Raw genomic sequence first — 57671 nt, 5'->3', positions numbered from 1 at the left:
CATGACATATCCGCCGAACTGCGCCTTGCCGTTGTCGGCAAAGCCGAGAATGCGCAGGCCATCGGCCGTTTCGACGATACGCGCCGCATAGCGTCGGCAAGGCTCGGCGCCGTCGAGGAAGGGACCCGGCGCGACCTGCCAGGGGCCGCGCGGATCATCGGCGATGAGGTAGTGCGTGCCGGTCACCGGGCTTTGCGGGTTGAAGCGCTTGTAGGCCTCGGACCAGTGGGTGCTGGAGGTGCAGAAGAGGCAGTACCATTTGCCGTTCTGCTCAAAGACCTGCGGCACTTCGAGTTGACCGAAACCGCCTGAGAACACCGGCGGCTGCAGGGTCCAGGTCATCAGATCCGGCGAGGTGGCAAAGCCGATTGCACCGCCGGCATTGGGCTCGGCGACACCGGGCACGCGGGCCGTGAAGTACATCAGCCAGCCATCTCCAGCCGGATCGCGCATCACCCACGGATCGCGCATGGCGCGATCATGCCAGTGGCCGATCGCATGCTGCGCCTCGTAGTGCGCGGCGGCTGGCCCCTCGAGATCGAGACAGAAGCCGGTGCCGACGCGCTGCCAGTTGTGCAGGTCCGTCGAGGTGGCATGGCCGACGCGCTGGTAGAGGCCATCCTCGGAATGGCGCGAGCCGGTGTAGAACAGATGCCAGAGGCCGTCGTCGCCCCGCAGCACCGAGCCGGTCCAGGTCGTGTAGTCGTCCCAGGCCGGCCCGGCGCTCGGGGAGAGAAAGGTCCCGAGATGCGTCCAGTTGACGAGATCGTCGGAAACCGCATGGCCCTGCGAGACATTGAAGTGCCTGAGATCGGGATCGCCCAGGCTCTTGTCGGCCTGCAGGAAGAACCCGTGCCAGCGGGTGCCGTCATTCACGTACCAGCTGTCCCAGATCCATTTTTTCTCGAGTGCGATGACCATAATAGACTCCGTCAGCCCTTGACGCCGGTCGAGGCGATCGAGGCGATGAATGCGCGTTGCAGGAAGAGGTAGAAGGCGAGCACCGGCACGGTGATCAGCGACAGGTACGCCATGATCTCGCCCCAGGCCCGGTTGAGCTGGAAGAAGTACTGCAGCCCGACCATCACCGGCCGGTAGCCTTCCTCCTGCACCACCATCAGCGGCCACAGGTACTGGTTGTACATAACGAGGAATTTTAGGATCGCGGCCGTCGCCAGTACCGGACCGGCGAGCGGCATCACCACCTTGCGGTAGACCTGGCCCCAAGTGGCGCCTTCGACGCGCGCCGCCTCGATCAGTTCACCCGGCAGATCCTTGAAGTATTGCACGAACAGAAAGATCGTCAGCCCGTCCGCAATGAAGGGGACGATCTGCACCTGGTATGAATTGAGCCAGCCGAAGGTCAGCCCTTCCAGCCCAAGCCACGGCAGCTTCGACGCGATCAGCAGCAACGGGATGGCGATCGTCTCGAACGGCACGATCAGCGTCGCGAGGATCGCCGTCAGCACCAGTTCGCGCCCGCGCCAGTCGACGAACACGAAGGCGAAGGCGGCTGCGGAGCAGATCAGCAGCGACAGCACCACCGTCACCCCGGTGACCAGCACCGAATTGAAGATGAACAACCCCACTGGCGCCCGCTTGAACGCGTCCGAATAGTTGTCGAGCGAGATGTCGCCCACCGGCAGGAATGCCGCGAGGCTGCCGGTATCTCCCAGCAGCTGCTGGTCCGGCTTGAGGCTCGACACCACCATGAAGACCAGCGGGAAGATGAAGATCACCGCGATCAGGATCAGTACGGCATAGCGCACCGCGAGGCGCAGGCCGCGATTGTCGGAAGCGATCATGGCCATCAGTTCTTCTCCCGGGTAAGCCAGCGCTGCAGCAGCGAGATCGACAGCACGATGACGAACAGGACCACCGAGATAGTAGAGCCGCCGGAAATGTCCTGCTTGCCGTAACCGCGCTCGACCGCCTGGAAGACGATGGTCTGGGTGGAATCGAGCGGCCCGCCGCCGGTCATCACGTCGATCTGCGAGAACAGCGAGAAGGCCTGCATGGTGATGACGATGAGGATCAGCACCGCCGTGTTGCGCAGCCCCGGCCAGGTGACGTAGCGGAACACCTGCCACTTGCTCGAGCCCTCGATCGCCGCGGCTTCGTAGAGCGATGGGCTGATGGTCTGGAGGCCCGAAAGCCAGATGATCATGTGAAAGCCGACCGCCTGCCAGATCGACATGGCAATGATGGCGCCGAGCGCCGTCGAGGGGTTGCCGAGCCAGTCCACCGTGGGGAAGGCACCGAAACTCAGCGCACCCAGCAGGTTGTTCAAGAGCCCGCTGCTGCCGTCGTAGATGAAGCGCCAGAGCAGCGAGACGACGACGATCGAGACCACGACCGGCATGAAATAGATGGCGCGGAACAGGTTGATGCCCCTGAGCCGCTGGTTGATCAGCAGCGCCAGCACCAGCGCTAGGCCCGCCTGCACCGGGGCGACGACCAGGACGAAGATGAACGTGTTGACGATCGCCTTCATGAACACGACGTCGCGGGCCAGCACATAAGTGGGGTTGTCGCCCAGCCGGAAGCTGAACCACTCGCGCATGCCGTCGAACTGCGGGAAGTCGGGGTTGTTGCGGGTGAAGCTCCGCAATGGCGGATATTTCGGCGCCCCGGTCTCGTCGCGCACTACCGCGCCCGCCTCGTCGCGCTCAGCCTCGAGTGTCAGGAGGCCGATGCCGAGCAGTTGCTCGTAGTTGGCCAGCCCGACGAACTGGGTCGGGTTGGGCGATATCAGCCGCTGGTTGGTGAAGCTGAGGACAATCGCGAAGATGAACGGCAGGACCACGAACACCGCGATGAGGAACGCCGCCGGCCCCGCCATGAGCCATCCAACCCGATTTGAGCGCGTGAACTTGGAAGCCATATTGATCTCGCGGATGCCCGGGACGTGGGATCCCGGCCGGAGCCGGGATCCCTCCTGGGGCCTGAGGGGGTTGGGCCCTAGAAGCCGTAGTTGCCGTTCTTGGCGATATCGGCGTCAATCTCGTCGACCGCGGCATCGAGCGTCGCACTGACCTCGGCGCCGTTGGCGATATCGGCAATGGCCTTCTCGAACACCTTGGCGGCCACGACGTAGCCCGGGGTCACCGGACGGACGAGCGCCTGCTTGGACGAGAGCTCGAAGAACACGGCCATGTCGCCGCCGTCCTTGTAGTGCTCCGTCAACTGGGCTGCCGTCGGAGTGGCCGGGATCAGGCCGATGCCGTCGGTGAAGGCCGCGAGATACTTGTCCTGTAGGGCGAACTCGATGAACTTGGCCGCCCCGTCAGGGTGAGCTGACTTGGCCGAGACGCCAAACTGCCACGACGCCGCGCCGATCTTGGGCCCATTGCCGAAATCGGGAGCCGGCAGGAAGACGGTGTCCGGGAACTGCTTGAGCGTGTTCAGCGCTGCCCAGTTGCCGTTCCACGAGAAGGCGTACTTGCCGGCGGCAAAGCCGTTGTCGCGGTCTGCAGGATCCTGCGTCGGCTGGGCATAGCCGTCCTTGAACAGGCTCTGCCACCATTCGCCGAACGCCACCGCGGCTTCGCCGTTGAGCACGCCTTCGGCAGTCTTGTAGGTCGAGCGGTCGACGATATCGCCGCCGAAGCTCTGCAGGAACGGCGAGAACGCATAAGGATACCATTCGCCGGTCCACGCCATGCCGGGGTCGAAGGCGAACTCGTATTTGCCGGAAGCCTTGGCCTTGGCCAGGGCGTCCATGAATTCGTCCTTGGTCCAGGGCTGGTCGAGGGTCGGCTGCCGGAGCCCGAGCTCATCGAGGATCGACTTACGGGTGACGAGGGCCACGGCCGCGTCCCACAGGCCGATCGAATAGAGCTGGCCGTTCCAGACGCCCTTCGTGCCGGGCAGGAAATTGGCGATCTTGCTCTCGTCGATCTTGAGCGGCTGCATGTAGCCCGACCACGCCCAGTTGGGCATCACCGGGCCGTCGACGTCGAGAATGTCGGGCAGGTTACCGGCCAGCGCGCCGGCGACGACGCTGTCGTTATAGGCGGCCTGCGGGAAGCTCTGCAGCTCGACCTTCCAGTCGGCCTGGCTGGCGTTGAAGTCCGAGATGATCTGGTTGACGATCTTGGATTCAACTTCGTTGCCGGCGCCATGGTACCACATCGAGAGCGTGGTCTGGGCGAAGGCCGTCCCCGTGAGCAGCGTCGTGCCGAGCACAATGCCTGCGGCGTAGGCGAGTATTCTCATCTTTAGTCCTCCCTGATGAGCTTGAGTTTTGAGACGTTTGACGGGCGCCGCTCGGTTACCGAACCGCGCCAATGGACCGGTCCTGCGACAATCACCGGACTTGGGTCGTCCCGGCTCTCGCCGGAGATCAGGCCGAGCAGGCGCTGCGCCGCGCGCACGCCCATGGCCGTGTAGGGGAGTTCCACCGTGGTCAGCGGCGGGTAGAGCGTTTCGGCGATGATGCGATAGTTGTCGTAGCCGGCGACCGAGATCTCGTCGGGCACCTTGAGACCGCGTGACCGCAGGATGCCGTAGACTTTGAGCGCCAACCGGTCGTTGCCGCAGCAGAATACGGTTGGCGGCGAGGGCAGCCGCAGCATGCGATCGATCGCATCCCACAGCACCTGGGTTTCGCCGTCAGCGTTTGCGAGCTCGCAGCACTGCACCAGGGCCGCGTCGTAGGGCAGGGCCGCTTCGCCTAATGCATCGCGGTAACCCGCCTTGCGCAGCCCGGTCGCGACGATGTCGTCGCGCAGCGTCAGATAGGCGATGCGTTCATGGCCGGCCTCGATCAGGCGCTTGACCAGATCGTGCTGGCCGCGCCGATCGTCGGGCAGCACGGCGGGCGTCCCGGCCGTATCGAAGCAGTTGGTCAGGACCATGGGGATGTCGTGGGGAAGTCGCGGCAGTTGCACCTGCTGGTGGTACTCGGCGACATAGATCAGCCCCTCGACGCGATGGCGCACGAAGGTCTCGAGCAGATTGGGGACGCGATCCCGATGGCCGCCGGAATCGGCGATCATCAGCGTCTTGCCGCTCAGCGCGATCGTCTGCTGGATACCCTGAACCAGCAGCAGTTCCGGCAGGCCGGCAACCTGGACGTTTTCCGTCGTCGCTGAGATTGCCCCGGTGATCAGTCCGATAAGGCCGGACTTATTGGAGCGCATCATCTGCGCGGCATTGGAAGGGACATAGCCGAGCGCCGCGATCGCGGCATTCACGGCCTCACGCGTCTTCTTGCCGACGGGTGCGTCCCCGTTCAGTACCCGGCTCACTGTCTTGGGCGAGACACTCGCGGCTTTCGCCACGTCGTAAATGGTTGCCATTCGCTCCTCCCGTATCACGCTTCGGGTTCTGACACCGATGTCATGACACCGATGTCATTTACGATTGAGCGATGCGGGAGTCAATGGTCAGCGTGAGAAGGACTAGGAAAGTCGGTTGCCTGTGCCGATACAGAGCGGTCTCGGAACCTGGCGTCGATTGCAGCCAACTGCAGCTTTCGAGAGATAAGCGGCGCAGCACTACGCAACACTCGCCGCGATGCCGCGGCGCCCGCCGATTCAGGGATAGATCCGCCTAAAGTGCCGCTGCGATAAGCGCCAACATGACAAGGCTTTCGCAGGCGACCAGCATTCCGAGGGCAAGGTTCCACCGCACCATGACTGGCCTCCTCTTGCCTGGAACAATAGAAGAGCCAAGCTGACAGCCGGCTGACAGCTTTTATCGACCTAGCGCCCCTTCCAACCAAGCAACCGCATGGCATTGAGCGTCACCAGAACTGTTGCGCCGGTGTCCGCAAGAATCGCCGGCCACAGCCCGGTAATACCGATGATGGTTGTAACCAGGAACACCGCCTTCAGTCCGAGGGCGACAGTGATGTTCTGCCAGATATTACCCATCGTCGCCTTCGACAGTGCGATCATGTTGGCGACATCACCGACACGGCCATGGAGGATTGCCGCATCGGCCGTCTCCAGCGCCACGTCGGTCCCGCCACCCAAGGCGATGCCGATATCGGCCGCCGCGAGGGCAGGGGCGTCGTTGATCCCATCGCCCACCTTGGCCACCTTGCGACCGTCGGCTTGCAGCGTGCGCACGATCCGCTGCTTGTCCTCCGGCAACATGTTGGCCATGACCTCGATCCCGAGCCAGGCGCCGATCGCCCGCGCCGTCCGGGCGTTGTCACCGGTCAGCATCACCGTCCGGATCCCATCCGCCTTGAGCCGCTGCAGCGCCTCTGCCGCATCGGCCCGCGGCTCGTCGCGGATCGCCAGCAACCCGGCGATCTCGCCGCCCGCCAGCAGCACGGACACGGTCTTGCCCTCGTCATTGAGCCCATCGATCCGCGTCCGCAGGCCCGCATCGAACGGCGCCATGGCTGCAGCTGCGCTCGGTGAGGCGAGGAACAGCTCCACGCCACCGACGCGTCCGGTCACGCCCTTGCCCGCCACGGCCTTGGCACCCGCTGCGGGGGGCAGGGGCACGCGATCTGCTTTCGCCCGCGCCAGAATGGCAAGCGCCAGCGGATGGCTCGAGCCCGTCTCGAGCGCCGCCGCCAGCGACAGCACCTGGGCCTCACTCCGTCCGATCCCGACCACGTCCGTCACCACGGGCTTGCCCTCGGTCAGCGTGCCGGTCTTATCGAGCACGACGGTATCGATCCCGCGCAACGCCTCGAGCACCGAGCCGCCCTTCATCAGCAGCCCGCGCCGCGCGCCCGCCGATAGCCCCGCCGCAATCGCCGCCGGCGTCGAAATCACCAGTGCGCAGGGGCACCCGATGAGGAGGATCGCGAGACCCTTGTAGATCCACTCGCTCCACTGGCCGGCAAATAGCAGCGGCGGCACGATCGCAACCAGTGCGCCGACCACCAGCACGCCAGGCGTGTAGTAGCGCGAGAACCGGTCGATGAACCGCTCGGTCGGCGCCTTGCTCTCCTGCGCCTCTTCGACTAGCCGGACCACCCGGCCAATCGTATTGTCCGCCGCGGCCGCCGTGACGCGCACCCGCAGCACCGCCTCGCCATTGATCGTCCCGGCGAACACGTCGTCGCCGATACCCTTGGCCTTGGGCACGCTCTCGCCGGTCACCGGCGCCTCATCGAGCGACGAGTGCCCCTCGAGGATCACGCCATCCGCCGCCACCCGATCGCCCGGCCGCACGAGAATGATCGCCCCCACGGCCAGCTGTTCCGCCGGCACCTCGACCGTTCCGCCATCCTTTTCGACGAGCGCCAGCTTCGGCACGAGATTGGCCAGCCCCTTGATGCTCGCGCGAGCCCGCCCGGCCGCAACGCCTTCGAGCAATTCACCGACGAGGAACAGCAGCACCACCGTCGCCGCCTCCTCCGTCGCCCCGATGAACACCGCGCCCACCGCGGCAACCGTCATCAGCGTCTCGATCGATAACGGCGTCCCGCGCAGCGCCGCCGCCAGCGCCCGCTGCGCCACTGGCACCAGCCCGACCAGCATCGCCACAAGGAAAGCCCAGTGCCCGATCGCCGGCACGGCAAGGCCGACGAGATAGGCCGCCACCAATGCGCCACCGCAGGCAAACGTCAGCAACGCCTTCCGCGTCCGCCACCAGGGCCCGTCGATCGGCGCGGCGTGTTCCTCATGATCATGGTCATGGTCGTGGTCACGAGCAGCACCCGCCGGCGCTCCTGCCCCCGTCCTCCCGATCGAGTACCCGAGCGCCTTGACCTCCCGCTCGATCGCCCCCTTGGCGACCGGCGCGGCGGTCTCAACCGTCAGTGTCCCCGCCGATAGCGAAACACCCACCGTCGACACACCCGGCAAGCGGCCGACCGCGTTCTCGATTTTGGTCACGCAGGCGGCGCAATCCATTCCACCGACACGGAATTTCAGCTTCTCGGCGGCCTCGGACATGGCATTTTCCTTGGAATCTTCATCACCTCCGCCTACATCTAGGACCTCTAGCCACTAGAGGATCAAGAGGCGCGCGCAATGAATCTTCCGATCGGCGAATTGTCTCGGTTGACCGGGGTAAAAGTCCCCACCATCCGCTTCTACGAGCAGATCGGTCTAATCGAGGCTCCGCCGCGTACCGATGGCAATCAGCGCCGCTACGGCAAGCCGGAGGTCGACCGGCTCAATTTCATCCGCCACGCCCGCGAACTCGGCTTCGAAGTCGGTGATATCCGCGAGCTGCTCGACATGTCCGGCAAGCCGCAGGCCTCATGCCACCAGGCCGACAGCATCGCCCGCAATCACCTGAGCGAAATCGACCGCCGCATCGCCAGCCTCACTGCGCTCCGCACCGAGCTCTCGCGCATGGTCGACGAATGCCACCACGGCCGCATCTGCGACTGCCGCATCATCGAAGTCCTGGCCGACCACAGCCAGTGCACCGCCGAACACGTGCACTGATCTTATCCTCCCCTGCGAAGCGGGGGAGGGGGACCGCCGTAGGCGGTGGAGGGGGCGGCCAAAACCTCAGTCGGTATCTCTGTCTATTCCACGCTCTGCTCGTGCCGAGCCTTGTCATACCCGAGCAGCAATCCAGCCAGCCCCGCAACGACCGCCGCAACCACGATCAGTATAAGCCCCGGCATAATCGCGCCGAAAAGGCCCGGCCCCGGCTCCGCACCCGCCGCAGGCGGCGGCGCGAACATCGAGCCAAGCGGCATCAGCACCAGCGCAATAACCCCGAACACCAGCAGCATCAGCGCCAGGAACAATAGCTTGCTGCCGACATTGCGCGAAAACGGATCGTGACCTTCCATGGATACGCCTCCTCCAGCGCATCAACAGCTTACCGCGCAGCCGGAGCGATTCCAACGACGGCTTTGGTCGTGGCTACTACTTGGCCGCCGGCTTGCCCTGTGGCTGCGGCGCCGGCGCCGGCCGCTTCACCGGCCGCGGCGGAAAGAACAGATCCATGATCGCCGTCAGATGACTTCCTCAAGATGAAAATTCCGCGCCACCGCATGGTCGCGGAGCCCGAACGCCGGCAGCTTGCCCGGCACGATGGCATCGGCGACCGCCGCGCTGTCCGGCGCATCCGTCGCATCCACCACCACCCGCACGAACGGCTCCACCATCCCTCGGCTCAGCTTCTCCTGCAGCTCGAACAGCAGCACCCGCACGTTGCCCCGGCTCTCGCACGCAATGCACTCGGTCCCCGGCGCATGCGCATGGAGCGGGGCATCGAGATGCACCACGGCCGTATCCCGTCCACCAAACCGCGCCAGCGCCGCCTTGTCGGTGACCACCGTCACCGGCACGGAGCGCGCGCGGCGGGCATATGGAGCAGGGGACTGAAGACCGGACGTCATGCCGCCCCCTTTTCCGCGCTCGGCGTGTAGTTGAGGATCGGCCCGAGCCAGCGCTCGACCTCCCGCACCGCCATGCCCTTGCGACGCGCATAGTCCTCGACCTGGTCGCGCTCCACCTTGGCCACGCCGAAATAAAAGCTCTCGGGATGGCTGAGATAGATGCCCGACACGGACGAACCCGGCCACATCGCGTAGCTCTCCGTCAGCTCCACCCCGATCCGCTGCTTGGCGTTGAGCAGGTGGAACAGCGTCGTCTTCTCGGTATGGTCGGGCTGCGCCGGATAGCCCGGGGCAGGGCGGATGCCCTTGTACGGCTCGCCCACCAGCTCGTTCGGCTGGAACGTCTCCGTGGCCCCGTAGCCCCAGAACTCCTTGCGCACCCGCTCGTGCATCAGCTCCGCGAACGCCTCGGCAAACCGATCGGCCAGCGCCTTGATCAGGATCGAGGAATAGTCGTCGTTCCGCCGTTCGAACCGCTCGGCAATGACATTCTCCTCGAGCCCCGCCGTCACGACGAAGCCCCCGAGATAGTCTGGAATGCCCTCCGGCGCGACGAAATCGGCCAGCGCCATGTGAGGCTTGTTCCCGGTCTTCGACAATTGCTGGCGCAGCGTGAAGAACGTCGCCAGCTGGTCCTTGCGGTCCTCGTCGGTGAACAGCCGGATATCGTCGCCCACTTGGTTGGCATGCCAGAACCCGATCACCGCCTTGGGCCGGAACCAGTTCTTCTGGATGACTTCACGCAGCATCTGCTGCGCATCGTCCCACAGTTGCCGCGCCGCCGGACCCTGGTCCTTGTCCTCGAGGATCGCCGGATAGCGACCCTTCAGTTCCCAGGCCTGGAAGAACGGCGTCCAATCGATGTACTTGGCGATCTCGCCGAGGTCGTAGTTCTCGAACACCCGCGTGCCGAGGAAGCTCGGCCTCGGCGGCTGGTAGCCGTCCCACTTCGGCACGAACCGGTTGACCCGTGCCGCCGCCAGCGACGTCCGCTGCTTCTCGGCCTCGCTCTGCCGGTGCTTTTCCGCCAGCCGCTCGTATTCCGCCTTCACGTCGGCGACATAGGCCGGCCGCTGCTCGCCCGAGAGCAGCGACGACACCACACCCACCGCGCGGCTCGCGTCATGCACATGCACCGTCGGCCCGCCGTGATACTGCGGGTGGATCTTCACCGCCGTGTGCACGCGCGACGTCGTCGCCCCGCCGATCAGCAACGGCACGGTGAAGCCCTCGCGCTCCATCTCCTCTGCGACATGCACCATCTCGTCGAGCGACGGCGTAATCAGCCCCGAAAGCCCGATCACATCGACCTTCTCGGCCTTGGCCGTCTCCAGGATTTTCGCCGTCGGCACCATCACGCCTAGATCAATGATCTCGTAATTGTTGCAGCTCAACACGACGCCGACGATGTTCTTGCCGATGTCGTGCACATCGCCTTTCACCGTCGCCATCAGGATCTTGCCGGCCGACTTCCGGCCGGTCGCATTGCCGTCGGCGTTCTTCTCCGCCTCCATGAAGGGGAGAAGGTGCGCCACCGCCTGCTTCATCACCCGCGCCGATTTCACCACCTGTGGCAGGAACATCTTGCCCGAGCCGAACAGGTCGCCGACGACGCTCATGCCGGCCATCAACGGGCCTTCGATCACATGCAGTGGCCGTTCCGAGGCAAGCCGTGCTTCCTCGGTGTCCGCGTCGATGAACTCGGTGATGCCGTTGACCAGCGCATGCGAAATGCGGTCTGCCACCGGCCCCTGACGCCAGGTCAGGTCCTTGGCCTTCTGCTCGCCGCCGGCTTGGCCTTTGAACTGCTCGGCAATGTCCAGCAGCCGCTCGGTCGAATCCGACCGCCGGTTGAAGATCACATCCTCGCAGGCCTCCCGCAGCCCCGGCTCTAGCGTGTCGTACACCGCCAGCTGGCCGGCATTGACGATGCCCATGTCCATCCCCGCCTGGATGGCGTGGTAGAGGAACACCGAGTGCATCGCCTCGCGCACCGGCTCATTGCCGCGGAACGAGAAGCTGAGGTTCGACACGCCGCCCGAGATATGGGCATGCGGCAGCGTCTCGCGGATCGTCCGCGTCGCCTCGATGAAGGCGATCCCGTAACCGGCATGTTCCTCGATGCCCGTCGCCACCGCGAAGATGTTCGGGTCGAACACGATGTCTTCAGGCGGGAACCCGACTTCCTCGGTCAGGAGCTTGTAGGCCTTCGAACAGATCTCGACCTTGCGCTCATACGTGTCGGCCTGGCCCTGTTCGTCGAACGCCATCACCACCACGGCCGCGCCATATGCGCGCACCAGCCGGGCACTTTCGAGGAACTTCTCGACGCCTTCCTTCATGGAGATCGAGTTGACCAGTGCCTTGCCCTGCACGCACTTGAGCCCCGCCTCGATCACCGAGAATTTCGAGCTGTCGATCATCAGCGGCACGCGGGCGATATCCGGCTCGGCGGCGAGGAGGTTCAAGAACTCCGTCATCACCTTCTCGCTGTCGATCAGGCCCTCATCCATGTTGATGTCGATGACTTGCGCGCCGTTCTGCACCTGGTCGCGCGCCACTTCGAGCGCCGCCGTGTAGTCGCCGGCCGTGATCAGTTTCCGAAACCGCGCCGACCCCGTGACATTGGTGCGCTCGCCGATGTTCACGAACGGAATGTCGTCGGTCAGCGTGAACGGCTCGAGCCCACTCAACCGCAGGAACGTCGGCACCTCGGGCACCTTGCGCGGCTTGTACTTGCTCACCGCCTCCTTGATCGCCCGGATATGGTCCGGCGTCGAACCGCAGCAGCCGCCGACGATGTTCAGGAACCCATCGCGCGCAAAGCCCTCGAGCTGGCGTGCCATGAATTCCGGTGTTTCGTCATAGCCGCCGAACTCGTTCGGCAGCCCGGCATTGGGGTAGGCGCAAATGAACGTGTCGGCCACGTCGCTCAGCTCGTTGATATGCGCCCGCATCGCATTGGCGCCGAGCGCGCAGTTGAGCCCGATCGTGAAGGGCTTCGCATGCCGCACCGAGTACCAGAACGCCGTCGGCGTCTGCCCCGAGAGCGTGCGCCCCGACAGATCCGTGATCGTTCCCGAAATCATCACCGGCAACTCGTTGCCGCGCTCCGCGAAGATCCGCTGCGCCGCAAAGATGCCGGCCTTGGTGTTGAGCGTATCGGTGATCGTCTCGAACAGCAGCACGTCCGCGCCACCATCAATCAGCCCGTTGATCGCCTCGGCATAGCCCTTGACGATCTGGTCGAAGGTGATCGCCCGATGTCCAGGCGAGTTCACGTCCGTCGACATCGACGCCGTCTTATTGAGAGGGCCAAGGGCACCAGCAACAAATCGCCGCTTGCCGTCCTTCTCGAACGCCAGCTCCGCCGCCTCGCGCGCCAGCCGCGCACCACTAAGGTTCAGCTCGTAGGCAAGCTCTTGCATTCCGTAATCGGCCATCACGATATCGGTCGACGAAAACGTGTTCGTCTCCACGAGGTCGGCGCCCGCGAGGTAGTATTCGAGATGAATCGCCCGGATCGCGTCCGGCTGCGTCAGGTTAAGCAGGTCGTTATTGCCCCGCACGTCCCTGTGCCAATCCTTGAACCGCTCGCCGCGATAAGCCGCCTCATCCAGCTTCAGCTGCTGAATCATCGTGCCCATGGCGCCATCGAGGATCAGGATGCGTTCCGCGGCAGCCGCGACAAGCGCTGCCCGCACTTCCTCGCCATCCGGCAAGGAATTTCTATCGATCTCAATGGTTTGAGCGGTGGTCATAGCTCGACTTTCCAGTGCAAGTGCCGCCACAATACGGCAGACCCGCATAGCTATCGCACGCGGGATATAAAGATATCTTTATATGATAGCCCTTCGCCGGGCAAGCAAGCCGCTTTCGCGCGCCCCTGTGGAACCGAAACAATCGCCCGAGACGTTACCCGATATGGCAATCCCCATCCTCCTCATCCCCGGCCTCAACTGCACCGCGGAGATCTACCGCGGCCAGCTGCCCGCCCTCTGGCACTTTGGCCCGGTCACCGTCGGCAACCACACGCAGGGCGCGAGCATGGCCGAGATCGCCCGCTCGATCCTCGCCGACGCCCCACCGAAGTTCGCGCTCGCCGGTTTCTCCATGGGGGGCTACATCGCGTTCGAAATCCTGCGCCGGGCACCTGACCGCGTCCTCGCCCTCGCGCTGCTCGACACCTCGGCCCGCCCGGACTCTCCCGAAGCCACCGAAAAGCGCCGCGCCGCCGTCGCACTGGCCGAGCAGGGCAAATTCACCCTCGCCATCCAGCAATCCTTCCCCAACGCCGTCCACCCCGATCACCTCGACAACGCCGACCTCAAGTCCCTCCACATCCGCATGTCCAAAGCCGTCGGCTCCGAAACCTACATCCGCCAGCAGCAAGCCATCATCACCCGCCCGGACTCCCGTCCGGACCTGGCGGGTGTCAAGGTGCCGACATTGGTGGTTGTGGGTGATGCCGACGCAATCACGGTTCCAGAAGCGGCGCGCGAGATGGCTGCGGGCATCAGTGGTGCAGAGCTGGTTACTGTTCCCAAAGCAGGCCATATGGCGCTCGCCGAGCAACCGGAAGTGGTGACGACGGCGATGGTGGATTGGCTGGAGCGGCTTCAAACCGAATAGCTACCTCCCCACCGGCCGTCATCCCGGCGAAAGCCGGGACCCATTGCTCGGACAGAATATCCGGGTGATGGCGCGTCACCGGTCCGTCACTGCCAGATCGGCACCATCAAGCGTGAGGGTCGGTCCGTGCACTGGGTCCCGGCTTTCGCCGGGATGACGGCCGAGTGAATGTGGAGCATCGCTTGCCGCCGCCGCCCCCAACCCCCTCACATTTCATTCAAATTAACCGCACCTCAACCACGATGCGCTTCCCTAAGCCCATGCGTGGACGCCCTCCGCTAAACTCCGCGCCAAATCAGCATGGGTTGACCACGACTTGCCTAACTCTCGCGACCTCCGCGCGGCCGCCCGGCTGCTTGTGCTTGCAGCGCTCGTAGCGCCGATCATCGCTGCCTGTGGGGCAGGGAGCGGCGTTCCACACGTCAAGCGCGCCGCCTTCACCTCCAAGGAATTCGGCGTCGCGGTCAGCCCCCGGGTCAGCACCGCGAAGAACCCGCCTAAGGGCGGCGGACGCCTTCTCGTCGGCAAGGCCTACACCGTTCGCGGTGAAACCTATACGCCACTAGCTGACCCGACCGGCTATGTCGCCGCCGGCAGCGCCTCCTGGTACGGCAACGACTTTCACGGCCGCATGACCGCCAACGGCGAGATCTTCTCCGCCAACGGCATTTCCTGCGCCAGCCCGGTGCTGCCGCTCCCCAGCTACGTTCGCGTCACCAACATCGAGAACGGCCGCTCGGTCGTCTGCCGCGTCAACGATCGCGGCCCGTACCTCCACGGCCGGGTGATGGACCTCAGCTACCGCACCGCCGATATCCTCGGCTATGCCGGCAAGGGCGTCGGCCAGATCCAGGTGCAATACATCGGCCCGGCGCCGCTGAACGGCGATGACACCCGCATGCTGCTAGCCAGCGTCGATCGCCTCACCAACATGGAAATGCAGGGCAACACCCGCCTCGCCATGGCCGATCCCGCGAAGCCCGTCGGCATCTCGGGCGGCCGCCTCAGCTTCGGCGATTTCGGCGGCGCCCAGCCTGCGGCCGATCGCCCCGACGTGCTCGGCGATTTCATGGAGAATCTCTTCGGCTATGCCGAAAGTGGCGAAGCTACCGCCGACATCAACAGCGCCCACGCCGCCGTCAACGCCATGGCCACCCGCGCCGATGCGCTCGAGCCCTGGGTCGCCACCGTCGACGAGGACAAGCGCGCCATCAAGCTCGAACTCGGCGTCTTCACCGACCCGGCCGCAGCCGAAGAGATCGCGCTCCGCTTCGCCTTCCTCGGCGCCGTCGACCAGGACGCCGTCCGCGTTCCAGGCGCCGATGCCACCCGCCTGACGCTGACGCATCTCAAGCCGGGTGTCGCCCGCAATGACGTCATGATGCTCGCACAGGAACTTGGCCTAAAGGACCTCGTGCTCTATTAGTCGGACGTCGGCCGGGCAGTGGCCGGAATCGGGGTTGAATCGTGCGGAACTTCAGCCTGAAAGTCTTGGGCCTCGCCTTCGCCGTCTTCGTGGCGGCCCTCGCGCCTGTACAGGCGCAGGAATTCGACACCAAGGCGCCTTTCGCCGTGCTGATGGACTACGAGTCCGGCACCATCCTCTTCAATAAGGCCGGCGACGAGCAACTCGAGCCGGCCAGCATGGCCAAACTGATGACGCTCGCCGTTGTCTTCGACCAGCTCCAGACCGGCAAGCTCAAGCCCACCGACGAGTTCTTCATCTCCGAGCACGCCTGGCGCGACGGCGGCGCCGCTTCCGGCGGCTCGACCATGTTCGCCGAGCTCAATTCGAAGATCCCAGTGATGGACCTCGTCCGCTCGGTCATCATCCAGTCCGGCAACGACGCAGCCATCGCGCTCGCCGAAGGCATCGCCGGCAGCGAACTCAGCTTCGCCCAGCTGATGAACCGGCTCGGTCAGGAGATCGGCCTCACCGGGTCCAATTTCGTCAACTCCACCGGCCTGCCGGACCCGGCGCAGTACTCGACCGCCCGCGACCTTGCCACCATTGCCCGCTTCATCATCGCGCAGTTCCCCGAGTACTACCCGATCTTCTCCGAGAAGGAGTTCACCTGGAACAAGATCCGCCAGATGAACCGCAATTCGCTGCTCGAGATTGGCATCGGCGTCGATGGCCTGAAGACCGGCCACACCGAAGCCGCCGGCTACGGCGAGGTCGTCTCCACCGCCGCCACTGGTCGTCGCCTGATCGCCGTGCTCCACGGCCTCAAGTCGATGAGCGAGCGCACCGAGGAGGCCCGCAAGCTCGTCACTTGGGGCACCCGCGGCTTCGAACTGGTCCCCGTCTTCGCCGAGGGTGAGGCCGTAGCCCACGCCGACGTATACGGTGGCAGCGCCGCCCAGGTCGCCCTGGTCGGCAAGACCGCTATCGACCTGTTCCTGCCCAAGGGCGCCCAGAACTGTCCCACCGCCACGGTGAGCTTTCGCGCCCCCATCCGTCCGCCTGTGCAGAAGGGCCAGCAACTCGGCCAACTCAATGTCATGTGCAACGGTGCTGTGGTACAGGTCACGCCGCTCTACGCTGGCGAGGACGTCGGCGAGGGCGATATCGTCCGCAAGGCGACCGATGCGTTGAAGGAACTCGCGCTCGGTTGGCTGTAGCGAACCGATTGTCTGGCAGAAGTTCACGGCTTTTCTGCAGACTCTACCGCGAACAGGGATAGCCGAATGCTCGATGTTCCAGCCAAGCCCGCTGCGCGTTTCATCACCTTTGAAGGCGGCGAGGGCGTCGGCAAATCGACCCAGGTCAAGCGCCTGCTCGTCCGCCTGAACCGCATGGACATCGAAGCCGTCCGCACCCGCGAACCCGGTGGAACGCCAAAAGCCGAGGCGGTGCGCGCCTTTATCCTCCAGGGCCGCTCCGAAAGCTGGGGCCCCGGCGCTGAAGCGGTGCTCTTCGCCGCCGCCCGCTACGATCACGTCAGCTCCCTCATCGCCCCCAGCCTCAAGAGCGGCAAATGGGTCATCTCCGACCGCTTCCACGACTCCACCCGCGCCTACCAGGGCCTGACTGGCGGCGTAAATGACAAGCTGATTCAAGGACTTGAGGAACTCGCACTCGACGGTCACCAACCCGACCTGACCTTCGTCCTCGACATGGATCCCAGCACCGCCTTCGCCCGCGTCGAATCCCGCGAACTCGAAAAGGCCCTGGCGCAGACTGGCGACCGCTTCGAGAAGGAAGATCTCGAGTGGCACCGCCGGCTCCGGCAGGCTTTCCTCGCCATCGCCAAGGCCAATCCAGATCGCTGCGTCGTCCTCCCCGCCAGCCAGTCCGAAGACTCGCTCGAAGAAGAGATCTGGGACACCCTGACCCGGCGTTACCCCGAGCTCGCCGAGCGGAAGGCGGGCTGAATTGGACTACCCCGAACGTGAGCCCGACCAGCTCGAGGGCGTCCCGCCTCCCGAGTTCCAGCACGCTGTTCTCGGCCATTCCGCCGCCAGCGCCGCGCTGCTCGATCGCCTCGACGCCGGGCGCCTGCCGGGTGGCATCCTGATCCACGGTCCGCTCGGCATCGGCAAGGCGACGCTCGCCTTCGACATCGCCCGCCGCATCTTCGAGCGCACCGGCGACGAATCTCCCGCGCACATCGCGGCCCAGGTCGCCGCCGGCGCCTACCCGAACCTCTTTGTCATGCGGAAGTCGCCGCGCGACACCGGCAAGGGCTACTACACCGCCATCCGCGTCGAGGAAGTTCGCCGCTTCATCGAAGAAATGCGCATGACCCGCGGCCGGGCAGGGCACCGCATCGCCATCGTCGACCCGATCGATGACTGCAACGCCTCGTCCGCCAATGCGCTCCTCAAGATCCTTGAGGAACCGCCGGCCGATACGACCTTCCTCCTCGTCTCCCACCGTCCCGGCTCGCTGCTCCCAACGATCAAGTCACGCTGCTTCCAGGTCGCCCTGCGTCCGATCGACGATGCCGATGTGCGGCAGGTCCTCGAGCGCAACGAAGCCGATCCGACCCTGATTGACCGCGCCGTATCGCTGGCGGGCGGCAGGCCCCGCCGTGCCTTCGAGGCCATGCTGCTGGGCGATGGCGGTCCGCTATCGCTCCTCCAAGGCTGGCTTGCCAACCCATCCGGCGCCGCCGCCCAACGCCTCGCCATCGCCGACCTCCTCGGCGGTGACCGCGACTCCTCAGAACTCCGCTTCGCCCGCGACATCATCAACGACTGGATCGCCGCCGCCGCCCGCGACGCCGCGGCCTCCGGCGACCGCGTCCGTCTTGCCTCTGCCAACGAGCTATGGGACAAGGCCCGGCTTTCACTCGCCGATGCCGATGAATACAACCTCGACATGCGGCAGACCCTGGTCGCTATCCTCGACGCGATCCGCAAACACCATCAGTTGAGCGTCGCCCCGTCCGCATCATGACCGAGACCTTCTACGTCACCACCGCCATCGCCTATCCGAACGGCGCGCCGCATATCGGCCACGCCTACGAGATGATCGTGACCGATGCCATCGCCCGCTGGGCCCGCCTGCAGGGGAAGGAGACCTTCTTCCTCACCGGCACCGACGAGCACGGCATCAAGATGGTGCAGACGGCAGCGGCAGAAGGCATCACCGCGCGCGAACTCGCCGATCGCAACGCCGCCCGCTTCAAGGAGCTGGCCGGGCGCCTCGACATCTCGAACGACGACTTCATCCGCACCACCGAGCCGCGCCATTACGAGGCGAGCCAGGAAATCTGGCGCAAGATGGCCGCCAGCAACAATGGCGATATCTACCAGTCCACCTACAAGGGCTGGTACTCGGTGCGCGACGAAGCCTATTTCGACGAGGACGAGCTCACCGACGGCGAGAACGGCAAGAAGCTCGCGCCGACGGGCGCCGAGGTGAACTGGGTCGAGGAAGACAGCTACTTCTTCCGCCTCTCCGCCTATCAGGATCGCCTCCTCAAGCTCTACGAGGACAACCCGGATTTCATCGCCCCCGAGGAACGCCGCAACGAGATCATCTCGTTCGTGAAGTCGGGCCTGCGCGACGTCTCGATCTCGCGCACCACCTTCGATTGGGGCATCCCGGTTCCGGGCGCCGCCGGCCACGTCATGTATGTCTGGGTCGACGCCCTCACCAACTACATCACCGGCGTTGGCTACCCCGATGCCAACTCCGAGCAGTTCAAGAAGTTCTGGCCGGCGAATCTGCACGTCATCGGCAAGGACATCATCCGCTTCCACACCGTCTACTGGCCCGCCTTCCTGATGAGCGCCGGCATCCCGGTGCAGAAGCGGGTCTTCGCCCACGGCTTCCTGACCTCCGAAGGCAAGAAGATGTCGAAGTCGGTCGGCAACATCGTCGATCCGCATGAGCAGCTCGATCTCTACGGCACCGATCCGGTCCGCTGGTACTGCCTGCGCGAGATCAGCTTCGGCAGCGATGGCGACTGGGGTCGCGAGAAGTTCATCAACCGCAACAATTCCGACCTCGCCAACAACTTCGGCAACCTGGCGCAGCGCTCGCTGTCGATGATCCAGAAGAATTTCGGCGGCCTGCTCCCCGAGGCACAGCCGACCGACGCCGAACGCACCATCGTCGCTACCGCCGTCGAAACCATCGGCAAGATGGATCTCGCCATGAAGACCCAGCAGATCCACGACGCCGCGGGCGAACTGGTATCTCTGCTCAACGCCGCCAACCTCTATTTCGCCGACCAGGCGCCGTGGGGCCTGAAAGCCGACCTGCGGCGCATGGGCACGATTCTCGCGACAACCGCCGACATCGTCCGCCGCGCCGCCATCGCCGCGCAGGCCTTCGTGCCGGGTTCCGCAGCGAAGTTCCTCGACGCGCTCGCGGTCCCCACCGACCAGCGTTTGCTCAGTCATGCGCTCGGCGCATCGGGTGTATCCGCCGGTACTGCCTTGCCGCCGCCTGAGCCGGTGTTCAAGAAGTTCGAGATCGCCAAGCCGGCAGCGTGAGACCATGCTGATCGATAGTCACTGCCATCTCGATTTTCCCGAGCTCGCCGCCGATCGCGCCGGCGTGCTCGCCCGCGCCAAAGCGGCGGGTATCGACGGTATGGTCACGATCTCCACCCGCGTAAAACGCTTCGACGAGATCAAGGCCATTGCAGAGGCGCACCCGGAAGTCTGGTGCTCGGTCGGCACCCACCCGCACCACGCCGATGAAGAGCTCGACATCTTCGCCGACGATCTCGTCCGGCTGAGTCAGCACCCCCGCTGCGTCGCCATCGGCGAAGCCGGCCTCGATTACTTCTACGACAACGCTCCGAAGGACGCGCAGGAGACCGGCTTCCGCCGCCACATCGCCGCGGCACGCATCACCGGCCTGCCACTGGTCATTCATTCTCGTTCAGCCGACGTTCATATGGGTGACATTCTGAGGGAAGAAATGGGGCAGGGGGCCTTCCCTTTCCTGCTCCACTGCTTCACCGGCGGCGCAGATCTGGCTCGCACAGCTCTCGATCTGGGCGGCTACATCTCATTCTCCGGCATCATCACCTTCAAGAACGCCGAAGAGATCCGCGAGGTCGCCAAATTTGTCCCGGCCGACCGCTATCTCGTTGAAACCGATGCACCTTATCTCGCCCCGATCCCGCATCGCGGCGCCACCAACGAGCCCAGCTTCGTCGCCCACACCGCCGCCAAGGTCGCCGAAGTCAAAGGCATTCCGGTGGAGCAGCTGGGCGAAGAGACCACGACCAACTTTTTCCGTTTGTTTTCAAAGGCCAAGGCGTGATGCCCGAGGCAACGCGCATCATCGCCACAATCATGGGTTGCGGCTCCTCCGGCGGCGTCCCGCGCATCGGCGGCCACTGGGGCGTTTGCGACCCCAATAACCCCAAGAACCGCCGCACTCGCTGCTCGCTGCTGATCGAAGGCTTCACCGAAGGCTCCGACCAGCCCACCCGCATCATCGTCGACACCGGCTGCGACCTGCGCGAACAACTGCTCGCGGCGGAGGTCGATCGGGTCGAGGCGGTGCTCTACACCCACGAACACGCCGACCACACCCATGGCATCGATGACCTCCGGGTTCTGGCGCTGAACAACCGCAGGCGCGTCGACGTCTACTTCAGCCAGGAAGCGGCCAACCGCATCGTCCCGAGCTTTGCCTACTGCTTCACCGCGCCGCCCGGCTCCGGCTATCCGCCCATCCTCAACCAGCATTTGATCGAGGCAGACCGGCCGATCACGATCGACGGCCCCGGAGGGTCGATCACCGTGCTGCCCTTCGCGCAGGAGCATGGCGACATCATCTCGCTCGGCTTCCGCGTCGGCGGCTTCGCCTATTCGTGTGACCTGAGCGGCATCCCCGAGGCGTCCCGCTCCGCGGTGAGCGGCCTCGATACCTGGGTGCTCGATGCCTTGCGCCCGGCGCCGCATCCGAGCCATCTCAGCCTCTCCGAAGCGCTTGAACTGGTTGAGGAAATGACGCCCCGTCATGCTGTCCTCACCAACCTGCACATCGACCTCGACTACGCCCAGACTGATGCGATGACCCCGGACAACGTGCGGCCCGGCTTTGACGGCTTGCAGGTCGATATCACCAACGGCGAGATCATCAGTCCCCGCTGATCGCGGCCGTGGTAATCTGGCCATTCATGGGAGGACCACAGTGATTGAAGTCATCGACACCGGCATCGCGCCGTCCAGCGGACCAATCAACGACTGCGTGCGCGCCGGCAATCACGTCTGGATGGTCGTCCTCTCCGAGGACCCGAAGACAGGTGAAATCGTCGCCGGCGACATCGAGGTGCAAACGCGCCAGACCCTGAAGAACCTGCGCCAGGCCGTAACCGCCGCCGGCGGCGAGCTCACGAACATCGTCCAGGTGCAGATTTTCCTCACTGACAGCGCCGACGCGCCCGGCATGAACCGGGTCTACGCCGAGTTCTTCAACGTGAAGCCCTATCCGATCCGGGCCACGGTCGTGGTCAAGGAGCTGCTGGCCAAGGGCCTCAAGATCGAACTGACGGCAACTGCGGTGGTCGAGCCCTAACTCAAGAAGCTCCGAATCTCGGCCGCCACGGCCTGCGGCGCCTCCCAATGCAGGGAATGCGCGGCATAGGGGATCGAATGGCGGGTGAAGTCGGGCACCTTCGCGTGCAAAGCTTCGACCGCGCCAGGCGGGGCCAAGAGGTCGAGATCGCCGGCGACGGCAAGCACGCGGCACGCGACTTTAGACAGATCGACCGACAGGCCGCGATTGAGCGCGGCAATCTGGCGAGCGAAGTCACCGGGAGACTGGCGGTACTCGTAGTTCGTGCTCGCCGCGGCGGCCGCCGCGATATTCGCCTCATCGGCGAAGAACGGGTCCGAGAACAGCCAGGGGTACAGCAACCGGAACCAGTCCTCCGGTGGCAGCACGAAGTACATCCGCGACAAGTCGTTGAAAACGCTACGTGTCTTCGGACTCATCCCCGCCGACGCAAGCGTCACCAGCCGCGACACCCTGTCCGGACGCAGAGCCGCAAGCGCCAGCCCAAGGAAGCCTCCCAGCGAGTGGCCAACCAGATCGACCGGACCCACGCCAAGGTGGTCGATCAGCGCCGCGCAATCACTCACCATGTCCGCCAACTCGATCGGGCCCTCGACCTTCGTCCGCCCCGAGCCGCGATTGTCGATCAGAATCAATTGCCTGTCCGGCAGCAACGGCAACAGTGGCCCCCAGCTGGCGCCATCGCTGGCCGTCCCCGCAATCAGCAGCAGCGGCCGCCCCGAGCCGGTGATTTCGAAATGCACGCTGGCGGCGCCATTCTGGAACTGCGGCATGTTGGAATCCTGAGAGGATTTGTCGGGCCGCAGCGTGGACACGCCTTGCGGCAGGTATATGTTTGACCGATTGGACAAATCGGCATTGCGAACATGGCACAGGATGCCCTTGGAAATGAAGTAAGCCGGGCGTCGGACGCGACGCTCAAAGGCATCGACGATTTCGTCAGCGGCTTCCTCGGCTACGAGAAGAAGGCCACCAACATCATCGCAGCCGCCGACGGCGAGCCGGACTCGGTGCTGGCCAACGCCTATGCCGGCTTCATCTGGATGCTGCTCGAAACCGACGGCGCCACCCGCATGGCTTCGCGCTACCTCAAGCGCGCCACGGCCGCGGCAGCGGGTGCAAACGATCGCGAGCGGATGCTAGTCGCCCAGCTCGACCGCTGGATCGCCGGCGACGTCCCCGCCGTGCAGGCGATCGGCGACGAGCTCGTCGCAAGATACCCTCGCGATATGGCCTCGGTGAAGCTGCACCAGTATTTCAGCTTCAACCGTGGCGATGCCGCCAACATGCTCCGCATCGCCAAAGTCGCCGAGGCCCAGAATGTCGACAATCCCTACCTCCATGGCATGCTCGCTTTCGGCTACGAGCAGATGCACGACCTCGAGGCTGCCGAGCGCGAGGCCCGCCTTGCGCTGAGGCTCAAGATCAAGGAGCCATGGGCGCAGCACGCCTTGGCTCACGTCATGCTGGGCACCGGACGCGTCGCCGAAGGCGTCGAGTTCCTCGGCGAAGCCCAGAAGACCTGGGTCGACCTCAACTCCTTCATGTACACCCACAACTGGTGGCACAAGGCGCTCTTCCACATCAGCCAGGGCGACAACGCCGCCGTGTTCGACGCCTACGACAACCACGTCTGGGGCATCGAGCCGGACCTGCCGCAGGACCAGGTGGGCGCCGTCTCGCTGCTCGCCCGCATGGAGGTCGCGGGCATGGACGTCGGCAACCGCTGGGAGGAGGTGGCCGATCACATGAAGGGCAGGGCGCGCGACACAACGCTGCCCTTCCTGACGCTGCAATACCTCTATGGCCTCGCCCGCGCCGATCGCATTGAGGCGAACCACCTGATGCAGGCCATCGAGGACCGCGCCGCCACTTCGGCCAACTGGGACCGCGTCGTCTGGCAGGAAGTCGCGCTACCGGCAGCCCGCGGCGTGCTCGCACACGCCCGCGGCGACCACGGAGCCACGGCAAAGTGGCTTTCCGTCGCGAATCCCCGGATGACGGAGATCGGCGGTAGCCACGCCCAACGGGACCTGTTCGGCCAGCTGCTGCTCGATGCGCATCTGAAGCTCGGCAACTGGGCCATTGCACAGCAGATGCTTGAGATGCGACGCATCTGGGACCCCGACGGTGTCCCTCTCAATGCCGCCCTGAAACTGGTGGACCAGCAACTGGGAGCCGCCGCCTAGACAAGGAGCCCGGATGCAAACCGGACCACGCAACCTCATCACCGACGTCGAAGGCCTCCGCGTCGGCAACGCCGAGGACCACCGGATCAAGACCGGCACTACCGTGCTGGTGGCCGACCGTCCGTTCCGCGCCTCCGTCGACGTCATGGGCGGTTCGCCCGGCTCGCGCGAGACCGAGCTGTTGGCGCCCGACAAGCTGGTCGAGGAAATCGACGCCCTCGTTCTATCCGGCGGCTCCGCCTTTGGACTGGAAGCCGCATCCGGCGTCACCGATGCCCTGCGAAAGCTGGGCCGCGGCTTCCGGGTCGAGACCGCAACAGTTCCCATCGTCCCCGGCGCCATCATCTTCGACCTGCTCAACAAGGGCGACAAGGACTGGGACGAAAACCCGTACCGGGCGCTTGGCGTCCAGGCACTCGCCAAAGCTGCCACCGACTTCGCCCTGGGCACCGCCGGCGCCGGCGTAGGAGCGCTGACCGCCAACCTCAAGGGCGGCCTCGGATCGGCTTCCCTGGTCATTCCAGGCGGCTTCACGGTCGGCGCCCTTGTCGTTGCCAACCCGACTGGCAGCGTCACCATGGGCGACAGTCGCCACTTCTGGGCGTCCCCATTCGAAGCCGGTAACGAGTTCGGCGGTCTCGGACCGCTCACGACACCGATGCCGTTCGAGCAGACATCCCGCTCCAAGCGCGACTGGGTGACGCCCATCTCGAACACCACCATCGCTATCGTCGCCACCGACGCCGACTTGACCAAAGCCCAGCTCAAGCGGCTCGCCGTTGCGGCACAGGACGGCATCGCCAGAGGCGCCAGCCCGGCTCACACCCAGGTCGACGGCGACCTCATCTTCTCGGTATCGACCGGCGCCAAGCCGATCACGACGCCCATACTGAACGCCCTGCAGCTGGGCCACGCCGCTGCCGTCTGCCTGAGCCGCGCGATGGCCCGGGCCATCTATCTCGCGACACCGGTCCCGAACGATGTCGTGCCGACCTGGCAGGAGAAATGGGGGCGCTAGACGCCAACGCTGGGTGGCTGCGCCGCCTTCACGCGGTAGCAGAAGTCGCACATGCCATCGCCGTTCATGCAGGTCTTGCTGCGCTCGAGCTTTAGCCCCAGCTCGTCGGCCATGGCGAAATCCGAGTTGCAGATCAGCAGTTCGCCCAGATCGCGTGCGCCGATCTGCTCCATGAACTCGGCATAGTCGCAGTGGTTGACCTGGTTCCGTAGCAGCGTGTCGGTCCGCTCCAGCGTCTCGAACTCGTAGCGGATACCTTCGCCAAAGGCCGCGAACTCAATGGCGAGCGTCGGGATGTCGAGGAGCGAGCCACGCTGCGCAACGATGGCGCGATTGGCCTTGTCCAGGGCTTCGCGGACAAGCTTGTGCGCCGCCTCCTTGCCCATCGCTGCTTCCATGGCGCGTACCAGCGGAATCTGGGCCTGAACCTGTGTGCTGATGCGCTCGAACGGGGTCATTGGCCGGTCCTCCTTGCTCGCGCAATGATGGCAGGATCGACCGGAGAGGGAAACCCTGGTGCGGCTGATGCGTTGCCGCACTAAGCAATGGAGGAAGCTATGAAATCCGACACCAAGGTCACCGCCATGATCCCGGCACACGACGTCGAGCGCGCCGTTCGATGGTACGAGGAAAAGCTCGGCTTCAAGCCGGCCCGCAACGACGATTATGGCGCAACCTATGCGTTCAATGGCCTCTCGGCGTTCCTCTACAAATCCGACTACGCCGGTACGGCGGAACACACACTACTGTCCTTCGACACGTCCAACCTCGCAGCCGACATGACGGCTCTGAGGGGCAGGGGCGTCGTCTTCCTCGACTACGACCTGCCAGACCTCAAGACCGAGAACGGCGTCGCCGTTTTCGGCCCGGTCAAGAACGCGTGGGCCAAAGACTCAGAAGGCAACATCCTCGGCTTCGTCGAAGGGATGTAGCTACCGGCCGCAGCGGAAGACATTGGTTGGCTTGGCGTCATCCACCGCAACTCGGATGCCCTCGCCGCTCGGCCCGAAGATCGGCGTCAGCGTCATGTTCTGCTTGCCGCAGGTGGCCGCGAACGTGCCGTCCTTGTTGTCCTTGAGCGAAAGTTCGCACGCTTTGCCGCCGACATCGTAGCTGGCGGCAGACACGGTCGTAACCTTTGCGGCATCCGTGCACGCCGCCGCGTCGGCAGCCCAAGTGCCGAGCATTGGCCGGGCGCCGATCGGGAAGCTGGCCGGCACGGCCGCCACGGGCTTGGTCGCCACCGGCTTGCTGGGAGCCGCACTCGCTCCACCACCCGCAGGCGCCTTTGGCGAACTGTCACAGGCGGCGAGCAGAGGCAGAACGAGGAGAAGGCTGAGTTTAGCGAGGCGCATCGGCGAATCCCGGTGTCGTTGTATTGTCTGGCCATCGGTGCGCCGCCATTGCGGCGCGATTGTGCATTCCGGAGTTCACGTTTGGCTGCCCCTCAGATCTTTGTCGATGCCGACGCTTGTCCAGTGAAGGATGAGATCGTGCGGATCGCCGAACGCCACGGTCTCGTCGTAACTTTCGTCGCCAATTTCGGCCTCCGGCCTTCGCGCGATCCGATGATCCGAAACGTCATGGTGGCCCAGGGCGCTGATGCGGCGGACGACTGGATCGTCGAGCATGTTTCGACCAGCGATCTCGTCGTCACCTCCGACATCCCGCTGGCGAGCCGGTCACTCGCCAAGGGCGCGATAGTCATGGGTCCGACCGGCAAGCCCTTCACCGAGCAATCGATCGGCATGGCGCTGGCCATGCGGGAGCTTAACCAGCACCTGCGCGAGACTGGCGAGAGCAGGGGCTTCAACGCCGGCTACACCGCGAAGGACCGCTCGAACTTCCTGCAGCAGTTCGATTCCGCGGTACAACGTGCCAAAGCTAAGCCGTAATGATGGCACGGACGTCGGCTTCGACGAGATCTAGGATCTTGTTGATTGCCGCCAGTGCCGCCCCGACGTCAGCCGCCCCGATCGCATCGGCGAGTTCGCGATGCGGCGGGAACGAGTCGAGGCCGAAGTCGTCGCGGCCAAAGGGCGACTCGTTCGAGCGCTCGAGCGCATCGTCGAGCCGGTGTAGGATCTGCCCGAACATCGGATTGCCCGACGCCTCGTAGATGGCGCCGTGGAAGGCGTGGTCGGCATCGTGCCAGTTCCGGCGCGCGTCAACCTTTGCAATCAGGATATCGCACAGCCGCGAGATTTCGGCCCGCTGTGATGCGGTAGCGTTGACCGTCGCCTTGCGCACCACGTCGTTCTCGAGAGCCCGCCGCACCTCGATCAGGCGAAGCAGCGCCTCACCCTCCAGCCGGATCATCGTGGGAACGAGGCCCTTCGAGGTCTGCACGCGGGCGGCGAGATAGGTGCCGTCGCCGCGCCGCCGCTTGATGAGCCCCAGGCCCTCCCAGCGGTTCAGCGCCTCGCGGATGGTCGAGCGACCGACGCCGAGTGTGCTTGCCAGCGAAATTTCAGGCGGCAGGCGGTCACCGACCGTCAGCCCGGCGCGCTCGATCATGTCGGCAAGCGCATCCAGCACCGCCACGCCACGCGTCCGGGTCTCAAGCGGTTCGAGATAATCCAGTGCTCCGTCGCGTGCCACGCCGGCTCCTCGGGCCCCAGGACCCATGTTCGACGCACCTTCATCACAGTTCCGCAGCTTTGTCAGCCGTGCTGACGTTTCAGCTCCGGTTCGGCATTGAGATTCAACAGCTCAGTAAGAGCTTCGATCAGATAGTCCATCTGCGGCTTGCTGTTGTAGCCCTGCACCGAGAGTCGCGCGATGTAGTGATCTTGCCACTTGAACACCGGAATCTCGATCTTGAAGCGCTCCCACAACTGCTTGTGGACTTCCTGCGGGTCGCATTCCGGGATCGGCATCGCCACCATCTGCGGCGCGGAGAATTCCGGCGCCGACAGCGGCGGCAAGCCCGTCAGCTCGCCGAGGCGCTGAGCGGTCTCCTGCGCCAGGGCGGTGCAGGCGCGCTGGACGGATGTCCAGTCATGCTCATTGCGGAAGGCAATTGCGGAAGGAACTGCGAGCATCGCAGAGGGATCGCGCGTGCCCTGCATCTCGATCTCGTCGATGAACGGCGAATTGCCGAACGCGCCCTTTGCGCCGGGTTCCTTGCTCTCGGCCGTCCAGCCGTGGCTGATAATCAGCGGATTCAGCAACCCCTGGAGTTCCGGCCTGGCGTAGAGGAAGGCCGAGCCCTTCGGGGTCATCATCCACTTGTGGCAATTTCCCGAGTAGAAATCGACGCCCATCCCGTCGAGATTCAACGGGATATGGCCCGGCGTATGGGCGCCATCGATGACGCTCCAGATGCCGCGCTTACGTGCCTCGGCGATAGCCTGCTCAATTGGAAAGACGAGGGCCGTGGGCGAGGTAATGTGCGACAGGAACAGCACCCGTGTACGCTCGGTCATCCCAGCGACGATCGTGTCGGTGAACGCTTGCTCGGAGACTAGCGGCATCGGCACCTTGACGACTACGATCTTCGCGCTGGTACGACGGGCCACGTAGGCCCAGGTCTTCTCGAGCGCCGAGTACTCGTGGTCGGTCGTAAGGATCTCGTCGCCTTCCTTGAGGGCGAGCGACTGCGCCACGATGTTGAGGCCACCCGTGGCGTTCACGACGCCGACGACATTCTCCGAGCTGGTGCCGAGGAACTCGCCGAGGGCAACGCGCGGCTCGCGCATCAGTTCGGTCAGCCGGCGGCCGAGGAAATCCACCGGCTCACTCTCAAGCTCGAGCTGGAAGCGCTGGTAGGTCTCGAACACCGGTCGAGGGCAGGCGCCGAACGAGCCGTGGTTGAGAAACGTCACGTCCTCGCGCAGGAGGAAGTGCTTGGCTAGGTTCGAGGACAAGTCAGCGCCCTTTCAGCGTTGGGTCGAGTGCATCGCGCAGGCCATCGCCGAACAGCGTGGTCGCGAGCACGGTGATGGCGAGCGCGGCGGTGGGGAACACCGCCATGTGCCAGTAGAAAAACATGAAATTCATGCCGACGTTGATCATCTGGCCCCAGCTGGGGGTCGGCGGCGGAACGCCGATGCCAAGGAAGCTGAGCGACGCCTCCAGCATCATGGCGAGCGGGATGGCGAGCACGAAGCCGACGATGATCGGCGAGATCGCGTTCGGGATCAGGTGGCGACGGATGATGTACCAAGGCGACGCACCGAGCGCCTGTGCGGCCCGGATGAACTCCTTCTCGCGCAGCGCTTTCACCTGCGCGCGGACCAGCAGGCACACGTTCACCCAGCCGAACAGCGCCGAGATCACAATGATGGTGAGAAAGCCGCCACCGGTGATGGCGCCGAGCAGCAACGCCGCAAGCAGTGACGGCACCACCGAGAACAGCTCGATGATGCGCATGATCACCCAGTCGGTCCGGCCGCCGAAATAGCCGGCAAGCGCGCCCAGCGGAATGCCGATCACGACGCTGAATGCCGCCGCGGCAAAGCCGATGGTGAGCGACACGCGGGCGCCGTAGACGATACGGGTGAAGAAGTCGCGGCCGAGGTCATCAACCCCGAACCAGAACTCGGCCGACGGGAAGGCGAGCGACTGCGTGAGGAAGGCCTGGGTCGCCGGATCAGTCTTGGTGAACAACGGTGCGAAGATTGCAGCGAGGATCAGGATGACGAGGATCACGCCACCGCCGACGGCCGCCTTGTTGGCGACAAAGCGGCGCCAGGCGAAGTAGGCCGGACTGCGCTGCTTGGCGGTTGCAGGTACGGCCAGTTCGGCCACGGTCTCGAGCTCAGTGGTCATCGCGGCTGATCTCCGAGTCGGATGCGCGGGTTCAGCCAGGCATAGGCGACGTCACTAATCAGGTAGGCGAAGCAGAAGGCCAGCGTCACCATGAGAACAAGCGCCATTTCAAGTGGATAGTCGCGGTTTTCAATGGAGGACACGAAGTACGAACCAAGCCCGGGGACCCGGAACATGGCCTCGACGAAGATCGACCCGGTCGCGGTGCCGATGAACATGGGGAGGAACACCGCGACCATCGGGATGGCCGAGTTGCGCAGCACGTGCTGGAAGATGATCCGATTCTCGCTCAGCCCCTTGGCGCGTAGGGCCGTGACGAACGGCCGGTTCAGGTTGTCGAGCATCGCCGAGCGCGTGTAGCGGGCGTAGGTCGCGACCGGAATGGCGGCATATGCGATGATTGGCAGGATCCACCGCTCCGGCTTGCCCCAGCCGCTCGCTGGCAGCCACTGCAGCCACACGGCGAACACGAGGATCAACAGCATCGAGATCACGAAGACCGGGATCGTCAGGCCGAGTGTCGCGAGGGCCGACGCAAGGTAGTCTATCCAGGTGTTGCGGTTCAGCGCAGCTGCCATGCCGAGCAGGATGCCAAGCGGGGCGCCGATGATGACCCCGAGACCGCCGAGGAGGAGACTGGGTGGCCACGCGTCGGCGAGCAGGCTGATCACGGTCTCGCCCGGGGCCTGATAGGGGAAGCCGAAGTCGAAGGTCAGCACACCCTTCATGTAGTTGACGTACTGGACCCAGAGCGGCTGATCGAGCCCGAGCTTGGCCATCAGCGTGTCGCGCACGGCCTTCGAGACCGGCATGTCGTTGCCGTCGAACGGGCCACCAGGCACGGCGTGCATCATCAAGAAGACGATCACCGACACCACGAAGAAGGTGAAGGCGATGGAGAGGAGGCGACGGAGAATGTAGAGGACCATTTCGCGCTCCTACTGGGTCACGATCGCTTCGACCAGGTGGCCGGGGGCCACGCTGACCAGCTGCGGGAGTTCGCCCACAGTCGCGGGAGAGGCGAGAGACGACGCGGATACCCGCGGCAACGCCGCCTCTATGTCGCCGGCCTTGAGAAAGCTGCGCTGCCGCCGATCGCGCGGGTTAGTGGCCGGGATCGCGTCCAGCAACGCACGCGTATACGGGTGCCGGGGGGTTTCGAACAGCGAGGCGGTCGGGGCCTGCTCAACCACACGCCCACGATACATCACCATCACGGTGTCGGTGAGCGAACGGACAACGCTGAGGTCATGGCTGATGAACAGCATCGAGAGGCCCATCTCCCTCTGCAGCGACTTCAACAGGCCGATGATCTGGGCCTTCACCGATACGTCGAGCGCCGAGGTAGGCTCGTCGGCCACGAGCACCGACGGCTCGAGGATCAGGGCCCTCGCAATGGCAACGCGCTGGCGCTGGCCACCCGACAGCTCGTGCGGATAGCGGGTGCCGAAGCTCCGATCGAGCCCGACCTTCTCAAGCCAGTCGAGCGCGAGACTATCGCGCTGCCGCTGCGTCATCATCCCGTGGATGTGGAGGGGCTCGGTGATGATCTCGGTCAGCGTCATCATCGGGTCCAGCGCCGAGTAGCTGTCCTGGAACACCACCTGCATGCGCCGCCGATAGGTCTTGAGAGCCGTAACATCGAGATCGCTGACGTCGGTCCCGTCGACGAGGATGCGACCGCCAGTCGGCTCGACGAGCCGCAGAGCCATCATCCCGGTCGTGCTTTTGCCGGACCCAGACTCGCCGACAAGGCCGACGATCTTGTTCTGCGGCAGCACGAGGTTCACGCCGCGCACGGCATGGTGGTCCGAGTAGCTGGAAAAGATCCGGCCCTGGCGGCGCAATTTGTACACTTTGGACAGGTCGCGCAGTTCCAGGGCCGGCGCGACGGGTGGCTCGTCGCGAGCAGGGGCCTTGGTCGCCCCTGCGATCAGGCTGCCCAGCAGCTGCTGGGTATAGCTGTGCTTTGGCGCATCGAAGATCTGCTGCACCGGGCCTTCTTCCATAACACGGCCGCCATACATCACCACCACCCGGTCGACCGTTTCGGCAATGACGCCGAGGTCGTGGGTGATCATGATCAGCGCCATGCCGAACTCGGCTTGGAGCTGCTTGATCAGCTGCAGGATCTGGGCCTGGATAGTGACGTCGAGAGCGGTCGTCGGCTCGTCCGCGATGAGGAGTTTCGGCCTGCACGACAGCGCCATCGCGATCATCGCGCGCTGCAGCATGCCGCCGGAAAGCTGGTGCGGGTAATAGGCGAGAACATCCTTGGCGTTGCCGATCTCGACCCGGCGCAGCAATTGCTCCGCTTCGGCCCAGGACTCGGCCTTGGAGGCTCGGCGATGTGTCTGGATCGTTTCGACAATCTGGTGACCGATGGTGAAGACCGGATCGAACGCGGTCATCGGATCCTGGAAAATCATGGCGGCAGACCGGCCGCGCAACTCCGACATTCTTCGCTTGTTGGCGGAGAGGACATCGACATCGTCGAGCGTCATAACGTCGGCGGAAATCTTGGCAGTCGGGGGCAGAAGGCGCATCAGCGCCATGCAGGTGACGGACTTGCCCGACCCGGACTCGCCGACAATCCCCAGGCTCTCGCCTTCCTCGACGTGGAGGCTGACGCCGCGGACGGCGTCTACGGTGCCACCATGCTGGGCGAAGCTCACCTTGAGGCCCTTGATATCGACTAGTCTCATGCGGTTCCCCGGGCGTTGGGAGGTGCTCCCCGGCACGACGGCCGGGGAGCGGGATCGAACTACTTCACAGAGATGTGCGAGTAGAGGAAGTTGCCGATACGATCGAGCGGCGTGAACCCCTGGCTGTTCGGCGAGACGCCGGCGCCCGAGATAGTGTCGCTGACCGCGGCCATGATGATCGGATGCACCAGCGGCACGATAAGGCCCTGGTCGATCATCACCTGCTCGGCCTGCTCGTAAAGCTTCACGCGCTCTTCCCAGTTCGGGTTCGAGTCGGCTTCGGCGACGAGCTTGTCGTATTCCGGCACGTGGTAGCTGTGACGGCCACCATTGTAGAAGATGCCGTAGAAGTTCGACGGGTCGAGGTAGTCGTACTCGTAGGGCGCGATGTAGAGGTTGTTCTTGCGCGCCAGCATGCCTTCCATCCAGTCCTTGCCCGGCATCACCTTGATATTCATGGTGATTCCCAGGATGTCCTTGAACTGGGCCTGCAGGTACTGAGCCATCGGGGGCAGGATGGCGCCGTTATAGCCGCCTTCCTCACGGAACCAGACTTCGACGGTCGGGAAGCCCTCGCCGTTCGGATAGCCGGCCTTGGCCATGAATTCCTTGGCCTTGGCGGGATCGAACACGGCCTGCTTGGCCACGTTCTCGCTGTACCCAGGATAACCCGGTGCGAGGATCGAACCTGCGGGGATAGCGATATCCTTGAGCACGGTCTTGGTCAGTTCGTCGCGATTGACCGCGTAGTAGAAGGCGCGGCGCACGTCGACGTTGTCGAACGGCGGAGACTCGAGGTCGAACGAGATGTACGACGTCGCGAACACCGTGTTGGTGCGGATCGCGTCCGGGAAGCGCTGCTTCACGACCGGTATCTGACCGGCGTTGAGCCAGGTGAAAGCCGCATCGCCAGCGAGGAAGGCCGGCATGCCGACTTCCGGAGCGCCGAGCGACGGATCGATCGTGAGTTCGTCCACCTCAGCCTGCCACGGCCCTGTGTAGGTCTCGTTCTTCACGAGAGTCGCCGAGTTGTTCGACTTCTCCCAGGACTGTAGCTTGAACGGGCCCGAGGACACGACGTTCTCGACGGCAGTTGACCAGTCGTCGCCGAACTTGTCGAACTGATGCTTCGGCACCGGATACCAGAGCGAAACGACACTCGGCATATAGGGCTTCGGAGCGGTGGAGGTGATCGACAGGGTCTTCTCGTCAATGGCAGCCAAGCCGAGCGTCGAGGCGTCGGCCTTGCCCTCAGTGACTTCCTTCCAGTTCTTGATGCCGCCGGCAAAGTCCCAGTACCAGGCGAAATCGTAACCGGAGGTCGCGGCATGCTGCAGGGCGAACACGTAGTCGCCCGCGGTCAGCGGCTGGCCGTCGCTCCAGACGAGCCCGTCACGCAGCTTGAAGGTCCAGGTGAGGCCATCAGCCGACTGCTCCCAGCTCTCGGCCGCGAGCGGCGTCAGCTGGTACTCGTTGTCGAAGCTGGTCAGTGGCACCTGCAGCAGCTCGGAGCCCGATGCACGCGCGTAGACCGTTTTCATATAGTCCATGTAGGTACCGGTGGTAGACCCGCCCGGTACCGTGAGTTTTGTCTGCGCCAGCGCTGGCGCGGCGGTCAATCCCGCCGCCAACGCGACCGCGCCGACGAATTTCAGCAACGCGTTCATGAAGCTCCCTCCTTGTGTAGAGCCGGTTTGCTTTGACGTCCCCTGTACCCGCTTGAACCAGTGCATGATGGAGGTTCGCTGCGAGGTCGAAAGCGCGACATTCGAGCCTAGACGCCCCTGCCGAGTGTCGGTTCGTGGCAGCCTTCTTCCCTCGAAAAACTGCCATATGACATATGTCTGACAACTCCCATTTCGCTTGGCAAGCCGTTTTCGCCAGCCAGTGGATAAAGATTATCCGCTGCTATGTTTCGCCGAAATCTTGGGCAGCGTTTGCTCACCGACGCCCCCCGAAGAGGCTGCGGCAGGCGTTGGCAATGGCCTCGGCGTCGATGCCGAAATGGCGGTAGAGATCGCTAACAGTGCCGGTCTGGCCGAAGTGTTCGACGCCCAGAGTGATGGCGCGGTGACCGCCGACGCTGCCGAGCCAGGCGAGGGTTGCCGGGTGTCCATCGATCGCCGTCACCAGCGCCGCGGTGTCCGGGGCCTGCGCCAGGAGCGCTTCGACGTGACAGGTCGCATTGGCGTCCCCGTGCAGGCGCGCGCGCTGGGCACCATGCCAGCCGGCATTCAGCCGATCGGCCGATGTGACTGCGAGCACCGCAACGTTCCGGCGGTCGCCTCCGACCATGCCGGCTGCGGCGATGGCCTCGCTGGCAAGAACGCCCTGGTAGGCGATGATCGCCTCGCAGTTCGGGGTCGGTGGAACCAGCCAGTAGCCGCCGCGGATGATGTCGTCGGTGAGGGCAGGGGTGACGCTACGGGGGAGCTGCTCGATCACCCGGGTCGAGAGCCGCAGGTAGACCGAACCGCCGGAGACGTCCCGCGGCCAGTCGGCAAGATCGGCACGTTCGCTGCCGTCGCGCTGCATGTAGTCGAAGGCCCAATCCATGATAACCGACAGCTCGTCGGCAAAGCCCGGCTCGAAGGCGGCGAGGCCATCCTGGGCGATGCCGATGAGCGGCGAGCTGATCGACTGGTGCGCTCCGCCCTCTCCGGCCAGCGAGACGCCGGAGGGCGTCGCGACCAGCAGGAAACGAGCGTCCTGGTAGCAGGCATAGTTCAGCGCATCGAGACCGCGGGCGATGAAGGGATCGTAGAGCGTGCCGATCGGCAGCAGGCGCTCGCCGAACAGCGAGTGGCTGAGGCCCGCTGCGCCCAGCAGCAGGAACAGGTTCATCTCGGCGATGCCGAGTTCGATGTGCTGCCCCTCGGGGGTGAATTGCCACTTCTGCGCGCTCGGGATGCGCTCCTTCTGAAACACATCAGCCATCTCACGGCCGAACAGGTGCCGCCGGTTTACCCAGGTGCCGAGATTGGTCGAGACCGTCACGTCAGGCGAGGTGGTGACGATCCGGCGGGCCAGTTGGCTATCGGTCTTGGCGACAGCGTCGAGAATCTTGCCAAACGCCGTCTGCGTCGAAGTCGGAGCCGTGCCGACAAACTGCGGCCCAATGGCGGGAATAGCGGGCGAGGTCAGGCGCCGGGCCTGAGGCGTGTTGAATGGCACCTGCGCCAGAAAGGCCTCGAGCTCCCCGGAGCCAAGCGTCAGCCCCTCGAAGCGCTCCCATTCGTGGCCCTCCCGGATCCCCAACGACACCTTGAGGCTTTCGATCTGCGACCCCGTCATCTGTCCGGCGTGGTTGTCCTTGTGGCCGGCGAGGGGCGTACCCCAGCCCTTGACGGTATAGGCAATGAAAACGGTGGGGCGATCATCCTTGATGGCCTCGAACTGCTCGAGCAGGCTCTCAATGCAATGGCCGCCGAGGTTCGCCATCAGGTCGGATAGCTCGGCATCGCTCCGGCGTCCGAGCAACGCCGTGACGTCCCCCTGGTCGCTGATCTCGTCGGTCAGCCGCTCCCGCCACGCCGCACCGCCACGGAACATCAGGGCGGAGTAGAGGTCGTTAGGGCAGGCGTCGATCCATTCGCGCAGCTTCTCGCCACCGGGCTCGGCAAAGGCGCGGCGCTGTTTGGCGCCATACTTCAGCGTGACAACGTTCCACTCGAAGGCGGTGAAGATGGCTTCGATGCGCTGATACAGACCCTCTCGGACGACGCCGTCGAGGCTCTGGCGATTGTAGTCGATGATCCACCAGCAATTGCGCAGGTCGTGCTTCCAGCCTTCCAGCAGGCACTCGTAGACATTGCCCTCGTCGAGTTCCGCATCGCCGACAAGGGCGATCATACGGCCCTCCGGCCGCTTCTTCGCCCATGGCTTGGCGCGAACATAGTCCTGGATCATCGAGACGAACGCGGTGAAGGCGACGCCGAGGCCGACCGAGCCAGTGGAGAAATCGACGTCGTCGGTGTCCTTGGTCCGGGAAGGGTAGGACTGGGCGCCGTGGTAGCCGCGAAATGCCTCGAGCTTCTCGAGGGTCTGCTTGCCGAACAGGTACTGGATGGCGTGGAAGACCGGGCCGGCATGCGGTTTGACCGCCACCCGATCCTCGGGTCGAAGGATGCCGAAATAGAGTGCCGAGAGGATTGCCGTCATCGAGGCAGAGGATGCCTGGTGGCCGCCGACCTTGAGCCCGTCCGGGTTGGGCCTGATATGGTTGGCGTGGTGGATCATCCAGCTCGATAGCCAGAGGGCCTTGCTGGCAAGAGCCTCTATAGCTGCGATCCTGTCCGCTGCCATTTCCCCTCCGTGGCTACCAAATGTCTGACAATCACGATGCGCTAGCCGAAGCGGCGTTTCCTGCCTATTGTGACGCCTCTGACGTGATTTCGCGCAACTTTCTCCACGATTAGGCGGCCAAGCTGGTGGCTTCTGCTAAAACCGAATTGACGAGCATCGACCGGCGCATCCTGCGTGCCCTGCAGGAGGATGGCCGGATGACCATCCAGGCTATCGCCGATCGGGTCGGTCTTTCTGCCTCTCCCTGCCTGCGCAGGATACGCCAGATGGAGGACGCGGGCATTATCTCCGGCTACAGCGCCGTGGTGGAACAGAAGTCCGTCGGCCTGCCTGTCTCGGTGTTCATCTCGATCAAGCTTGAGCGGCAGCGCGCGGAGGAGCTCGATCGCTTCGGCGAGGCGATCGCCGGGTGGCCCGAGGTGATGGAGTGCTATTTGATGACCGGGCAGTTCGATTTCCTGCTGCGCGTCGTCTGCGCCGATCTTGCCGCCTACGAGCAGTTCCTGCGCCTGAAGCTCACGCAAGTGGCCGGCGTCAGCTCGATCGAGTCCAGCTTCTCGCTCGGCCAGGTCAAATACTCGCGCGTGCTGCCCATCTGACGCAGCGACGAGCAGGACGGGTCTGGCTAGTATGCGGCGATCAAACGGGATTCGCTGGTTATGCAGGCTGATAGCATCGTTCTGGGCGCGGGCATCGTGGGCGTCTCGATCGCGCTTCACCTGCAAATGCGGGGTCTCAGCACGGTGCTGGTGGACCGGCGTGGAGCAGGGGAGGAAACCTCCTATGGCAACGCCGGGTTGATCCAGCGTGAAGGCGTGATGCCCCATGCGTTCCCGCAGGGTCTTGCCGACTTGCTGCGCTACGGCGTCAACGACCGTACCGACATGCACTACCATCTGGCGGCGCTGCCGCGGATCGCGCCTTTCCTCGCGCGCTACTGGTGGCATTCGCGTCCGGAGAACTACCGCAAGGTCGTCACTGCTTATGCCCCGCTGATCGCGGCCGCAGTCACCGAGCACGCCCCCCTGATCGAGAAGGCGGGGGCGGACGACCTGATCGTTCGCCAGGGCTGGTATCTGCTCTTCCGCGAGGAGCAGGAGCGCGACGAAGCCTTCCGCAAAGCCGAACGGCTGGAACGCGACTTCGGGATCAATCACGACGTCGTCCGCAACGACGAGATACGGCGCAAGGAGCCCGGCCTCGGCATCGACGTGGCTGGCGCCCTCCACTGGGCCGATCCGTGGAGCATCCGCGATCCCGGAGGCTTGGTGAAGCGCTACCTTGCGCTGTTCGAGTCGCTGGGCGGCACATTCGTCAATGCCGACGCGATGGCCCTGCAGCAACGCTCGTCGGGCGCCGGCTGGCAACTGCCCGTTGCTTCGGGAGTGATCGAGGCCAAGGATGCCGTGGTTGCCCTTGGTCCGTGGGCCGGCGACTTGACCGATCGGCTCGGCTATTCGCTCCCGCTGGCTGTGAAGCGCGGCTACCACATGCACTATGCCCAGCCCGCAGCGAACCCGCTGACCAGTTGGGTGCTGGATTCCAAGTACGGTTACCTGCTGACCCCGATGGTGCGCGGCGTCCGACTCACCACTGGCGCCGAGTTCGCGCTGCGAGATGCACCGTCGACGCCAGTGCAGGTCGACCGGGATGAACCCTGGGCGCGCGAACTCTTTCCCGGATTGGGAACCCGGGTCGACGCAGAGCCATGGAAGGGCGCCCGCCCAATCACGCCGGACATGATGCCCATCATCGGACCCGCGCCCAAACACAAGGGACTGTGGTTCGCTATCGGGCACGCTCACCATGGCATGACGCTCGGCCCTGCGACCGGACGGCTGATCGCGGAAATGGTGACAGGCGACACACCGTTCATCGATCCCGCGGCGTTCTCCGCGACACGCTTCATGTAGCCGCTGCATTTTGTCGCTGCGGAGGGACTTGAAGCCGATCAATGGCACGCTACGTTACCCATGCGGTACCGGGCCCCTCTGACGGCGGCGTTTCTTGCGCTCCGTGATGTCGGAACTGCTCCAATGTTCACATGGAGAAGGTCCGGCATATGGATATGCTGCTCAGCGCCCTTATGGGCGATTTCCTCGGTACTCCCGTCTATTTCTGGGTCGCGTTCCTCGCGATCGTCATTGGCCTGCTGGTCTTCGACCTCGGCATCCTCAATCGCCACGAGCATGAGATCTCTGCCAGAGAGAGCCTGACGCTCTATGCTGGCTACGTCTTCGTTGCGGTGCTGTTCGGCCTCTGGGTCTGGTTCAGTCGCGGAGCGGAAGCCGGGCTTGAGTTCTACACCGGCTACCTGATCGAGCAGAGCCTGGCGATGGACAACATGTTCGTCATCGCGACCATTTTCGGCTTCCTCGCGATCCCGCGGCTCTACCAGCACCGGGTGCTGTTCTGGGGCGTTCTGGGTGTCATCGTATTCCGCGCCATCCTGATCGGGCTCGGCGCTGCGCTGGTGCATTCGTTCAGCTGGGTGCTCGTGCTGTTCGGCGCCTTCCTGATCTTCACCGGCATCCGGCTGTTCTCGCACAAGGACGAGGAGCCGGATATCGAAGCCAACCCGATCCTCAAGTTCCTGCGTCGGCACTTCCGGATCTCCAACCAGCTGGCCGGCAAGCACTTCCTGACCAAGCTCCCCGACAGCAAGACAGGCAAGATCGTGACCTATCTCACGCCGCTCGGCGTGGCCCTGATCATGGTTGAGACGGTGGACCTGATCTTCGCAGTCGACTCCGTCCCGGCCGTGTTCGCGGTCACGCAGGACACTTTCATCGTCTACACCTCGAACATCTTCGCCATTCTCGGGCTGCGAGCGCTCTATTTCGCGCTGGCCGCCGCCATGAACCGGTTCCGCTACCTGCAGGTGTCGCTCGCGATCGTGCTGGTATTGATCGGCGCCAAGGTTGCGTTGGTGCCGTTCGGAGTGAAGATCGATACATTCCTCTCCCTGGTTGTGACGGTGGCCGTGCTGGCGGGCGGCGTAATCTACTCGCTGTGGAAGACGCGGGGAGAGAGTGACGTGAGCTTCGAGCAAAAGCCCGAGCAGGGCCGGCTCGAGCCCTAGGGTCGCACCGTCTCCACGATCAACGTACCCTCAGGAAGCGGGACAAGCAGTTCCGCTTCCGGCTTTTCGAGGAACAGCCAATCCGCCCATTGGTCGGGCCGCAGCACGCAGACCTGGCGGTCGTGAATCGGAGCGATGTCAGGCCCCGGCGCAGTGGTCAGCATCGTGAAGCTGAGGCCTCCCTCATCGTCCTCGCTCCAGAGGCCGGCAATCCCCATGACGGGAGAATCCTTCAGCCGGAAGCGGTGCTTGGTCTTGGGCGATTTCGTACCGGTGAACTCGAAGAAGCCGGAGAGCACGATGACGCAGCGTCTCGAGTTCTCGAAATGCCGGCCGTCCGAGCGGAAGTTGAACACCGGCGGAGCCTTGGGGCGTGGCGCCGGCCAGCCAAAACGCATCAGGATCAATTCGACGCCGTTGCCGGCTGCACGGAGCACCGGCCCGAAATCGCCGATCCGGACCTCGCTCGCCGGCGGAAACTCCATTGCGCTATCCGACGCAGCAGCCTGCAGTTCCGCAGCGCGGATCGCTTCGCGATACTGGGCCTCGGTGACCTGCTGCTCGTAGGCGTTGCACATGGGAGGTCAGCGCCACCCCAGCGCGGGAGCGACGTGCTTGAGGACGCTCTCGATCACGTGGGCATTGTAGTCGACACCGAGCTGGTTCGGCACCGTGAGCAGCAGCGTATCGGCTGCGGCGATGGCCTCGTCTCCACGTAGCTGCTCGATCAACTTGTCCGGCTCGGCGGCATAGCTGCGGCCGAACACCGCCTGCTTGCCCGGCTCGATGTAGCCGAAATGATCCTCGCTCGCGCCCTCGCCACCAAAATACTGGCGGTCGAGATCGTTCACTATGGCAAAGATGCTGCGGCTGACCGAAACACGCGGTGTGCGCTCATGCCCCGCTTCCTTCCAGGCCGCGCGATAGGCGGCGATCTGCTCGGCCTGCTGGATATGGAAGGGCTTTTCCGATTCGGCCATAACGAGGGTCGAGCTCTGCAGGTTCATGCCCAGCTTGCCCGTCCACTGCGCCGTCGCCGTGGTCGCAGCGCCCCACCAGATGCGCTCGCGCAGGCCCGGCGAATGCGGCTCCACCCGGAGCAGGCCGGGTGGATTCGGGAACATCGGGCGCGGATTCGGCTGCGCAAAGCCCTTTCCCTGCAGCACATCGAGGAACACCTCGGCATGGCTGCGCGCCATGTCCGCGTCGGTCTGCCCTTCGTCGGGGGCGTAACCAAAGTAGCGCCAGCCATCGATCACCTGCTCGGGCGAGCCGCGGCTGATGCCGAGCTGCAGGCGACCGCCGACGATCAGGTCGGCCGCACCGGCGTCCTCGGCCATGTAGAGCGGATTCTCGTAACGCATATCGATGACGGCGGTGCCGAGTTCAATGCGGCTGGTCCTGGCCCCGGCGGCCGCCAGCAGCGGAAACGGCGAGGCGAGCTGGCGGGCGAAATGGTGCACGCGGAAATACGCGCCGTCGGCGCCGACTTCCTCGGCCGCGACGGCGAGATCGATCGACTGCAGCAGCGCGTCGGATGCCGATCGCGTGCCGGAGTGCGGCGAGGGCGACCAATGGCCGAAGGATAGAAACCCGATCTTTTTCATGAGCGTATCGCCGCAAACAGGTGGAAGCAGAAAGTCACGCGGGTACTCCATTCTCCAGTTTCGCGCCACCTACAAGTCCGGTGACGAGCTGTCACGCGCCAGTCACTTGCTCGCGCTAGGCACCGGGCAAGCTAACGGAGGCACACCATGACCCTGAAATTCATCGTGATGAGCGATCTGCACCTTGTTCCAGAGGGCGAACTGTCGATGACGCTCGATACCGGCACCCGGCTCGAGGCCGCTGTGGACGCCGTCGTCGCCCGCTACGGCGACGCCGACTTCTGCGTGCTCGCCGGCGATCTGGCGGACCTCGGCCAGCCTGCCGCCTACGAGCGGCTGCAGAAGATCATCGCGCGCCTGCCGATCCCGGTCTTCATCACTCTCGGCAACCATGATGATCGTTCCACCTTCTTCGACGTGTTCGGCGCCCATTATGCGGCCGAAACTGGCAAGGTGGACAAGGTCATCGACGCCAGGGGGTACCGGGTCATCCTGCTCGACAGCTCCGAGCCGGGGCGAGTCGACGGGGTACTGGAGGCGAACCAGATCGAGTGGCTGATGGCGCGCCTTGCGGAAGCCGCGGACCGCCCGGTGATCGTGATTCTCCATCACAACGCCAACGCCCTGCACATCAACTCCGACAGCATCCGCATCCTCGAACCCGATGCCTTCGTCGAAGCACTGAAGACGCACCCGGACGTGCGCCAGGTGATCGCCGGCCACGTGCATCTTACCTCGACCGCCAGCTACCGGGGATTACCGTTCACCACCCTCGCGGGCGGCCACTATTCGGTCAGCTTCAACGTCGATCAGCCGCAGGTTCCGTTCCGCCGGCTCAAGGGCCCGGGCCAGATGGCGGTTGTCATCGGCACCGAGGATCGGACCACCGTCCTGTTCGAGGACTTCATCGACGGCAACGAAGAGATCGTCATCGTCGAAGAAGCGGTCGAGATTCTCGAAGAAGTCGCCTGACGAAACGGCTCCCGGGCCGGCCCCGGGAGCCCACTTGACTAGGCTGGCTGCAAGGCGGTCGGCTGCTGATCTTCGCCCCGCTTGGCCGGCGGGAAGGCGAGGGCCATCGCGGCAGCGGCGAGGCCGACGACCGCCGACGCGATGTACAGCCAGTGGTAGCTGCCAAACGTGTCGTAGAGCCAGCCACCACCCAACGGTCCGAAGGCCATGCCGATGCTCGAAGTCATGGTGGCGGCCCCCAGCACGGTACCGAGCAGGCGGGGCGGGAAGTACTCGCGCGCCAGCACGGAATAGAGCGGCATAACCCCGCCATAGACCAGCCCGAGCACCGAGGCCAGCAGGTAGAACTGGCTGATTTCGCTCATGTAGATGTAGGCGTAGATGCCGACTGCCTGCAGCGCGAGGCCGGCGACAATCACCTTGCGCACCCCGATCCGGTCGGCCAGCGTGCCGAACAGCACGCGTCCGAACAGACCCGCGACGCCCTCGATGGCGTAAATGCCGGTAGCAGCGGTCAGCGAGGCGCCGCAGATCATCGCGTAGCTCACGGTGTGAAAAATCGGGCCCGAGTGGGCGCCGCAGCACAAAAAGAACGTCACGGCGAGAACGATGAACTGCGGCGTGCGCAGCACGGCAAAGCCGGAGCTGTGCTTTGCCGGTGCAGCCTGGCCGCTGGCGGCAGGAGGCGGAGCCTCCGCGACGGCGGGGGCACTGCGAATGAGCATGGCAACCGGGAGCAGAACCACGATGGCGCCAAGCGCGATCCAGAACATGGACGCGCGCCACCCGATCTGCTCGATGAGATAGCCGGCGAGCGGGCTCAGCGTCATCGGCGCGATGCCGCCCCCCACCGACACGAGCGAAACGGCCAAACTGCGGTTCTTGTCGAACCAGCCGAGCGTGGTCGAGATGATAGGAGCGAAGAACGCGCCGCCAGAGGCACCGACAAGTCCGCCGTAAGCGAACTGAAAGACCAGCAGGTCGCGCGCCTGGCTTGCGAGCACCAGGCCCGCGCCAAGCAGAACCACTGCGATAAGCACCACGGGGCGAGCGCCGATGCGATCGCTGAGCGTACCCCAGCCAAAGCCAGCAATGCCCATTACAATGAAACCGACTGTCATGGCGCCGGAAATGCCCGCGCGCGTCCAGCCAGTCTCCTCTGCGATAGGTTGCAGATAGACGGGCAGCGCGAACATTGTGCCCATAGCGATGCAGGTAATGACTGCGCCCGCGGCGACGATGACCCAGCCGTAACGATTTCCCATTTGCCGTCCCTCCGATTGGCACGCTGCAACCTTGACGAACGGCGGGCGACGGAATCGACAGACTGCCAACCAGAATTCGCTTAAGCGATGAATTAACCGACGAGCATGCTTAAGTCAACGCTTCACTATCGAGAGGGTGGATGGGGCATTTCGTGGAGGCACGCGGTGCGACAGTGAGAGGGCCGCGTCGGCCCTCTCGACAGGCGCGGATCAGCCGTTACCGGCTGCACCGATGTTCACCATCCACGGCGTACCGAACTTGTCGGTGAGCATGCCGAAGCTGTCGCCCCAGGGCGCCTTCTCGAGTGGCACCATGACCGTGCCGCCTGCCGCCAGCTTGTCCCAGTAGCCGCGGAGTTCCGCCTCAGCGTCGCCGCTGAGAGACACTGTCATCGTGTTGCCCGGCGTGAACGGCATGCCCGGCGGGCTGTCGGAACCCATCAGCCAGTAGCCGTTGGGCCCCACTAGCTGGGCATGCATGATCTTGTCCTTGTCGGCCGGGTCGTGCGGCATGCCGCCCTCGCCGAATGTGCTGACAGTCAGCTCGCCGCCGAAGACGGACTTGTAGAATTCCATGGCCTCGCGCGCATTGCCGTTGAAGTTGAGATAGGGGTTCAGACGTGACGGCATTCGAGATCCTCCTTCTCCAAAATGCGCAGACGCTATTGGCCCACCATGACCGCAACAAGACGCGGCATTGACCAGTCCGCTACCCGGTGGCCTAGTTCCGGGACAGCATAGGCCAAGCCGAGGGTCGGGGGGATGGAGCTCAGTTTCACGGCCACGATAATCGAGTGGCGGGGACCGGCGCCGTTCTTCTATGCGGTGATCCCGCCCGGCGAAAGCGCCGAGATCAGCCGCATCCGCAAGTCGGTGACCTACGGCTGGGGGGTGATCCCGGTAGTGGCGACGATCGATGGCATACGCTTCGAGACATCACTGTTCCCGCGGGACGGGAGCTACCTGCTGCCGCTCAAGGACGTAGTGCGAAGGCGCATAGGCGTGACGGTCGGCGATGTGGTCGAGGTCGAGATGGTCGTCGGCCGGGCTCCGCGTGAGCCCGACCTTTGAGCGTCACGCGGCCAATGGTAGCGTGAGGGTGCGGATTTCGTCGGCCACGAGGGCCTGCAGGGTCCAGAGGTTGCGATCGCGGATGCCGTGGGCGTCGAGGCGCTCGACGGTGTTGTAGAGGTACTGCGCCCCGGAACCCCAGTGACCGGCGGCCCGGGCGAGGGTGCGGGCGACGTCGGCAATGGGCAGGCGGCCGGCATAGTTCGCGCCGAGCGGCGAAGCGACGAAGGCGAGCGCAGTGAGCGGACCATCCGGCGTCCGCAGGGTGACCCAGCGCGGCACGTTGGTGGCCTGGACGTCGTCGGTCTCGCGGGCGAGAAGGCGCATCACCTGGCTGTGCGGATCGTCATCCGGCAGGCGATAGGCGAGGCCGGCGCAGGACCCGCCGCGCTCGAGCGCCATCATCAGGCCCGGGACTTCGCGCGTGCCCCGCCAGCGGGTGAGGCGCATGCAGAAGCGCCGGTGCCAGCCGCGGGCGAGGGCAGGGCGGGTTTCGAGATGCTCGAGCTCGGGCTTCCAGATCAGCGAGCCATAGGCGAAGAGCCAGAGCGGACCGCTGGGACGGGCGGCGAGCAGGCGGGTGGCAACCGCATGCAGTTCGGCCTCTGTCGGCTCACGCTGTCCGGGCAGGGGGCCCGGATCGGGTTCGAAGCGCTCGACGCGGGCGACGAGCTCGGCGGTCAGCGCCATGTGGGGACGAGGGGCAGGCATCGTCCATCTCCTCTGCGGCGCCCCCCGCGAGTGAGGGGGATATGACGGAGGCGGGCCTCCGGATCAAGTGTACCGATGGTACGGAAGCGGGCCTGCCACTGTTGCCGGACGCGACCATCCGGCAGGGCGGGCTAATCCTCCGTTCGCCCCGTGCCCTCGCGGTTGCCCTCGTAGCCGTGCTTGAGCGGGAAGGGCGGGAGCCAGGATTCGCGGCGGATGGTCCAGAGCTCGTAGGTCGGCGTCAGCTGGTCGGGAGCATCGAGGGCGCCGAGATGCAGTTCGATCTCGTCTTCGGAGCGCGAGAACACCGACGAGCCGCAGCGGGGGCAGAAATTCCGGCCGCGGTAGTCGTGCGTGACGCCCTCGATGGTGACGGCCGCCTCGGGGAAGATGGCGAAGGTCTGGAAGAGCGAGCCGGATTGCTTTCGGCAATCGAGGCAGTGGCAGATGCCGACCCGATAGGGTGTACCCGTGACGGTGACGCGGACATCGCCGCAGAGGCAGGAGGCGGTGAAGGTCATGTCGGCTCGCGGGGTCATGGCTGTCGGGCGACGCATGGTGCTCTCGCTGTTCTACCCCACGGCCCCCTCCTTGACACCCACCTCCCACCGGGCGTACCTAACCAATCAGTTAGCTAACCGATAAGTTAGGAACGGACGTGCAGCCCGACCAGCTCAGCCTCACCCTCTCGGCTATCGCCGATCCCACCCGCCGGGCCATCCTGATGCGGCTGATGGATGGGGAGGCGTCGGTGAAGGAGCTCGCGGCGCCGTTCGAGATGAGCATCCCGGCGATCTGCAAGCACCTGAAGGTGCTCGAAGGCGCTGGCCTCATCAGCCGCGGGCGCAACGCCCAGCTTCGGCCCTGCCGGCTCGAGGCGCAGCCGTTGCGGGAGGCCGTGGGGTGGATCGAGGAGTTCTCGAAACACTGGGACACGAGCCTCAACCGGCTTGATGGGCTGCTCGAGCGGCTGCAGTCGGCCGATCCGGCGGTCAGGAAGAACTGAGCCATGGACCGCGATCCGCTGGAACAGCGCGAGCTCGTCATCACCCGCCGTCTCAGGGCGCCGCGCGAGCTGGTGTGGCGGACGTTCGAGGATCCGTACCTGCTGGCGCAGTGGTGGGGGCCGGAGAATTTTACTTCCACCATCAGCAAGCTCGAGTTCCGCGCCGGGGGCGAGTGGCACGTCATTATGCATCGGCCCGATGGTGGGGAGCATCCGGTGCGCTACCAGTTCGTCGAGATCGTTGCGCCCGAGCGCATCGTCTACCGGCCGGTGCGCCCGCCCGATGCGGTCAACCCGCCGCCGACCTATCTCGCGACCCTCACCTTTGAAGCGCTCGGCAGGGAAACGGTGTTCACCATGCGCGCCGAGTTCGAGAGCGCCGCGAACCTCGCGGTGGCGATGACCGGCGGCTTCTACGAGGGCACGAACCAGGCCTTCGACAAGCTCGAGCGGCAGCTCGCGACGTCCTGATTTCGGGAGGAACCATCATGCTGAGACGCAGCCTCGTGATCCTTGCCTTTGTCGCTGCGGCCCTTGTCGCGGCGCCCGCCGTTGCCCCCGTCCTGGCCCAAACCGCAGGAGATAGTCCGATGAGCACCCCCTCGAGCACGGGAAAGGTCCCGGTCGGCGGCGCCGAGATCTACTACGAGATCCACGGCGCCGGCCCGCCGTTGGTGCTGCTGCATGGCGGCGTCGACCCGTCCCAGACTCTTGGCGCGCCGCTCGCCGCGATGGCGAAAACCCACAAGGTGATCGCCATCCATATGCGCGGCCACGGTTTCAGCACGGATACCGACGCGCCCTGGTCCGCCGAGGTGATGGCGGACGATGTCGCGGTGGTGCTCCGGCAGCTGGGCATCGGCAAGGCGCGCTTCATGGGCTATTCGCTCGGCGCCGGCGTGGCGCTGCAGGTTGCGTTCCGGCATCCGGAGCTGGTCGAGAAACTGGTGTCGGTCGCTGTGGATTACCGCACCGACGACGACTATCCCGAAGTCCGCGAGGCCTTCCGGCAATTGCCGGCCAATGCGGCGGCATACGGGCAACAACTCGCCAGTTCTCCCCTCGGAGAACTCTATCCAGACGTCGACTGGGAGAGGGTGTTTCGCAAGTCCGGAGAAATGGGCGAGCCCGAGTACGACTGGACAGAGGGCGTCAAGGGGATCACCGCGCCGGTGCTGCTGGTCTTCGCCGATGCGGATTCGATCCGGCCCGAGCACATGGTCGAATTCTGGAAGCTGCTCGGCGGCGGCCAGCATGACGCGGGGTTCGACGGCTCCCAGCGGCCCAGGAGCCAGCTCGCCATCATTCCCGGCACCACGCACTACAACCTGATCGCGTCGCCGATGCTCACGGAGGTGGCGACGGCGTTTCTGACGCAGTGAGCGGCGGCTGGCGCGCAAGTGGAGGGTGTGCCGAACCGTGATAGGGCGGAAGCAGTCGGCATGCCGGTGCATCCGGCGGCCAGTGGCCCCGGAGGGTGTCAAAGAGCTCTCCCCCTGATCAAGGGGTAAGCGACGTGCCGGCGAGGCGTTTGCCCCTCGCGGGTAGTCCGCAATGTAAGTGAGGCTCACGCCTCGCCGGCCGATCGGGGTTTTGGGCGTATGGCACGAAGGCTCGGGCGCATCCCGTGCCGCATCGCGAGGAACCTGCCGGCTGCGAACGGCCGGAATCCACCGGATACCGCCCCGCCTCTGCAGCTGCCTCATGCGTGGCAGCCTTGTCCCCTTGGGCCCTCCCGCATCGGAAAGCTCGCGCGTGCTAGCGGCGTCCCCGGCGAACCGGATCATGCCGTCGTGCTTTCGGCCTGATGGCGAACGACTCCACCACCACCCAACCTCCACCGCACCAACCACTCGTCATGATCTCGCTTCGGTGCAGCGGACGGGGGGAGAATCGCATGGGTTGGAGGGGAGGGGGATAAAAATCGTGAGGGCGCTGCGTGCCACCAACCCGGTGTCATCCCTGCGCAGGCAGGGATCCATTTCACCGCCCGCGCCAGCTGAGAGTTGGATCCCTGCCTGCGCAGGGATGACAGCCGGTGGGTGGGGCTGATTGTGCCCAGGCCGCACAGCCTCCGTTCTCTCAGTCGTCATCCGCGGACTTGATCCGCGGACCCAGCGATGGCTGCGGCATCCCATGGGTCCCCGGGTCGAGCCCGGGGATGACGGTGACAGGGGGGCGAGTTTGGTGAGTGCGGAGATATCCCACTGGGTCCCCGCTTTCGCGGGGTTGACGCCGGTGGGGTGGCTGGCTACTGGCCCTTGACGGACTTGATCAATCCAAGTTTCTCGAGCTTGTTCAGCGCGGTTATGGCCTTGGGGTTGCCGCCATTGGCCCTGGCGTCGAGAACCTTGAGCAGCGATGCCGCGTCGCTGGTGTCCCCGACCTCGACCAGCATGGTGATCGCCTTGACGTAGTCGGTCTTGAGGCAGGTCTTGCCCATCCGCATGCCGTGGAAGTAGAGCAGCGCCGCCTGGATCTTGCCGCTGCGGCTCTTGTCGGCATTGGCAAGGATCTGCTCGCAGGTCGGTAGCTTGGCCAGCTCGCGCTCGACGATGGTGGGATCGGCGATGGCCTGCAGCTGGTGCAGCGGCAGGAGCTTTTTGGGCGGGTCGAACGGCACTTTCTTGCGGCCGGCGAGACCGAACATGTCGCCCTTGACGGATTCGACGAGGGTGTTGTTGTAGACTGCCAGCGGCTCACACTCCCAGTCACCGCCGCGTGTCCCAGTGACCGGATTGCGGCTCTGTTTGCCGTAGCGGAAGCAGATATCGCTGCCTTCAGTCTTCCAGCTGCCGGGCAGGATTCTTGTGTTGCCGGGGTACCACAGCCAGGTGGCGCCATCGGCCGCCAGATACTCGACCTGCATGCCGTGACCTGGCGCAAAACTCTGCTGGGTCCTGTTGGCGAGCGAGGCCGCCGATGCCGAAGATATTGCCGTCAGCAGCAAGAGTACTGCAAATAACGTTGCGCGCATAAGACTGTCCCCAACACTGCATTTGCGAGTGCCATGAATAGCGCAGGGAAACAAGTGCTTACGGGACGGCGTGCTTACTCGAGCGGGCAGGGGTAGCGGCGCCCCGGCGAACCGGATCGTGCCGATGTGCTTTTGGCCTGGACCGACCCGACAGCCGACCCACCCAACCTCCACCGCACCAACCACTCGTCATGATCTCGCTTCGGTGCAGCGGACGAGGGGAGTGTGACATGGGGTGGAGGCGCGGGCATAAGTTTGCCTATGATTGTTTCTCGGGAGGAGCGTGCGATGTTTTTGGCTAGGTATTTCAACCTTTCTTACGGACGCGATGAAGCGCTCGAGTTCTTCGCGCTGTTCGGTCGCTTTGAGTTTGCGCTGAAGCGTGCTGGCTACCTAACCGATAAAGCCGACCCCAATTGGGACGCATTTGCAGGCGTCATCGGCGACCAGTTTTTCAAGGCATCACGTCAAAGAAAGGAAGTTGATGTGCTGTTTCGCAAGCCCGCCGGCAAGCTAGTGCAGGTTGATGGCGTACTAGAGTGGAAGGAAATGCCAACGCCCACCAATGGAGTCGAGCTAATCGTCCAGGTGCGCCGTATCAGGAACAATTTCTTCCACGGAGAAAAGGCAACGATGTCGCAGCGAGACGTCGAGTTGATAACTGCCGCTGGCTGCGTGCTTGAGGAGGCGTACTACGTGGCTGAGCGGTGTACAGAAATCGCGAAGTACTTTGAGGACTACACACCCGGAGGTCAGCAGTAAGCGGCAGCGCAAGGGCGTGCCGACGAATCGGCCAGCCTGCTGCTCTTGCCCAGCAGCTTTCAGTGCAGCAGACGATGAAAGCAGAACACAAGACTCTAGATGCTGGCATAAGCAGAAGTGCTATTGCGACGAGCCAAGTCAGGCCGCAATGTGGCCTTCGTTAAGGTAGATCGGCGCGCAGTGTCGCGTACACATCGTACGACTGTGAGGGGCAGTGAAACACAAATCCATCGATCTGGCAGCGGAAGTAAAGAGGGCGACTCTGCCAGACGGCTTGTACGGCTTATTGTTTCCGGTGTTCGAAGCGGTTTCCAACTCGTTCCATTCCGTCGAGGAGCGATGGGGTGATACCCTTGAGGACGAGGGAAGCATCAGTATCGAGTTTGATTTTGAAGCTCGACGTATATCGGTCACAGACAACGGTGTGGGCTTTGACGAAAAGAACCTGTCGGCATTCCTAACGCCTCTAACCGGCAACAAATATGAGCGGGGAGGAAAGGGCTTTGGACGCTTTATCGCGTTCAAGCTCTTCAACGAGGTGTACTATTCGTCGAGCGAAGCACGCGCTGGCGGTGTTCCATCGGGTGGCTCATACCGGTACGAACCCTTTGCTGAAGAAGACAACCTTATCGACGTCCCTCCGGAGACAGGCGCGGGCCGGCATCGCTTCGCGAGTGGCCTCACGGTCGTCTTAACCCGCCCCCTATCGGTTGCGCTGCCAATGTTCGAGCCAGGCAGCGACGTATATGCCGGTGAGTTCCCTCAGGACGCTATAGCCAAGGCTATTGTCGACCACTTCTTGATAGAGTTCATCCAGAGGAAGGTGCCGAAACGGCTATTGCTGGCGGTCCAGGGCGCTTCCGTGAACCTGTTTGACCAGTTCCATCAGTCTCTCTCGCTTGGTGGCACCAAGACCGAGCACCTTGAAATTGGAAAGACCAAATGGGCGTTCGAGTTTAGCTATTTTCGCGTCGGTGAGGATCAAGCGAAGAAGCATCGACTGTACTTTTACGCCAACAATAGAGCGGCAAGTGAGCTTGAAAACATATCCTCCGGACTGAACGACAAGCCTTTCGGCGAGAAAGGCGAAGGCGAGAGAGGGCGGTACTACTATCTTGTGGCCGTCTCCAGTGACTTCTTCGTTTCATCTCAATCTCGCGATCGGATCACTAATCTTCACGGCAAGATCGAGCTTCAGGGAAAAAAGAAGTCGATCAAGGATCATCTGATCGCCTTGGCCAAACAGCACATACTAGAGATTGAGCGGGCCTACACCGCCGATCGTAGGGCAAAGATGGTCGCTGATGTTGAGCACCTAATTGCCGTGGACCCGCTCCTCAGGCGCGGCCTCGGTGATAAGTCCGCAACAGAGTTTGTGGAGAAACGCTCGATAACAGAAAGTAAGGAGCAATTGGCTCAAGATCTTTTCGTCGAGAGGTTCCGTAGAAAGTTTGATTTCACCAAACTAGACAAAGATGCGAGCATCGAAGAGTTGGTTAATCTGGTCAAAACCCAAATTCCTGCTGACGCAAAGGAAGCGCTAGCGGTCTATGTGGCATATCGCAATCACGTAATACGCATATTTAGGGAGTTGTTGAAACGACACGATGATCGGTTGGCGACCGAGGACAAGGTCCATCAGCTTATCTACCCGCGCTATAAGGATAGCGAAGAGATCGATTACAGTTCACACAACCTGTGGCTGCTGGATGACGATCTCGCTTACGCGCAGTATATTTCTAGCGACCGCACGCCGGACGGATCTCATCGCGCAAAGGGACAGTACGCGCACGATCTCCTGGTCAACAATGAAAACGAGTTGATGGTTGTTGAGATGAAGCGGCCACAAAAGACCGGGTATGCGTCCGACAGTGATAGCCACACCAACGACCCCGTCGATCAGTTGAAAAAGCAGATCGCCGATATTCGCAAGAAAGGGCGGGTCAAGACGTCAAGCGGTAGAGAAATTATCATTCCCGCTGGCCGGATGGTGAGGGGGTATGTGTTGGCCGACTGGAACGAGAATCTGGAAAGCTACCTTGAGCTAGAGGACTTCACCGTCACGAACTACGGAGGACAGATGGCCTACCGCTACTACAAGGCTCTCAACCTTATGTTGGAAGTGGTGGCCTTTGACCGGCTCGTCGATCGAGCAAGCAATCGCAACGAGGCGTTTGTCCAGATGCTGGAAGGCCGATCCTCGTACGATAGGCATCCCAAAAGTACTCTCGCCAGCTTGGCTGAGTCGGCGGAGAGTCGGACGGCGAGCTAGGGGGCGTTCATTGCTGCTGAAGCGCGATCATACAACGTAAAATAAGGTCCCGTGTTCGGGACCTTATTTTCCAGTGTGAGCCAGTGGCCGTTGCGGCGGCGGCGGCGGCCGTTAACTCAACTGCACCCAGTCGTTGTCCCACAATCCTCACAAACCATGCAGTGGCCGCTCACCTTCATCCGCATCGAATTGCAGTTGCTGCACTGGTCGCCCGTATAGCCCTGCATCAGGGCCTGGGCCCGTAGCTGACCCGCGTCCTGCTGGGTCGGCGGGCTTGGGATGGGGTTGAGTTCGGCTTCGTTGAGGACGGTGGGGCTCGTTTCGATCTTGAGGGCAGTGGCGGCCTTGAGGGCCGTGACGGTGCTCGTCTGCATCGAAGCGACTGGGTTGTAGGCCGTCGCGGCCGAGAGGCCTCCCGAGACCAGCATCAGGTTCTGGTCCTTCATCTTGCCGCGGGTCATGCCGCGGGAGACGAGGTTCTGGGCCGGGACCGGGGCAGGGCGCTGGCCTTCGCCGGTCGGGGCGAGGGCCGTGGGGGTGTCGGTGTGGACATGGGCCAGATCCTCGCGGTCGAGATAGCTCACGGCCAGCTCGCGGAAGATGTAGTCGAGGATCGAGGTGGCGTTCTTGATCCGGTCGTTGCCCATCACCATGCCGGCCGGCTCGAACCGGGTGAAGGTGAAGGCCTCCACGTACTCGTCGAGCGGCACGCCATACTGCAGGCCGAGCGAGATCGAGATGGCAAAGTTGTTCATCATGGCGCGGAAGGCGGCGCCTTCCTTGTGCATGTCGATGAAGATTTCGCCCAGGCGCCCGTCGTCGAACTCGCCGGTGCGCAGGTAGACCTTGTGGCCGCCGATATTGGCTTTCTGGGTGTAGCCCTTGCGGCGGTTCGGCAGCTTTTCGCGCTCGCGCGAGACGCGCTCGACGATGCGCTCGACGATCTTTTCGGTGATCTGCGGCACGCGCGCCATCTGGTTGGCGGCGAGCAGCGTCTCGGCCGCATCCTCGTCCTCGTCATCCTCTTCATCGGCGAGGATCGAGGAATTGAGCGGCTGCGAAAGCTTGGAGCCATCGCGGTAGAGCGCGTTGGCCTTGAGCGCCAGGCGCCAGCTGAGCTGGTAAGCCTCCTTGGCGTCGGCGACCGTGGCGTCGTTCGGCATGTTGATGGTCTTGGAGATCGCGCCCGAGATGAACGGCTGCGCGGCCGCCATCATCAGGATGTGGCTCTCGACCGAGAGATAGCGCTTGCCGGTCTTGCCGCAGGGATTGGCGCAATCGAAGACGGGCAGGTGCTCGTCTTTGAGGAAGGGCGCGCCCTCGAGCGTCATCGAGCCGCAGACATGGATGTTGGCGGCCTCGATGTCCTTCTTGGAGAAGCCGAGGAAGGCCAGCAGGTCGAACGTCATGTCGCCGAGCTGGGCATCGGTGACGCCGAGGCTCTTGAGGAAATCGGCGCCGAGCGTCCACTGGTTGAAGATGAACTTGATGTCGAAGGCCGACTTGGTCGCGGCGTTGAGCGCGGCAATCTTGTCGTCGGTAAAGCCCTTGGCGCGGAGCGTCGAGGGATTGATGCCCGGCGCCTGGTTCAGGTTGCCGTGGCCGACCGCATAAGCCTCGATCTCGGCGATCTGGCTCTCGGAATAGCCGAGGGTGCGCAGCGCCGGGGGCACCGCATTGTTGATGATCTTGAAGTAGCCGCCACCGGCCAGCTTCTTGAACTTCACCAGGGCGAAATCGGGCTCGATGCCGGTGGTGTCGCAATCCATGACGAGGCCGATCGTGCCGGTGGGGGCGATCACCGAGACCTGCGCGTTGCGGTAGCCGTGCTTTTCGCCGAGCGACAGGGCATCGTCCCACACGGCCTTGGCGCGGGTGGAGAGCACGTCGTCGCCGATCGAGCCGTGGTCGAGGGCGACAGGGTTGATCGACAGGCCCTCGTAGCCCTCGGTACGGCCATAGGCGGCGGTGCGGTGGTTACGGATGACGCGAAGCATGTGCTTGGCGTTGCGCGGATAATCCTGGAACGCCCCGAGCTCGCCGGCCATTTCGGCGGAGGTGGCATAGGAGACGCCGGTCATGACGGCGGTGATGGCGCCGGCAATGGCGCGGCCCTGGGCCGAGTCATACGGAATGCCGGAGGTCATCAGCAGGCCGCCGATATTGGCGTAGCCGATGCCCAGCGTGCGGTAGATGTAGCTGCGCTCGGCGATGGCCTTGGACGGGAACTGCGCCATCATCACCGAGACCTCGAGGACGACGGTCCACAGGCGGCAGGTGTGCTCGAACGCGGCGACGTCGAAGGACGAGTCGGCGTTGCGGTAGGGGAGCAGGTTCACCGACGCGAGGTTACAGGCCGTGTCGTCGAGGAACATGTATTCCGAGCACGGGTTCGAGGCGACGATCTCGCCGGCTTCCGGGCTGGTGTGCCACTCGTTGATGGTGGTGTGGAAATGGATGCCCGGATCGGCCGAGGCCCAGGCGGCGTAGCCGATCTGCTCCCACAGGTCGCGGGCCTTGACGGTCTTCACGACCTTGCCGGCCTTGGTGCGGCTGAGGAGGTTCCAGTCGCCATCGGTCTCGACGGCCTTGAGGAAATCGTCGGTGACGCGGACGGAGTTGTTCGAGTTCTGGCCCGAGACGGTGAGGTACGCCTCGCTGTCCCAGTCGGTGTCGTAGACCGGGAAATCGATGTCCGTGTAGCCCTGGCGGGCGAACTGGATGACGCGCTGGATGTAGTTCTCCGGCACGAGCGCTTTCTTCGCGGCGCGGACTTCGCGCTTCAGCGCCGGGTTCCTGGTGACGTCGAAGCAGTCGTCGCCATTGCCTTCGCAATTGACGGCGGCCTTCATGATGGCCTTGAGGGCCTTCGACACGACCTTGGAGCCGGTGACGAGAGCAGCGACCTTCTGCTCCTCCTTCACCTTCCAGTTGATGTAGTCCTCGATATCGGGGTGATCGATATCGATCACCACCATCTTGGCGGCGCGACGGGTGGTGCCGCCCGACTTGATGGCGCCGGCAGCGCGGTCGCCGATCTTCAAAAAGCTCATCAGGCCCGACGACTTGCCGCCGCCCGAGAGGCGCTCGCCTTCGCCGCGGAGTTTCGAGAAGTTCGAGCCGGTGCCCGAACCATACTTGAACAGACGCGCCTCACGCACCCACAGGTCCATGATGCCGCCCTCGTTGACGAGGTCGTCGCTCACCGACTGGATGAAACAGGCATGCGGCTGCGGATGCTCGTAGGCCGATTTCGACGAGACGAGCTTGCCGCTGAAGGGGTCGACATAGAAGTGGCCCTGGCCGGGGCCATCGATGCCATAGGCCCAGTGCAGGCCGGTGTTGAACCACTGCGGGGAATTCGGCGCCACGCGCTGCGTCGCCAGCATGAAGCAGAGCTCATCGAAGAAGGCGCGCGCATCCTCCTCGGTGGCGAAATACTTGCCCTTCCAGCCCCAGTAGGTCCAGGTGCCGGCGAGACGCTCGAAGACCTGGCGGCTGTCGGTTTCCGAACCGTAGCGCTCAGCCTCGGGGAGTTTTGCCAGGGCCTTCTCGTCGGGGACCGAACGCCACAGCCAGGAGGGAACGTCGTTTTCCTCGACGCGTCTCAGGATCTTGGCGACGCCGGCCTTGCGGAAATACTTCTGGGCGATGATGTCGGCAGCGACCTGCGACCAGGTCGAGGGGACCTGCATGCCTTCGAGCTTGAACACGATCGAGCCGTCGGGGTTCTTGATCTCACTCGTCACCGAGCGAAAATCGATCCCCGCATAGGCGCTGTCGTTGGCTTTCGTGAACCGGCGTTCGATGCGCATTTGCTATACATTTCCCAAAATGAGCGGACAGGAAAGCCCGCGGACCGCCAATGACGGTCTCTGCCTCTTCGTATGACGCTGTCTAACGGCCGTGAAAAACAGCCAAGGAGCCCCGTTTGGGACCTTCAGCGAACTGCCGCCGCCGCTTGGTCCCGATCGTCCGTCGCGCCGTCTCGATGAGCCCGGCGCAACCTCTATAGGGTTCACCCGTCTCATCGAGTCGGTCAATGCCGAGGCATGATCACAACACACAACCGGTAGTGGCATTGCCTTACTCCGACGTCTAAATCCAGTATCTCATATGTGGATTGCGGGGAAAAGTTCCAAGCACGATTCGGCGCCGGTGAAGGTCAATTTTGTGTACTTCAGGCCCAGATGGTACTGCCGGAATCGGTCGTAAACCTCAGGAAATTAGCCACTCTTTTGCCATCTTTGAGCGACGCGCGAAGGTGAGCATCGGGCGCTAAGCGAAGGGCCGATTTCGGTGCGCAACGTGTCAAGCGCAATATTTCCGTCACAAACGCGATGACCATAGACGGCCCCTGGGGGAGGTGCGGCACACAATAGGTAGTTGCCGGGATGTCCCTTCGTAGCGGGAATGCCCCTAGGCGTCGCAACGCCTGCATGCTAGAGGCAGACGACCTTGGCAGACGGGCGATTTGGCCCGCCGAATACGGACGGACGGCATGGCACGCGACAATCGCGACGAGTTCAGCTGGAAGGATTTCCTGCTCGAAATTCTCACCTGGTGGCGGGGCAATACGTGGGGCACCCGGTTCTGGATCGCGACCAAGGGCGAGTATGTCGGCACCGACGAGGTGGGCAACCGCTACTACCGCTCGAGGAAGGGCGCCAAGCCCGGCCCGAACGGCTACGAGCGCCGCATGGTGGCCTATGCCGGCGGCTACGCCGAATCCTCGACCATTCCGCCCGGCTGGTATGGCTGGATGCACTACCGCACCAATACCCCGCCGACCGAGACCGAGTACCAGCCGCGCGCGTGGGAGCAGCCGCACCAGCCGAACCTGACCGGCACGGCGGCGGCCTATCGTCCGGATGGGAGCCTCCTCAGCAAGGGCGAGCGTCCGCGCGTCAGCGCCGACTACGACGCCTGGTCGCCCGAGTAAGTCCGACCTCTATCGGGAAGCCCATGCTTATGGTCCGCAAGGCACTTGCCGCCTTCATCGCCGTGCTCGCCCTCGTGGCGCCCGCGATGGCGGAGACGATCGCCAATCC

Annotated in this window: 53 protein-coding genes (2 of these 53 running past the window's edge); 26 read left to right on the top strand and 27 right to left on the bottom strand. The window is 64.1% G+C overall.

Annotation, left to right across the window (positions count from 1 at the left end; translation table 11 throughout):
• The 6 genes from ACOYW5_RS03430 to ACOYW5_RS03405 all read right to left on the bottom strand — a co-directional run.
• Nucleotides 1–921: the 5' portion of a hypothetical protein gene (locus ACOYW5_RS03430; RefSeq protein WP_423067860.1), read on the bottom strand. The gene continues 72 nt to the left of window position 1, outside the view; the window shows 921 of its 993 coding nt (coding positions 1–921); the start codon lies at nt 919–921; its stop codon lies off the left edge, out of view.
• 11 nt (nt 922–932) lie between these two features.
• On the bottom strand, nt 933–1811 hold the full coding sequence (locus ACOYW5_RS03425) for a carbohydrate ABC transporter permease (RefSeq protein WP_423067859.1): 879 nt from the start codon (nt 1809–1811) through the stop codon (nt 933–935).
• Nucleotides 1811–2884, bottom strand: coding sequence for a carbohydrate ABC transporter permease (locus ACOYW5_RS03420; protein WP_423067858.1), 1074 nt, complete (start codon nt 2882–2884; stop codon nt 1811–1813). Before ACOYW5_RS03420 ends, ACOYW5_RS03425 begins: the two co-directional genes overlap by 1 nt.
• 77 nt (nt 2885–2961) lie before the next feature.
• Nucleotides 2962–4218: a sugar ABC transporter substrate-binding protein gene (locus ACOYW5_RS03415; protein ID WP_423067857.1), complete on the bottom strand. Its 1257-nt coding sequence runs from the start codon at nt 4216–4218 to the stop codon at nt 2962–2964.
• Nucleotides 4219–4220: 2 nt separating this feature from the next.
• Entirely contained in the window at nt 4221–5303 is a 1083-nt protein-coding gene (locus tag ACOYW5_RS03410; protein WP_423067856.1) for a LacI family DNA-binding transcriptional regulator, read from the bottom strand.
• Nucleotides 5304–5708: 405 nt separating this feature from the next.
• Entirely contained in the window at nt 5709–7868 is a 2160-nt protein-coding gene (locus ACOYW5_RS03405) for a heavy metal translocating P-type ATPase (protein WP_423067855.1), read from the bottom strand.
• Nucleotides 7869–7946: 78 nt separating this feature from the next.
• Here ACOYW5_RS03405 and ACOYW5_RS03400 point away from each other — a divergent pair, with 78 nt between their 5' ends.
• On the top strand, nt 7947–8369 hold the full coding sequence (locus ACOYW5_RS03400) for a MerR family transcriptional regulator (protein ID WP_423067854.1): 423 nt from the start codon (nt 7947–7949) through the stop codon (nt 8367–8369).
• Between the two features lie 83 nt (nt 8370–8452).
• Here the strand turns inward: ACOYW5_RS03400 and ACOYW5_RS03395 are convergent, their stop codons facing one another.
• The 3 genes from ACOYW5_RS03395 to metH all read right to left on the bottom strand — a co-directional run bounded on the left by ACOYW5_RS03395 (nt 8453) and on the right by metH (nt 13038).
• Nucleotides 8453–8725 carry a hypothetical protein gene (locus ACOYW5_RS03395; protein ID WP_423067853.1) on the bottom strand — a complete coding sequence of 91 codons (273 nt, stop codon included), beginning with the start codon at nt 8723–8725 and terminating at the stop codon, nt 8453–8455.
• Between the two features lie 165 nt (nt 8726–8890).
• Nucleotides 8891–9277, bottom strand: coding sequence for a hypothetical protein (locus tag ACOYW5_RS03390; RefSeq protein ID WP_423067852.1), 387 nt, complete (start codon nt 9275–9277; stop codon nt 8891–8893).
• Entirely contained in the window at nt 9274–13038 is a 3765-nt protein-coding gene (gene metH, locus ACOYW5_RS03385) for a methionine synthase (protein WP_423067851.1), read from the bottom strand. Before metH ends, ACOYW5_RS03390 begins: the two co-directional genes overlap by 4 nt.
• A 163-nt stretch (nt 13039–13201) precedes the next feature.
• Here metH and ACOYW5_RS03380 point away from each other — a divergent pair, with 163 nt between their 5' ends.
• From ACOYW5_RS03380 to ACOYW5_RS03340, 9 genes are all read left to right on the top strand, one after another.
• Nucleotides 13202–13909: an alpha/beta fold hydrolase gene (locus ACOYW5_RS03380; RefSeq protein WP_423067850.1), complete on the top strand. Its 708-nt coding sequence runs from the start codon at nt 13202–13204 to the stop codon at nt 13907–13909.
• A gap of 316 nt (nt 13910–14225) precedes the next feature.
• Nucleotides 14226–15335 (top strand): septal ring lytic transglycosylase RlpA family protein, encoded by a 1110-nt coding sequence (locus tag ACOYW5_RS03375; RefSeq protein ID WP_423067849.1) that lies wholly within the window; start codon nt 14226–14228, stop codon nt 15333–15335.
• Between the two features lie 41 nt (nt 15336–15376).
• Nucleotides 15377–16534: a D-alanyl-D-alanine carboxypeptidase family protein gene (locus ACOYW5_RS03370; RefSeq protein WP_423067848.1), complete on the top strand. Its 1158-nt coding sequence runs from the start codon at nt 15377–15379 to the stop codon at nt 16532–16534.
• 66 nt (nt 16535–16600) lie between these two features.
• A complete protein-coding gene (gene tmk / locus ACOYW5_RS03365; RefSeq protein ID WP_423067847.1) occupies nt 16601–17287 on the top strand; it encodes a dTMP kinase in 687 nt (228 codons plus the stop codon).
• 1 nt (nt 17288) lies between these two features.
• Nucleotides 17289–18314, top strand: coding sequence for an AAA family ATPase (locus ACOYW5_RS03360; RefSeq protein WP_423067846.1), 1026 nt, complete (start codon nt 17289–17291; stop codon nt 18312–18314).
• Nucleotides 18308–19861 (top strand): methionine--tRNA ligase, encoded by a 1554-nt coding sequence (metG, locus tag ACOYW5_RS03355; protein ID WP_423069397.1) that lies wholly within the window; start codon nt 18308–18310, stop codon nt 19859–19861. Before ACOYW5_RS03360 ends, metG begins: the two co-directional genes overlap by 7 nt.
• Before the next feature lie 4 nt (nt 19862–19865).
• A complete protein-coding gene (locus ACOYW5_RS03350) occupies nt 19866–20642 on the top strand; it encodes a TatD family hydrolase (protein ID WP_423069396.1) in 777 nt (258 codons plus the stop codon).
• Nucleotides 20642–21481, top strand: a complete 840-nt coding sequence (locus ACOYW5_RS03345) for an MBL fold metallo-hydrolase (protein ID WP_423067845.1) — start codon at nt 20642–20644, stop codon at nt 21479–21481. Before ACOYW5_RS03350 ends, ACOYW5_RS03345 begins: the two co-directional genes overlap by 1 nt.
• Nucleotides 21482–21521: 40 nt before the next feature.
• The gene (locus ACOYW5_RS03340; RefSeq protein WP_423067844.1) at nt 21522–21905 is read left to right on the top strand and encodes a RidA family protein; all 384 of its coding nucleotides are present in this window, start codon (nt 21522–21524) and stop codon (nt 21903–21905) included.
• Here ACOYW5_RS03340 and ACOYW5_RS03335 read toward each other — a convergent pair.
• Nucleotides 21902–22720 (bottom strand): alpha/beta fold hydrolase, encoded by an 819-nt coding sequence (locus ACOYW5_RS03335; RefSeq protein ID WP_423067843.1) that lies wholly within the window; start codon nt 22718–22720, stop codon nt 21902–21904. The two genes, ACOYW5_RS03340 and ACOYW5_RS03335, sit on opposite strands and share 4 nt — an antisense overlap.
• 51 nt (nt 22721–22771) lie before the next feature.
• Here ACOYW5_RS03335 and ACOYW5_RS03330 point away from each other — a divergent pair, with 51 nt between their 5' ends.
• Together ACOYW5_RS03330 and ACOYW5_RS03325 are read left to right on the top strand one after the other, a co-directional pair.
• Complete coding sequence (locus tag ACOYW5_RS03330; RefSeq protein WP_423067841.1) at nt 22772–24094, top strand: tetratricopeptide repeat protein; 1323 nt, start codon at nt 22772–22774, stop codon at nt 24092–24094.
• 13 nt (nt 24095–24107) lie between these two features.
• Nucleotides 24108–25112 (top strand): P1 family peptidase, encoded by a 1005-nt coding sequence (locus tag ACOYW5_RS03325; RefSeq protein WP_423067840.1) that lies wholly within the window; start codon nt 24108–24110, stop codon nt 25110–25112.
• Here the strand turns inward: ACOYW5_RS03325 and ACOYW5_RS03320 are convergent.
• On the bottom strand, nt 25109–25570 hold the full coding sequence (locus ACOYW5_RS03320) for an L-2-amino-thiazoline-4-carboxylic acid hydrolase (RefSeq protein ID WP_423067839.1): 462 nt from the start codon (nt 25568–25570) through the stop codon (nt 25109–25111). The genes ACOYW5_RS03325 and ACOYW5_RS03320 overlap by 4 nt on opposite strands.
• 99 nt (nt 25571–25669) lie before the next feature.
• Between ACOYW5_RS03320 and ACOYW5_RS03315 the strand changes: the two genes are divergently transcribed.
• Nucleotides 25670–26044 (top strand): VOC family protein, encoded by a 375-nt coding sequence (locus ACOYW5_RS03315; RefSeq protein WP_423067838.1) that lies wholly within the window; start codon nt 25670–25672, stop codon nt 26042–26044.
• Here the strand turns inward: ACOYW5_RS03315 and ACOYW5_RS03310 are convergent, their stop codons facing one another.
• Nucleotides 26045–26467: a hypothetical protein gene (locus ACOYW5_RS03310; RefSeq protein ID WP_423067837.1), complete on the bottom strand. Its 423-nt coding sequence runs from the start codon at nt 26465–26467 to the stop codon at nt 26045–26047.
• Nucleotides 26468–26548: 81 nt separating this feature from the next.
• Here ACOYW5_RS03310 and ACOYW5_RS03305 point away from each other — a divergent pair, with 81 nt between their 5' ends.
• Nucleotides 26549–27007, top strand: coding sequence for a YaiI/YqxD family protein (locus ACOYW5_RS03305; protein WP_423067836.1), 459 nt, complete (start codon nt 26549–26551; stop codon nt 27005–27007).
• Here the strand turns inward: ACOYW5_RS03305 and ACOYW5_RS03300 are convergent.
• From ACOYW5_RS03300 to ACOYW5_RS03270, 7 genes are all read right to left on the bottom strand, one after another.
• Nucleotides 26997–27713: a FadR/GntR family transcriptional regulator gene (locus tag ACOYW5_RS03300; RefSeq protein WP_423067835.1), complete on the bottom strand. Its 717-nt coding sequence runs from the start codon at nt 27711–27713 to the stop codon at nt 26997–26999. The genes ACOYW5_RS03305 and ACOYW5_RS03300 overlap by 11 nt on opposite strands.
• A gap of 62 nt (nt 27714–27775) precedes the next feature.
• Nucleotides 27776–28981 carry an aminotransferase class V-fold PLP-dependent enzyme gene (locus ACOYW5_RS03295; RefSeq protein ID WP_423067834.1) on the bottom strand — a complete coding sequence of 402 codons (1206 nt, stop codon included), beginning with the start codon at nt 28979–28981 and terminating at the stop codon, nt 27776–27778.
• Between the two features lies 1 nt (nt 28982).
• Nucleotides 28983–29885: an ABC transporter permease gene (locus ACOYW5_RS03290; RefSeq protein WP_423067833.1), complete on the bottom strand. Its 903-nt coding sequence runs from the start codon at nt 29883–29885 to the stop codon at nt 28983–28985.
• Nucleotides 29882–30814 (bottom strand): ABC transporter permease, encoded by a 933-nt coding sequence (locus ACOYW5_RS03285; RefSeq protein ID WP_423067832.1) that lies wholly within the window; start codon nt 30812–30814, stop codon nt 29882–29884. The genes ACOYW5_RS03290 and ACOYW5_RS03285 overlap by 4 nt, the downstream gene beginning before the upstream one ends.
• Nucleotides 30815–30823: 9 nt before the next feature.
• Nucleotides 30824–32590 (bottom strand): dipeptide ABC transporter ATP-binding protein, encoded by a 1767-nt coding sequence (locus ACOYW5_RS03280; RefSeq protein ID WP_423067831.1) that lies wholly within the window; start codon nt 32588–32590, stop codon nt 30824–30826.
• Nucleotides 32591–32649: 59 nt separating this feature from the next.
• Complete coding sequence (locus ACOYW5_RS03275) at nt 32650–34257, bottom strand: peptide ABC transporter substrate-binding protein (protein ID WP_423067830.1); 1608 nt, start codon at nt 34255–34257, stop codon at nt 32650–32652.
• A 274-nt stretch (nt 34258–34531) separates the two neighbouring features.
• Nucleotides 34532–36895 (bottom strand): transketolase, encoded by a 2364-nt coding sequence (locus ACOYW5_RS03270; RefSeq protein ID WP_423067829.1) that lies wholly within the window; start codon nt 36893–36895, stop codon nt 34532–34534.
• Nucleotides 36896–37041: 146 nt separating this feature from the next.
• Between ACOYW5_RS03270 and ACOYW5_RS03265 the strand changes: the two genes are divergently transcribed.
• From ACOYW5_RS03265 to ACOYW5_RS03255, 3 genes are all read left to right on the top strand, one after another.
• Complete coding sequence (locus ACOYW5_RS03265) at nt 37042–37494, top strand: Lrp/AsnC family transcriptional regulator (RefSeq protein WP_423067828.1); 453 nt, start codon at nt 37042–37044, stop codon at nt 37492–37494.
• Between the two features lie 60 nt (nt 37495–37554).
• On the top strand, nt 37555–38808 hold the full coding sequence (locus tag ACOYW5_RS03260) for an NAD(P)/FAD-dependent oxidoreductase (RefSeq protein ID WP_423067827.1): 1254 nt from the start codon (nt 37555–37557) through the stop codon (nt 38806–38808).
• Between the two features lie 149 nt (nt 38809–38957).
• Nucleotides 38958–39977 carry a TerC family protein gene (locus ACOYW5_RS03255; protein ID WP_423069395.1) on the top strand — a complete coding sequence of 340 codons (1020 nt, stop codon included), beginning with the start codon at nt 38958–38960 and terminating at the stop codon, nt 39975–39977.
• Here ACOYW5_RS03255 and ACOYW5_RS03250 read toward each other — a convergent pair.
• Together ACOYW5_RS03250 and ACOYW5_RS03245 are read right to left on the bottom strand one after the other, a co-directional pair.
• Nucleotides 39974–40555, bottom strand: a complete 582-nt coding sequence (locus ACOYW5_RS03250) for an SOS response-associated peptidase (protein WP_423067826.1) — start codon at nt 40553–40555, stop codon at nt 39974–39976. The genes ACOYW5_RS03255 and ACOYW5_RS03250 overlap by 4 nt on opposite strands.
• Nucleotides 40556–40561: 6 nt before the next feature.
• Entirely contained in the window at nt 40562–41584 is a 1023-nt protein-coding gene (locus tag ACOYW5_RS03245) for an LLM class flavin-dependent oxidoreductase (protein WP_423067825.1), read from the bottom strand.
• Nucleotides 41585–41731: 147 nt separating this feature from the next.
• Between ACOYW5_RS03245 and ACOYW5_RS03240 the strand changes: the two genes are divergently transcribed.
• Nucleotides 41732–42556: a metallophosphoesterase gene (locus ACOYW5_RS03240; protein WP_423067824.1), complete on the top strand. Its 825-nt coding sequence runs from the start codon at nt 41732–41734 to the stop codon at nt 42554–42556.
• A 38-nt stretch (nt 42557–42594) separates the two neighbouring features.
• Here ACOYW5_RS03240 and ACOYW5_RS03235 read toward each other — a convergent pair whose 3' ends face one another.
• A complete protein-coding gene (locus ACOYW5_RS03235) occupies nt 42595–43821 on the bottom strand; it encodes an MFS transporter (RefSeq protein WP_423067823.1) in 1227 nt (408 codons plus the stop codon).
• A gap of 210 nt (nt 43822–44031) precedes the next feature.
• The gene (locus ACOYW5_RS03230; protein ID WP_423067822.1) at nt 44032–44451 is read right to left on the bottom strand and encodes a VOC family protein; all 420 of its coding nucleotides are present in this window, start codon (nt 44449–44451) and stop codon (nt 44032–44034) included.
• A 132-nt stretch (nt 44452–44583) separates the two neighbouring features.
• Between ACOYW5_RS03230 and ACOYW5_RS03225 the strand changes: the two genes are divergently transcribed.
• On the top strand, nt 44584–44892 hold the full coding sequence (locus ACOYW5_RS03225; protein WP_423067821.1) for a DUF1905 domain-containing protein: 309 nt from the start codon (nt 44584–44586) through the stop codon (nt 44890–44892).
• A 3-nt stretch (nt 44893–44895) separates the two neighbouring features.
• Here the strand turns inward: ACOYW5_RS03225 and ACOYW5_RS03220 are convergent, their stop codons facing one another.
• Together ACOYW5_RS03220 and ACOYW5_RS03215 are read right to left on the bottom strand one after the other, a co-directional pair.
• Nucleotides 44896–45603 (bottom strand): gamma-glutamylcyclotransferase, encoded by a 708-nt coding sequence (locus tag ACOYW5_RS03220; RefSeq protein WP_423067820.1) that lies wholly within the window; start codon nt 45601–45603, stop codon nt 44896–44898.
• 131 nt (nt 45604–45734) lie between these two features.
• Nucleotides 45735–46160, bottom strand: a complete 426-nt coding sequence (locus ACOYW5_RS03215) for a GFA family protein (protein ID WP_423067819.1) — start codon at nt 46158–46160, stop codon at nt 45735–45737.
• Between the two features lie 101 nt (nt 46161–46261).
• Between ACOYW5_RS03215 and ACOYW5_RS03210 the strand changes: the two genes are divergently transcribed.
• The 3 genes from ACOYW5_RS03210 to ACOYW5_RS03200 all read left to right on the top strand — a co-directional run bounded on the left by ACOYW5_RS03210 (nt 46262) and on the right by ACOYW5_RS03200 (nt 47991).
• Nucleotides 46262–46609, top strand: a complete 348-nt coding sequence (locus ACOYW5_RS03210) for an ArsR/SmtB family transcription factor (protein WP_423067818.1) — start codon at nt 46262–46264, stop codon at nt 46607–46609.
• 3 nt (nt 46610–46612) lie between these two features.
• On the top strand, nt 46613–47080 hold the full coding sequence (locus ACOYW5_RS03205; protein ID WP_423067817.1) for an SRPBCC domain-containing protein: 468 nt from the start codon (nt 46613–46615) through the stop codon (nt 47078–47080).
• Nucleotides 47081–47199: 119 nt separating this feature from the next.
• On the top strand, nt 47200–47991 hold the full coding sequence (locus ACOYW5_RS03200; RefSeq protein WP_423067816.1) for an alpha/beta fold hydrolase: 792 nt from the start codon (nt 47200–47202) through the stop codon (nt 47989–47991).
• Nucleotides 47992–48860: 869 nt separating this feature from the next.
• Here ACOYW5_RS03200 and ACOYW5_RS03195 read toward each other — a convergent pair.
• A complete protein-coding gene (locus tag ACOYW5_RS03195; protein ID WP_423067815.1) occupies nt 48861–49559 on the bottom strand; it encodes a hypothetical protein in 699 nt (232 codons plus the stop codon).
• 315 nt (nt 49560–49874) lie between these two features.
• Here ACOYW5_RS03195 and ACOYW5_RS03190 point away from each other — a divergent pair, with 315 nt between their 5' ends.
• Complete coding sequence (locus ACOYW5_RS03190) at nt 49875–50348, top strand: hypothetical protein (RefSeq protein ID WP_423067814.1); 474 nt, start codon at nt 49875–49877, stop codon at nt 50346–50348.
• 214 nt (nt 50349–50562) lie between these two features.
• On the top strand, nt 50563–52620 hold the full coding sequence (locus ACOYW5_RS03185; RefSeq protein ID WP_423067813.1) for an ATP-binding protein: 2058 nt from the start codon (nt 50563–50565) through the stop codon (nt 52618–52620).
• Between the two features lie 116 nt (nt 52621–52736).
• Here ACOYW5_RS03185 and ACOYW5_RS03180 read toward each other — a convergent pair whose 3' ends face one another.
• Entirely contained in the window at nt 52737–56435 is a 3699-nt protein-coding gene (locus ACOYW5_RS03180) for a vitamin B12-dependent ribonucleotide reductase (RefSeq protein WP_423067812.1), read from the bottom strand.
• Between the two features lie 686 nt (nt 56436–57121).
• On the opposite strand from ACOYW5_RS03180, the gene ACOYW5_RS03175 reads away from it, so the two are divergent.
• Nucleotides 57122–57562, top strand: coding sequence for an NADH:ubiquinone oxidoreductase subunit NDUFA12 (locus ACOYW5_RS03175; protein WP_423067811.1), 441 nt, complete (start codon nt 57122–57124; stop codon nt 57560–57562).
• Between the two features lie 23 nt (nt 57563–57585).
• Nucleotides 57586–57671, top strand: partial view of a DUF2155 domain-containing protein gene (locus ACOYW5_RS03170; RefSeq protein ID WP_423067810.1) — the 5' portion only. The gene runs 358 nt beyond the window's last position; the window shows 86 of its 444 coding nt (coding positions 1–86); the start codon lies at nt 57586–57588; its stop codon lies beyond the right edge, outside the window.

Source organism: Devosia sp. CN2-171 (assembly GCF_049354815.1).
Taxonomy (GTDB): domain Bacteria; phylum Pseudomonadota; class Alphaproteobacteria; order Rhizobiales; family Devosiaceae; genus Devosia_A.
This window is presented reverse-complemented; position numbering and strand designations above follow the sequence as displayed.

Bases quoted from the DNA above. Each gene is read 5' to 3' on its own strand.
- ACOYW5_RS03330 (WP_423067841.1), top strand. From the start codon at position 22,772: ATGGCACAGGATGCCCTTGGAAATGAAGTAAGCCGGGCGTCGGACGCG.
- ACOYW5_RS03235 (WP_423067823.1), bottom strand. From the start codon at position 43,821: ATGGGAAATCGTTACGGCTGGGTCATCGTCGCCGCGGGCGCAGTCATT.
- ACOYW5_RS03260 (WP_423067827.1), top strand. From the start codon at position 37,555: ATGCAGGCTGATAGCATCGTTCTGGGCGCGGGCATCGTGGGCGTCTCG.
- ACOYW5_RS03175 (WP_423067811.1), top strand. From the start codon at position 57,122: ATGGCACGCGACAATCGCGACGAGTTCAGCTGGAAGGATTTCCTGCTC.
- ACOYW5_RS03345 (WP_423067845.1), top strand. From the start codon at position 20,642: ATGCCCGAGGCAACGCGCATCATCGCCACAATCATGGGTTGCGGCTCC.
- ACOYW5_RS03280 (WP_423067831.1), bottom strand. From the start codon at position 32,590: ATGAGACTAGTCGATATCAAGGGCCTCAAGGTGAGCTTCGCCCAGCAT.
- tmk (WP_423067847.1), top strand. From the start codon at position 16,601: ATGCTCGATGTTCCAGCCAAGCCCGCTGCGCGTTTCATCACCTTTGAA.
- ACOYW5_RS03380 (WP_423067850.1), top strand. From the start codon at position 13,202: ATGGCAATCCCCATCCTCCTCATCCCCGGCCTCAACTGCACCGCGGAG.
- ACOYW5_RS03410 (WP_423067856.1), bottom strand. From the start codon at position 5,303: ATGGCAACCATTTACGACGTGGCGAAAGCCGCGAGTGTCTCGCCCAAG.
- ACOYW5_RS03240 (WP_423067824.1), top strand. From the start codon at position 41,732: ATGACCCTGAAATTCATCGTGATGAGCGATCTGCACCTTGTTCCAGAG.
- ACOYW5_RS03215 (WP_423067819.1), bottom strand. From the start codon at position 46,160: ATGCGTCGCCCGACAGCCATGACCCCGCGAGCCGACATGACCTTCACC.
- ACOYW5_RS03245 (WP_423067825.1), bottom strand. From the start codon at position 41,584: ATGAAAAAGATCGGGTTTCTATCCTTCGGCCATTGGTCGCCCTCGCCG.
- ACOYW5_RS03270 (WP_423067829.1), bottom strand. From the start codon at position 36,895: ATGGCAGCGGACAGGATCGCAGCTATAGAGGCTCTTGCCAGCAAGGCC.
- ACOYW5_RS03230 (WP_423067822.1), bottom strand. From the start codon at position 44,451: ATGCCGTCACGTCTGAACCCCTATCTCAACTTCAACGGCAATGCGCGC.
- ACOYW5_RS03190 (WP_423067814.1), top strand. From the start codon at position 49,875: ATGTTTTTGGCTAGGTATTTCAACCTTTCTTACGGACGCGATGAAGCG.
- ACOYW5_RS03415 (WP_423067857.1), bottom strand. From the start codon at position 4,218: ATGAGAATACTCGCCTACGCCGCAGGCATTGTGCTCGGCACGACGCTG.
- ACOYW5_RS03420 (WP_423067858.1), bottom strand. From the start codon at position 2,884: ATGGCTTCCAAGTTCACGCGCTCAAATCGGGTTGGATGGCTCATGGCG.
- ACOYW5_RS03200 (WP_423067816.1), top strand. From the start codon at position 47,200: ATGAGCACCCCCTCGAGCACGGGAAAGGTCCCGGTCGGCGGCGCCGAG.
- ACOYW5_RS03400 (WP_423067854.1), top strand. From the start codon at position 7,947: ATGAATCTTCCGATCGGCGAATTGTCTCGGTTGACCGGGGTAAAAGTC.
- ACOYW5_RS03220 (WP_423067820.1), bottom strand. From the start codon at position 45,603: ATGCCTGCCCCTCGTCCCCACATGGCGCTGACCGCCGAGCTCGTCGCC.
- ACOYW5_RS03315 (WP_423067838.1), top strand. From the start codon at position 25,670: ATGAAATCCGACACCAAGGTCACCGCCATGATCCCGGCACACGACGTC.
- ACOYW5_RS03325 (WP_423067840.1), top strand. From the start codon at position 24,108: ATGCAAACCGGACCACGCAACCTCATCACCGACGTCGAAGGCCTCCGC.
- ACOYW5_RS03255 (WP_423069395.1), top strand. From the start codon at position 38,958: ATGGATATGCTGCTCAGCGCCCTTATGGGCGATTTCCTCGGTACTCCC.
- ACOYW5_RS03405 (WP_423067855.1), bottom strand. From the start codon at position 7,868: ATGTCCGAGGCCGCCGAGAAGCTGAAATTCCGTGTCGGTGGAATGGAT.
- ACOYW5_RS03275 (WP_423067830.1), bottom strand. From the start codon at position 34,257: ATGAACGCGTTGCTGAAATTCGTCGGCGCGGTCGCGTTGGCGGCGGGA.
- ACOYW5_RS03320 (WP_423067839.1), bottom strand. From the start codon at position 25,570: ATGACCCCGTTCGAGCGCATCAGCACACAGGTTCAGGCCCAGATTCCG.
- ACOYW5_RS03425 (WP_423067859.1), bottom strand. From the start codon at position 1,811: ATGGCCATGATCGCTTCCGACAATCGCGGCCTGCGCCTCGCGGTGCGC.
- ACOYW5_RS03395 (WP_423067853.1), bottom strand. From the start codon at position 8,725: ATGGAAGGTCACGATCCGTTTTCGCGCAATGTCGGCAGCAAGCTATTG.
- ACOYW5_RS03250 (WP_423067826.1), bottom strand. From the start codon at position 40,555: ATGTGCAACGCCTACGAGCAGCAGGTCACCGAGGCCCAGTATCGCGAA.
- ACOYW5_RS03350 (WP_423069396.1), top strand. From the start codon at position 19,866: ATGCTGATCGATAGTCACTGCCATCTCGATTTTCCCGAGCTCGCCGCC.
- metH (WP_423067851.1), bottom strand. From the start codon at position 13,038: ATGACCACCGCTCAAACCATTGAGATCGATAGAAATTCCTTGCCGGAT.
- ACOYW5_RS03390 (WP_423067852.1), bottom strand. From the start codon at position 9,277: ATGACGTCCGGTCTTCAGTCCCCTGCTCCATATGCCCGCCGCGCGCGC.
- ACOYW5_RS03310 (WP_423067837.1), bottom strand. From the start codon at position 26,467: ATGCGCCTCGCTAAACTCAGCCTTCTCCTCGTTCTGCCTCTGCTCGCC.
- ACOYW5_RS03285 (WP_423067832.1), bottom strand. From the start codon at position 30,814: ATGGTCCTCTACATTCTCCGTCGCCTCCTCTCCATCGCCTTCACCTTC.
- ACOYW5_RS03180 (WP_423067812.1), bottom strand. From the start codon at position 56,435: ATGCGCATCGAACGCCGGTTCACGAAAGCCAACGACAGCGCCTATGCG.
- ACOYW5_RS03225 (WP_423067821.1), top strand. From the start codon at position 44,584: ATGGAGCTCAGTTTCACGGCCACGATAATCGAGTGGCGGGGACCGGCG.
- ACOYW5_RS03205 (WP_423067817.1), top strand. From the start codon at position 46,613: ATGGACCGCGATCCGCTGGAACAGCGCGAGCTCGTCATCACCCGCCGT.
- ACOYW5_RS03290 (WP_423067833.1), bottom strand. From the start codon at position 29,885: ATGACCACTGAGCTCGAGACCGTGGCCGAACTGGCCGTACCTGCAACC.